The following is a 57,671-nucleotide window of genomic DNA, read 5'->3' on the forward strand; positions in this document are numbered from 1 at the left end:
AGCCCCCTCCCACATTTGCACCACATTCCGTCAGTTGAGCACTGCTGCGCCTACCTTCTGGGCCTTGCGGCGGCTCGCCACGAACAACCCAGCCAGCACCACCAGCAAGCTCAACACTCCCGTCGCGATGATCTCGACCCGGTGCGCTTCCTGGAACAGCATGATGGTCAACGTACCGACGATAAACACCATCACGGCGTACGTCAGGCCAGGAAACAGCCACATCTTGAACACGATCTGCTCGCCCGCCGCCGCACGCTTTTGACGCATGCGCAGTTGCGACACGGCAATCACCAGGTACACCAGCAACGCAATGGCGCCGGAGCTGGCCAGCAGGAATTCGAACACGGCCGCCGGGGCCACGTAGTTGGCAAATACCGCGAGGAACGCCGCGCCGGTGGACAGCAACACCGCCCAATAAGGTGTACCACTTTTGTTGGTGCGCTTGGCCACCGCTGGTGCATCACCGCGACGCCCGAGGGAGAACAACATACGCGAGGCGGTGTAGAGCGCCGAGTTGAGGCAACTGGTAACAGCCACCAGTACCACCAGGTCGACGATCAGTTTGGCATTCGGGATGCCCATGCGCTCAAGTACCGTCTGGTAGGAACCTACGGCGGCCAGGGTCGGATCGTTCCAAGGCACCAGCGACACGACAATGAAGATCGACAGCAGGTAGAACAAACCAATCCGCCAGATGACCGAGTTGGTGGCCTTGGTGATTTGCTGGCCGGGGTTCTTGGATTCCGCTGCAGCGATGGTCACGATCTCAGTGCCCATGAACGAGAACATGGTGGTCAGGATCGCTGCCAGAACCGCGCCCATCCCATTAGGCATAAAGCCCTGGGTATCGAACAGGTGCGAAACACCGCTGACCTGGCTGGTGGGCAAAAAGCCGAAAATCGCGGCCAGGCCGAGGATTACAAAGCCGACGATGGCCACGACTTTGATCAACGCAAACCAGAACTCGAACTCACCGTAGTTCTTCACGCTGAACAGGTTGGTTGCAGTCAGCAACAACGTAATGACCAGGGTAAACACCCAAATCGCCACGTCGGGGAACCAGGCGTGCAGGATAGTCGCCGCCGCGTTGGCTTCCAACGGAATCACCAGCACCCAGAACCACCAGTACAACCAACCAATGGTAAACCCAGCCCAGTGACCAATTGCGCGGTCGGCATAGGTAGAGAACGAACCGGTATCGGGTGACGCAACAGCCATCTCGGCCAGCATCCGCATCACCAGCACCACCAACGTACCGGCGGCCGCGTAGGCCAGCAGCACGGCGGGGCCGGCGGCAGCAATCGCATGGCCAGAGCCGACAAACAAACCTGCGCCGATTACGCCGGCAATCGACAGCATGGTGACATGCCGCGGCTTGAGCCCCTGTTCGAGGTCATTGGAGCTTTGAGTACTACTCATTGACACACCTTTGCGAGGAATTGCGAAAACGGGTTCGCCCGGCCTGCAGCCTTTCTCGTGAAAAGAATCCAACAGGGCGTTCTTTATTTTTTACGCAAGATTTGCGCCAAAATGTAACAGAGCCGCCATTGACGCGGGCTGTAGGACAATTCATCAGCGCTCGCAAGTCTTTGAGAATCATGGCATTCCGCTATAGCGTTACCGTGCGACTCACCTTCAAGCCAATCAGGCGCACCAAAAACACACACAAAAAGTACGTGACGCCCCATAAAAGGGCTGATATGGACCGTTTGCCCGGTTAACCCTTCCAACACCCGGCCAAAGCTGGCACCATCGCGCCCTTTTTTACGCGAAGCCTGTGGATCTTTCCGGTTCAAACGTCTGTAGGTTGTTGATGGCGCGACACGCTACTGCGCCGATGCGACACACTGCCGCAGACCACCAGTTAACCGTCCGCAGCGCTGTTGGCTGTCATCCAAACGCTATGCTAGCTTGGCGCCTCGCCAGGAAGGCGGCCCAACAGCGAAGATCGCAACGAACACAATGAGGACCGCACATGGCCCAGGCCACGCCCGCGCTTGAAATCCGCAACTTGCACAAACGCTATGGTGAGCTTGAGGTACTCAAGGGTATCTCGCTGACCGCTCGCGACGGCGATGTGATCTCGATCCTGGGTTCCTCCGGTTCCGGCAAGTCCACCTTCCTGCGTTGCATCAACCTGCTGGAAAACCCGCATCAGGGCCAGATCCTGGTGGCCGGCGAAGAGCTCAAGCTCAAGGCCGCAAAAAACGGCGAGCTGATGGCCGCCGACGGCAAGCAGATCAACCGCCTGCGCAGCGAAATTGGTTTTGTGTTTCAAAACTTTAACCTGTGGCCGCACATGAGCATCCTCGACAACATCATTGAGGCCCCTCGTCGCGTGCTCGGCCAAAGCAAGGCTGAAGCAATAGAAGTGGCCGAGGCCTTGCTGGCCAAGGTCGGTATTGCCGACAAGCGTCACGCCTACCCTGCACAACTCTCCGGCGGCCAGCAACAACGGGCGGCGATTGCGCGCACCCTGGCGATGCAACCCAAGGTCATCCTGTTCGATGAACCCACGTCGGCGCTTGACCCGGAAATGGTTCAGGAAGTACTTAATGTGATCCGCGCACTGGCCGAAGAAGGCCGCACCATGCTGCTGGTCACCCACGAAATGGGCTTCGCCCGCCAGGTATCCAGCGAAGTGGTGTTTTTGCACCAGGGCCTGGTCGAAGAGCAAGGATCGCCACAGCAGGTGTTTGAAAACCCGCTTTCGGCGCGCTGCAAACAATTCATGTCCAGCAACCGCTAACGGAGCAACATGCATGCAGACCTATAAGAAATTCCTTCTGGCCGCGGCCGTCTCGATGGCGTTCAGCGCCACGGCCATGGCAGAAACCTTGAAAATGGGGATCGAAGCGGCTTACCCGCCCTTCAACAATAAAGACGCCAGCGGCAACGTAGTGGGCTTCGACAAGGACATCGGCGACGCCCTGTGCGCCAAGATGAAAGTCGAGAAGTGCGAAGTGTATGTGTCCGACTGGGACGGCATCATCCCGGCCTTGAACGCCAAGAAGTTCGACTTCCTGGTGTCTTCGCTGTCGATCACCGATGAGCGCAAGCAAGCGGTTGACTTCACCGACCCGTACTACTCGAACAAGCTGCAGTTCATTGCGCCCAAAGCCACGGCCGACTTCAAGACCGACGCCGCTTACCTGAAAGGCAAGGTGATCGGTGCACAGCGCGCAACGCTGGCCGGTACCTACCTGGAAGACAAGCTGCCGGACACCGAAGCCAAGCTCTACGACACCCAGGAAAACGCCTACCTCGACCTGACCTCCGGTCGCCTCGACGGCATCCTGGCTGACAAATACGTGCAGTACGAATGGCTCAAGAGCAAAGACGGTTCGGCCTATGAATTCAAAGGCGACCCGGTGGTAGAAAGCGACAAGATCGGTATCGCCGTGCGCAAAGGCGACCCATTGCGCGAGCGCCTGAACAAAGCCCTGGCAGAGATCAAGGCAGACGGCACCTACAAAAAGATCAACGACAAGTACTTCCCGTTCAGCATCGAATGATCTGAACGACCTGCCCGGCGCGCTCCTGGGAGCGCGTCGGCTTTTAGCAATGCCTGCCGCGATATGAAAACACCATGAATTTCGATCTCTACGGATTCGGCCCGGCCCTCGCCGCCGGCGCGCTGATGACCGTCAAACTGGCGCTCACGGCCCTGTGCCTGGGGCTGGTGCTCGGCCTTGCCGGCGCCTTGGCCAAGACTTCGCCGTACAAGCCGCTGCAATGGCTGGGCGGTGCGTATTCGACCATCGTTCGCGGTATTCCCGAATTACTGTGGGTGCTGCTGATTTACTTCGGCACCGTCAACCTGATGCGCGCCCTGGGTGAGTTTTTTGGCAACCCCGACCTGTCGCTGAGTGCCTTCGCCGCCGGCGTCATCGCCCTGGGCCTGTGCTTCGGCGCCTACGCCACCGAAGTGTTTCGCGGCGCGATCCTCGCCATTCCCAAGGGCCACCGCGAAGCCGGTGTGGCATTGGGGCTGTCGAAATTTCGGATTTTCACCCGGTTGATCATGCCGCAGATGTGGCGTATCGCCCTGCCGGGCCTGGGCAACCTGTTCATGATCCTGATGAAAGACACCGCACTGGTGTCGGTGATCGGCCTTGAAGAAATCATGCGCCACGCGCAGATCGGCGTGACAGTGACCAAACAGCCATTCACCTTCTTCATGGTCGCGGCGTTCATGTACCTGGGCCTGACCGTACTGGCGATGACCAGCATGCACTTCCTGGAAAAACGCGCCGCCCGCGGCTTTGCAAGGAGCACCCAATGAGCGGCGACTACAGTTGGCTATCGCACTTTGACCTGGGCCTGAACTGGGCCGTGATCATCAAGTGGCTGCCGAAGTTGGCCCAGGGCGCCACCCTGACCCTGGAGCTGGTGGCAATCGCCGTGATCGCCGGCCTGCTGCTGGCGATTCCACTGGGTATCGCGCGCTCCTCGCGCCGCTGGTACGTGAGCGCCCTGCCTTATGGCTACATCTTCTTCTTCCGTGGCACGCCGCTGCTGGTGCAGTTGTTCCTGGTGTATTACGGCCTGGCGCAGTTCGATGCCGTGCGCAACAGCTTCATGTGGCCGTACCTGCGCGATCCGTTCTGGTGCGCCACGGCCACCATGACCTTGCACACCGCCGCCTATATCGCCGAGATCCTGCGCGGTGCGATCCAGGCCATTCCGCCGGGCGAGATCGAAGCAGCGCGGGCATTGGGCATGTCCAAACCGAAAACGCTGTTCTACATCATCCTGCCCCGCGCCTCGCGCATCGGCCTGCCGGCCTACAGCAACGAAGTGATCCTGATGCTCAAGGCCAGCGCCCTGGCGAGTACCGTGACCCTGCTGGAACTGACCGGCATGGCGCGCACCATCATTGCCCGCACTTACCTGCCGGTAGAGATTTTCTTCGCCGCGGGCTTGTTCTACCTGCTGATGGCTTACGTGCTGGTGCGCGGTTTCAAACTGCTGGAAAAGTGGCTGCGCGTCGATGCGTGCCAAGGACGTTGAGGCACGCTTCCAGGCACTGGATGCATTCCTGATCGAGTACCAAGGGCTGTGGCGACCACGGCCCTTTACTCAGTTGCAGCTGCCCTGGGAAACCGAGCATCCCGAGTTATCCCAGTGGCTGCGTCGGCGTTCGTTGGCCGAAGCTGAAGCCAGTCACAACCACCCCCACGACCTGCCTGCGCCTGCACCGTTTCCACAGCTGGCCGCTCAAGCACTGCGCCTGAGTGCTGTGGATAAGTTACCCGCCCACTCACTGGACCCCGCTCGCCACCGTTTGAATGTGGACGTGCCCGGGCGCAAGTGGCAACAGATCGAAGCCTTCGGCGCCGCACTGACTTTTGCCCAGACGCCTGCCCACTGGCTGGACTGGTGCGCCGGCAAAGGCCATCTTGGCCGCCGCCTGCTGCAACCCGGCCAACGATTGACTTGCCTGGAATATGACCCGGCCCTGATTGCGTCCGGCCAAGCCCTGAGCGATCACCACGGCTTGCCCGCTGCCCATTGCCTGCAAGACGTGATGGCCGATGTAGCGATCGACCCCGAACACACACCTGTGGCCCTGCACGCCTGCGGCGACCTGCACGTGCGCCTGCTGCAACTGGCCAGCGCCGCTGGCTGCAAACAATTGGCGCTGGCGCCCTGCTGCTACAACCGCATCAATGCCGAGCGCTACCAGGCACTGTCCGGCGCCGGGCGCGCATCCCTGCTAACCCTGTCGATCGACGATCTGGGATTACCCCTGAGCGAAACCGTCACCGCCGGCAACCGCGTGCGCCAGCAACGAGACACCTCCATGGCGCGGCGCCTGGGCTTTGATCGACTACAGCGGCAACTGCGCGGCTGCGACGACTACCTGCCGACGCCCTCCCTGCCCACCAGTTGGCTGGATAAATCCTTCGCCGACTACTGCCGCGAGCTGGCAAACCTCAAGAATTTATCCACAGGTGAACAAGACTGGCCGGCGCTCGAAGCCCACGGCTGGCAGCGCCTGGCCGAAGTGCGAAACCTGGAGTTGGTAAGGGGTTTGTTTCGACGCCCACTGGAAATGTGGCTGGTGCTGGACCGCGCACTTTTTTTGAGCGAAAAGGGCTACAACGTCGAGGTCGGCACCTTCTGCGAACCAACGCTCACCCCACGCAACCTGATGGTGCTGGCCCAGCGCGAATAAGGTGCAAAATTTCCTGCACGCGCCCTGTGGATAACTCTGTTGATGGAATCTTTGCAGAGGCTGTAGCAATCGGCATTGAACGCCAAAAGCGAGGCTGGTCATTTTTTGTTCACAAAATAAAACGCACACAAAACAGGCAGTTGCAGCGTGTTGAGAACGGCTGCACAAAATGGCTGTTTCGTGACAGCTGTTACCAACCGATTGTGCATAAGCATCAGACGTTAAACGTATAAAGCGGACTTTGCAGGGTGGTTTTTGGCGGTTTCAGCGGGCGGAGAACCTCGTTGGGCGCCGGATCGCTCAGGTACGCGGGGTACCTGGCCTGACGCCGAAGTGACGGCTTTTTACGCTGCCACGCCGTGTGGAAAACACGCTAATCGCAAGAAACCTTGGTTTTTGCAAAAATAGTCAGAATTCAGGGGTTTACAGAACCTTTCCAATCGCTATAATCGTCGCCCTAACACGCCGGTATAGCTCAGTTGGTAGAGCAACTGACTTGTAATCAGTAGGTCCCGGGTTCGACTCCTGGTGCCGGCACCATACAAAACAAGGGCTTGCAGCGATGCAGGCCCTTTGTTTTTTCCTCATACGTAACAACGCACGTAACAAGCGCTTCTGGACGGGTATTTCAGGGTGCTGGTACGAGCGTGAACGGGTGAGATGAGGCAGTCCTGGTTGGCCAATACCCCGCCAAGTTGAACGCCGCCGAAGTGTGTCCACGCATCAAGCGTCACCCCCTACGACACACGGGAATTTTTTTCCGGTGCACCCATCAAAAGTGCGTAAGAAGTGTAAGTGAGATTTTTTATCCATCTCTATCCCTTATATTTCAATAGCTTAGAAGCATTTCCAAACCGTAAGTAGACTGTCAGATCAGTGTCGGCGCCGAACAGTACGCGACTGTAAGTGAGGGCGACCTCAACCTACTGTTTTTAAAGGTTTTTTTTGATTTACTTTCCTGGCTTACACTTTTTGACGACGTGACTGTAAGTGACGCACCCCAATGAATCCGGGGCTTTTCAGGCATTTCTAGACCCGCTGACGCCACTTACGTGTCAGGAGGGAGTGTACCTGGAAAAAGTTTTCAGCAGCCGTTCAGGCACGCCCCACCAGACTGCTCTCGCCTCGTGACTTTAATCCGGAGAACACCATGACAAAGCCCAGCTCCGTCGCTCCCATTCCAAAAATTGAAGTCATCAAGAAAGACGCCCTGTGGGAGGTCCATTGGGATTACCAGGAAGGACCGGCCAGCCTGATTCTGTTCAACCGCGCTGACTACCTGCGAGGCTATATAGATGGTGCGCTGGACATCCTCGGGATTGATCCCGATTGCGTATGCTGCGCTAGCGGCGTCACCGGCACGGTAAAACGACTGACTCAGCATCAGGCCGACACACTTTATGGCTCATTGAAACAGTTACTGGTCCCGTTGGTAGAAGCGGAATTCGCCCGCCTGGAACGCCTCGGCGCCCTTCCTCATGTACGCGACGCCGCTGCAATAGTTTGAAACTCCACAGCTTCATATCGATCAATGCAGCACAGATAACACAGCGCACAGCGTCACCATTTCCATATAGGTCATTGGGCCTGAGGCCTGGGATGGTTTCCCCGTCTGGTTGACACGCGCGTCAACTGGAGGCAATATGATCTCAATAGCGCCTGAATCTCTGGTGTTGGCTTGACCAACATTACGTTCAGGCCTTCTTGTTTCTGGGACATGGAAGTTGGCTCTAGCACCCGCCAAGCAACATCTCGATTACTCGGCTTTGGTCACGCTTCTGCAGGGGCGAGGTATGCGTATTCTCAGCGTCCATGATGCCGAGGCACAACTCGCTCAGTTCGGATACTACCGCCTTAGTGGCTTCTGGTATCCAGCCCGGACCTTCGTTCGGAACGCAGCCGGCCACAAGGTGCTTTGCCAATTTTCTGGCAAGCCAAAACGCCAAGATACATTCCAGCATGGCACCACTCTCGATGATGCCGTAGCCCTCTACAAGTTCGACAAATCTCTACGCCTTCTGATGCTCGACGCCATAGAGACAATTGAGGTTCACCTCAAGACAGTGCTTGCCCATGAGCTGGGCAAGACCGACCCCATGGCGTACACCAAAGCAACGTTCATCGACCCGAAATTCTTGACCGTAAAGCAAGGTTATCAAGTTAGCAAGTGGGCGGAATGGCTGTCGCGGCAACAAGCTAAGCTCGCTAAAAGCACCGAGGATTGCATCGAATGGCATCGCGTGTCCCAACGGGCGATCCCATATTGGGTGGCGGTGGAGGCGTGGGACTTTGGCACCCTCTCGACACACTTTCAGATATTGAAGCGCAAACCTAAGGGCTGGATCCTGGCACGCTTGAATTTGTCTGACGCAAAGATTTTCACCGGCTGGCTTCGTGAGATCAATACATTGCGGAATCGCTGCGCGCACCATACTCGAATTTGGAATCAGAAATCGGCTAACCCGATAGACTCACTGAATGCTGAGCCTTATTTCCAAGGACTCAACCTGTCCCCCTCAGCCAGCGAGCGTCTGTACGGAATGATTGCTGTGCTGTGGTTCCTACTTCTGCGGGTGAATCCCAATTCTCGCTGGATTCATGATGTCGCGGACCTGGTAGATACCAAGCCCGCGATACCAGGATGCACGTACCAAGCTATGGGTTTTCCAGCAGGAGCTGGATTTCCTCGGCAAATCTTCGGCATCTAACCGATCCCTCCAGCGTAGCCCGAAGTGGATCACTATCCCACCTCTCTCCCCCCGCCAAAACATAGCCTGACTTAAAGGATTGAGAACGCTCTGTTCAAGCGATTGAAATACTAAGCCCTTTCTGAAAAACCGCCGCAATCGAACGTTTTTTCATTTTTCAGCCCGTAAATACAGGGGCCGAGCGATTTGCATGTAAGCTTACGCGGCATGTTCTCGTGTGCAACTGAACTGCATTTCGCTTCAAAACCTTGCAATCTGTGAAACGGCCTATCGCCCGCCTAACGCCCCCGTCCGCATGGCCTGCCGGTTCGTTTGCACTACAGCCTGGTTCGCACAAAAAAGGGACGCAAACCCCGTCGGCGGGAGGGGGATAAGTGCTTTTTTATCAGTTTTTTCTTCTCGGCCCCGCCTTCACACAACCGGCGCCGCATTTACGAATAGCAAAAGTGGTCTGGCCAAATGATTCGTTTCGCGCCCATAGCTGACGTTATAGGATCGACTCAGGATGGGGACAGGTGAGCAGAAATATGAATCTAAAAAGGATGTGGCAAAAAGAGGCACGACGAAGGAAATCCAACGATTTCAGAAAAGATCGAATGGTCCGAAATTGGCCTATCCACGCGCAGCGGGCAGTGGAGGTGTTTAGTGCGTTTGCAATGGAGGCTGCAAAAGATGGCGTCCGTTTAACCGTGACAGGCCCCGCGTGGTCTGATCCGACAGAGACATTAGGAGAATTCATCATAGGATCATCTTCGGTGCATATGCGATTCGCCACGCAGTACACGGGAGAGGGCTTGATCACTCGCACGGCAGAGAGAGAAACTAAGCAGCTTGACCTTGAGCGAGGTTCAGAGCTGATCCTCCACCATTCCCCTTCTGATGGCACGATCCAGGTTTTTTTTGAGCATCCAACACTCAGAAATGAAGAGCAAGATAGAAAGGAACCCCTGTTGTATGCATTTACCTACAACACTGACCAACTGACAAATGACTGGCTAGCCTCGCTAATCCCACCCTTTCTGACATTTAACAGAGTGGAGAGTCGTTTGGAGCTACCAAGCTACCTCGACACTTGCCGCATGCGATGGTGGCATTTTACGGACATCAGAAATCGGCGTGGATATCTCAATACCTTTCAGCACCTTCTGACTCCCTGGGAGCTTGTCCTGATGGGCGCATTCGCTGCCATTCCGAGTGTTGCATTAATCAAATGGGTATGGGAAATCGTTTGAACTTGATGCCAGGGCAATCCTATCGATGGGAGCTCAGGTAACAAAGAGAAAGCTGGGGCCAGATGGCCCCAGCTGATTGCAGTTAGGTTTGTTGGATGATTCGAAGCAAACGAACGACCCAATAAGCCGTTTGCAGCAACCGAATCAATTCTTCGGGGAAAAGCTTGTCAATTACTTTTTTCATAAACGTATTGCCCTTTGCTCTGGTAGGCCCCGCTACCTACTAGAAAGTTTGCGGAGTAGCCACCTACTTAGTAACCCACTACGCTAGTTTCCGAAGGCAGATACTTATCAATGTTCATTAATTACGACTTTACATAAGCTAAGTAAAATCATAACTAACGATGTCTTAGAAAAATATTCGGGCTTGACGAGCAAGTCACAGAGCAATACGCTTCGAATTGCGGATTCAAAAGTGTATTGCTGTAAGTGGTTAACCAGATGCTATCACGGTTTTTCCCGAAGGGGACCTACTCGAAAGCTTCTACCCAAAGCCCACCCAGTGTGGGCTTTGTCGTCTTTATCGGCCGGCCAGTACCGATTTGTGGCCGGCCGGAGCTTAGCACTAGCATTTTCGCGGGTTTAGACGTCCAGGGAGTTACTTGACTCTTTTTTGAGATAATCGACATTAGGTCTTAAAGTCCTACCGATCATCCGACGAACGGTATTCTGCCGGCCGAGATAAGTAAGCGGCCGGCCATAAGTTATGGTGGCCGGCGGCCTATTCCCCCTTGAGCAAACAATCAAAACAATGTCAAAAGTTCTGCCCAAGGGTGAATAGAAGTTTGACCTAAAGTGCGACAGTCACCATCTGCTCTAACATTTTTTAGCATCAGACGAGTTGGCAGTAAATACTGCAGCATTGCTTGGTACTGGCGTCGGCCCGTGGGTATGGCCCGCCAGTTGAGAATTCATCTGCTGAACCAGGTCGAGCAAATCGCACAGCACCTGCAGCACGTTCACCCCCTCGGATCCCAACCAGGTCTTGGGCGCGACCAGTCGCTGGCTGACGGCAGCCACACTCTTCCGCAGCCCCTCTATCCTTTCCTGCATATCGCCACCCACCGTGGCGTTATGCTTTTGCCCCACTACCAGGTTCAAGTCGCGCCCGGTTGCCTGTTGCAGATCATTCACTGCCGCCAGGCTCGCGGATCCGCCCGACAGCAGCTTGAGCGCGCCCAACGCCTCGATCGTTTTGATCCTCCCCACCGTCTCAGTTGAATGGTCGTCCACCGTTCTAGTGTGATTCTGGAACGCCTCCTTATTCCCCATTGCCTCAACTTCCCGCTCGATCGCCTTTTCCCGGATCTTGCCATCTGTCTGGCGCAGCCAGTTGCCATCGACATCGACATCGACACGCTGCTGGCAGGCTTCGCTGTGCTGCCAAACCTGGTCGCCCTTTGGAACGCTGGGCATGCTCAGGCCGTGGGGCAAGATGGTTTGGATATAAGGCCTGTGCGGCAGGCCATAGGCAAAGCGCACCACCACCTGCGTGCCTTCCTCGGGAAAGGCATAGATGCCCATTTCCTCGCCACCAGTGGGCAGAGGCAACGGCACACTGGCCAGGATCGGCAGTTTCGTGTCTGGCTCGCCGTCCGGCCCCATGACCTCGATGTAGACCGCGTAGCGTGGGCGGAAGTCGTCACAGATCCCGGCGCTGGCCGGGGCGTCGGCCACGGCGACAACCCGCGCAAAGCGTGGCAGGTGGTAACCGCCGGTGAGTTCGGGAAATTGTCGTTCTACGCTGCGGCGGATTGCGTCGTCCATCGGAGGGTCATCTGGTTGTCGATGAGCGCCACACTGGTGATGCGCTCGCCGTGGTTGATTGTTGCACCTGGTCGCAATCCGGGAAGGGCCGCAATCATCGCGCTTTGATGACTATCGTAGTCATCGAACAGCTCCACCGGCACTTATAGCGGCAAGCGAACGCCAAAGAAGCTGTCGGCCCAACTGCCCACGAACACTTCCCCGTCACCCCGCTGCTGCCAGATGAAGCCGGGAATGATGAAAACCGGGGCCAAGCTGTCCATGGCTTGGTAGCCAACATCCAGACTGTAGAAAAAAGGCGCCTTGACGCCAGCTTAAGGCCGATCCGGGGCGCGAAAGCGCAGGCCGGCGTGCTGGCTGATCTTGACCAGCGCAGCTAAGTCCAGTTCGAGATGCGCTTTCGAGCCATACCCCTTTATATGAAATTATGGCTGGCCAATAATTATGGCGAATCCATAAAACAGATAATCGCATCAGCTAACAGTGCCCACTGCCCACTGCCCACTGCCCAAATTTGACTACAAACACTACAGATCCATTTTCCCGATTGCTCCCCACGCCCCACCACGCTACCCTCCCTCCTGTCGCTGCCAATTCAGCGACCGGGCCTGAGAACCCGGCAAGATGCAGGCGCACCAAGCGCACCAAAAACCCGATTTGCAGGCGTTTTTTTTCGCCTCACAATTCGTGCAATGGCGGCTGTGCGTGGGAGACCTTCGGGTCTGCCGGGTTCCTGTATCTCCGGTTTCTCAGCCTGCGCATAGCTGCCACCCATTCGCCTGAGAACGAACGTGGTAGCTCTCACTCGATACGGGAGTTCTACCAATGACCGCTCCAAATCCGTCCGCGTTAACCACCCTCGGCGTCACCCCCTTTTCCTTTCACTCCGACCAACCTCTGTTCCGCGTCAACAGCGGTGTTTCCCTGCATGAAGCCTTGCATCACGTTTCTGACCTGCTCCACCTCGCCAAGCTGCTCGCAGAAGATGCGGCGATGACGCAGGACACGGACCGTTATGCCTGGGCGTCGCATTTTTTGCAGGAGATGAGCAAGGCGGTGATTGATGATGTGGTGAAGGTGTTGGAGTCGCCAGGGAATGTTGAGCAATAAAGAAGTCGTGTGGTTCGCGGGCTGACGTCATCGCGGGCAAGCCCGGCTCCCACAGAGGAAAGCCCTGGCCTGAATAGGTCGGGGCTTTTTGCGAAAGACGAGCCAAAGGCAATATGGCACTTAGCCACTTATTCGATTGACACCCCCTCCCCACTCCTTTAAAAACCCCGCCTTGCTTGCGCTTTTATCGAGACATGGATGTTGTCGACCCCCCCGCTGTTCAAATACCGCCGCTATTGGCTGGCGGTCATCATCGTGTTGTTGGCGATTCTTGATCCTTTCGGCCTGGCCAGTTCCAGCGACAAGGCGTCGGCGCAGTGGCTCAATCGTATGTTCGCCAGCCACTACCCGAGCCTTGGGCAGCAGCGGGTGGCGGTGGTGTTGATTGATGATGCCTACCTGATGCGCAATGACAGCTCATGGCCCATGCCCTATGGCGAGCAGAGCAAGTTGTTCAAGCGTTTGCTGGCGTACAAGCCTCGGGCGGTGTTTGTGGATTTGCTGTACAGCCATGACCACTCGTTGGGCGACCCGGCGCGGGGCAGTCAGTTGCTGGCGAATGTGTTTGAGCGTTATCAACGCCAGGGCATCCCGCTGTGGTTGGCCAATACCGGGTTGACGCGTGCGGAGGCGGGCCAGGCCAATACGCTGGCGCCGTTCATGCAGGTGAGCCGGCCAGCCCTGGTGGTATGGGAAGGGGTGGACGACAAGTACCCGCTGGCCATGCACACACAGGCGGGGCTTTTGGAAACCCCAGCGATGGCGCTGTACCGCGAGTTTTGTGCCACGCAACATTGCAAACAGCCGCCGGTGGATGCGCAAACCGCTGCGCAGCGCCAGCCCATCGCTGTGCAATGGGGGCTGAAGCTGGCGGCGGAACAGGCGCGGGTTGCCGATATCAGCCACTGCGCGCCCGCGCGGCATTTTTTGCTGGATGGGGTGGCGCAGTTCTTTCAGGCCGTGTTCTGGAAGCTTGATGACTCGGCCCAGGCACGGTGCCCTTATACGCTGACATTGTCGGCCAGTGACCTGGAGGTCAGCGACCCCGACGATCAGGCATTGATTGCAGAGTTGCTGCGCGATCGCCTGGTGCTGGTGGGCGCCAATATCGCGTCCACGGGGGATCTGGTTGAGTCGCCGGTACATGGCCAACTCCCCGGCGTGTACTTGCACGCCATGGCCCTGGATAACCTGATCAATTCTGGCATGGACTACGACCATGAACCGGCCGACTTTCCCCGCTTGCCCTTCAATTGGCTGGACCTGCTCGAGCTCGGGCTGTTGGCGTTGATTGCCGTGCTCAAGGCGCTGCACGCACGTCGCCTTGCGGGCCAGCGCACCTGGAGCCGGTGGCGGCGCCAGGAAATCCGGTTTTTTACCTCGCCGTGCCCGTCGTGGCTGTTGGTGATGTCGATGTTGGCGGCGGTCAGTGTGTTGCTGAGCCTCAATGACATCACCCCGGTCAACGTGCTGGGTATTATTTTGCTGTCGTTGGTGTTGTTCAGCGAGCGGATCGAAGCCTTCTTCGACCGCGACCGCTGAGTGTGCCGTTTTGTCATTTGACTCAAGGAATTCAAGGATGAACAGAAGTCTCATCGTTTTGCTCACTGCCCTCTTCACCCAGGGTGCCTGGGCGGAAACTCACAGTATCAAAGCGTTCCTGGCCGACCCGGTGACCGTACTGGACGAGCAAGGCAAGCAACAACGTGAGTTGGCGAAAAAGGATGCGCCCACCCAGCCCGTACCGGTGTTGCAGTACAACCAGGCGCTGGACCTGGTGCAGGTCGAGCTGGCGGGCCAGAAGGTCTGGCTGGACACCATGGACCTGCGCATCGAGCCGCCGCTGAACGTCGTCGACCTGCCCTGCCAGGGCCTGACCAAAAGCCAGGCCAAAGACAGCCGCAATAACTCCACCATTGGTTTTGGTGCCGGTTGCAATCAATAAAAGGAGCGGTGCGGTGAAGGGATATCTAGTCGCGGCCAGCCTATTGGCCAGTTCGGTGCTCAGCGGTTGCGCCACCTTGAAGGGCGCGGACCAGGCGTTCCTGAACCTGGTGGGGCCTTCGACCCAATCCCGGGTCCAGGGCCACTACGTGGACAACACTGACGTACGCCAGTACTACAAGCTCGACCCACAGCGCCAGAGCCAACAGCGCCTGAGCTACGACGGGCGGGCGGTGCCGGCTGCCGAGGCGCGTCAGCAGAACCTGGTGGATATCCCGATGCTGCAAGCCTACTTGCAGGGCATTGTCACGCGCTTGTCCAAGGGCTGGCCGGGGGAGTTGCCGCCGCTGCAGGTGAAGATCACCGACAGTTATGGTTTCGGGCCATCGGCAGACCCTTACGGCAACCTGTTCGTGCCGCTGGGTATGCTGGACAACGTCGCCAGCGAAGACGAAATCGCGGCGATGCTGGGCCATGAAATGAGCCATGTGTTGCTGCATCACCATGACCGCATGGCCGCCTTCCAGCAGCAGAAAGACATGTTCACCACTGTCGCCTCCACGGTCGCCTTGGCCACCATGGCTGCCGATACGGGCGTCGACCGCAGCTCCGGGACGATGAAACTGTTCAGTAAAGACCCGGCCGGCACGCAAAAGACCATCGGTAACACCGTACTGTACACCGCACTGGCCAATACCTTTTCCGATCAGGTATGGAGCACCGCCTGGGGCCGCAGCCAGGAAGACCAGGCCGACCTGCTGGGCACCGACTTGATGATCCGCGCCGGTTACGCCCCGCGTGCCGCCACCCATAGCCTGGAGCGCCTCAACGACTTCCAGGGCAAGCAGAAACCCTTGCTCACGGGCTTCCTCACGGCGCGCAAGAATGCCATGCAGGATTCGCTGCAGCAGTTCAATCTCAACCAGTTCACCAAAGAGCTGGACGTGCTGGTCAAGGACGGCTTGACCACCGGCATCAACGCAACCACGCAATACTTCAACCGCTCGCACATGTCGGCGATGGACCGTGACACCGAGCTGCGCCAGTACTTGCAACGCGAATATCGCCAGGAACGCCGCGCTCGGGTCAACCCACAAAGCTGGTCGAAGATGAAGACTACGCCGCAAGTGGCGAAGGCCTTACAGGGTTATAAAGACGCGTACTTCGCCATCGATGCCCTGGAGAAAAACAAAGTGCCGGATGCTGAAGGGTTTATCCGCAAGGCCCTGGCATCACCGGTCAAGGACCAGCCGAGCATTCGGCGCACCGCCTATACCGTGCGCCTGGCCCAGGGCAAAAACAGCGAAGCGCTGAAAGAGTTGCAGGCGATCAAGGACTGGTCCCTGGCTGGCCCTTCTACCTATGACTTGATGATCAGCTACCACCTCAAGCGGGGTGATGGGCAAGCGGCACTGGCGATGATCGACAAGGCCGAACGTAATCTGGGCTCGGAGGAGCTGTTCATCACCGAAAAGCTGCTGGCCAACCAGCAGCTGCAGAATGCGCAGCAGGTGCAAACGGTGTTGCGCAAGTGCGAGCAGTACCCGACACGCAAGGAAAACTGCAAGAAGCTCGCACCGGCCAAGGCCTAGGCGGCAACATTCGCACCTGGCATAAAAAAACCCCGAACCAGTCGGGGTTTTTTATTGCCTGGCATCAGGCACGACGCTCGATCAATTAGAAAACGTTGATCGGGTAGTCGGCGAACAGACGGATTTCGTTACCGCCTACGTTGTAGTTGCTGGCGTTGTTGGAAACGCGCAGCCACGAGGCGCGAGCACGCAGGCTCAGGTCTTTGGCTGGGCCGCTCTGTACGACGTACTTGAACTGGTTCCAGATTTCACGCTCGGTGCCATCGCCACGGCCTGTGCCGTCGTCGATGTTGGTGCCACGCACGTAGGCAATGTTGTAGGTCAGGCCCGGTACGCCGAAGGTGGCGAAATCGATGCCGTAACCTGCTTGCCAGGAACGCTCGTCCTTGCCGTTGAAGTCGGACCAGTAGGAGTTGGCCAGCAAGATGGTATTGCCGCCGTCGCCGATGCCGCCAGCGTTGCGGTAGCCGCCGTACAGGTAGCCAGTGTCGCCGGTGCTGCGCTGGTGAGCGATGGTGAAGCTGTGCGCTCCAACGGCCCAGGTCGCGCCCAGGCTCCAGATCTTGTTGTCGCGCGCGTCCGCATCACCTTGGTTTTCCAGGGCGAAACTGCGATCAAGCTTGGTTTTGTAGCCGTTGAAGTCAAACGTCAGCGATTGCTTCTCTGGCAGGGCCAGCACGTAGTTGACGTTGACGTATTGCTTTTTCAGCACGTCTTGCATGTCGGAGGCATACAGGGCAGCCGACAGGCTTTCGGTGAATTTGTAGCTACCGCCGATGTAGTTGATGCTCTTCAAGCGGCCGCTGTCGCTGCCCTCGGCGCTCTTGCGAGCTTCCTTGGTGAAGTGACCGGCGTCCAGTTGCAGGCCGGCGATCTCTTTGGAAACAATCGAGGTGCCCTCATAGGTTTCCGACAGCAAGCGCGAGTTATCGTACTGCAGGACCGGTACGGCCGGCATTTGCTGGCCGTATTTGATCACGGTGTTGGAGATACGCGCCTTCACGGCCGCGCCGCCTTTGGCCAGGTCGTTGGCGGCTTCACCGCTGTCACCTTGCTTGAAGAAGTCGATACCGCCAGCGCCGCTGCGGCCTTTACCACCGTCCAGGCGGATAGCGTATTGGCCAATCACGTCCACACCCACACCCACGGTGCCTTGGGTGAAGCCGGACTCGAACTTGCCGATGAAGCCTTGGCCCCATTCAGCTTTGTCCTGCTTGCCGTTTTTGTAGTCACGGCTGATGTAGGCGTTACGTGCGGCGATGTTCAGGTGGCTATCTTCAACAAACCCCTTGGATTGCTCCTGGTCGTTTGCCATTGCTGTCGATGCGCTCAAAATCCCCAGAGCGATCAGACTCATCCGTTGCTTCAACATATTCTTATATTCCTTATTACGGGTTGAGTACGCGCTGTGACACCAGGCTCCATGTTGCTATTTCTGGTGTCGACCTTTGCCGCAAAAAGAAAGCCCGCGGACGACTGAACTGCCGCGGGCCTTTTTTTATTGGAGTAAGTCATGGCGGTGAGCCACAGGCGTTGGGCGCAATCCTATGCGGGCGTTGAACTATGTGTCAATTTCGTGAATCGTCTGTATTTAGGCGATATTCGTCTAAGGGGCGAGCTAAAGCACTACGCTGAAAACGATTGAATGACCTACGGCACCGGTAAATAACACATCAAGTAACAAATCTGCCAGCGACATGACAGGGAATAGATAACACGCGCAAATGCAAAGCATTACCATTCGTGCAAATTTCCTGCCCAACTTGTTGGATACACCCCCATGCCCACCCCTTGCCTGACGCCCATCGCCCTTGGGCTCTCCATGCTGCTGTCTGCCGGTTTTGCCTGCGCGACTACGGTATTGCCCGAGACCTCGATCAATGCCGAAGCGGATGAAGACGACCCACGGGTCAAAGAGACCAACACCGCCACGCGCACCGCGACCTCCGTACGCTATGTGCCCCAGGCGATCGACTCGGTAAAAACCGACAATCTGCGGTCCTACGGCACCAACGACCTGGGCCAGGCGTTAAGCGGTATTCCCAACGTCAGCAGCGGCGCCGACACACGCTTCGACAGCCTGCGCATACGCGGTTTCGACGCCAGCAATGACTTCTATCTGGACGGCATTCGCGACGACAGCCAGTACGTGCGCGACCTGCACAACATCGAGCGTATCGAAGTGCTCAAGGGCCCGGCCGCCGTGCTGTACGGGCGAGGTGGCCAGGGTGGGATCGTCAACCGCGTAAGCAAATTGCCCACGCCGGGTCATAAGTCGAGTATCGAAGCCCAAGGTGGCAGCAACGATTTGCGCAGCCTGTATGCCGACCTGAGCGCCGACCCGAGCGACACCATCAGCCTGCGTCTGAACATGGGCAACCAGGACAACAACAGCTTTCGCGATGGCGTCAGCGGCAACCGCCAGTTGTTTGCGCCGTCGATGAGCTGGCAGCTCACGCCCGACCTGAACTGGCTGGTGCAATACGAATACAGCCGCTACAACCGCACGCCGGACCGTGGCATTCCCGGGGTCAACGGGCGCCCGGCGGATGTGAGCCGCAGCACCACTTATTTCGATCACGGCGACTACATCGACGATAAATCCCAGTCACTGCGCTCCAAGCTCGCCTACGAGCTCAACGCCAACTGGCAACTGCGCCACACCCTCGGTGTGTTCAAGCTCGACAGCGATTTCGACAACACCTACCAGACCGGCTACGACGCGAAAACCAACAGCGTCAGCCGCCAACACTGGCAGCAGGACCTGACCACCCGCAATGTGTTCAACAACCTTGAGCTGGAGGGTGGTTTCGACACATTTGGCCTGGAGCATCGCCTGCTCACCGGCATCGAGCTGGGCAGCCAGCGGCGCGACCCGAAGCTGTACTCGGCTCGGGATGCCAGGACGGTCCCCAGCCTGGACCTCAACCAACCCAATCGCCGCCTGAGTCACACCGGGAGCATGCGACTGTCGAGTTACAACCACACTGAAGTCGAAAGCAGCGCGCTGTACGTGCAGGATCAACTGCGCCTGAACGACCAGTGGCAACTTTTGGGCGGGCTGCGTTACGACCGCTTTGAAGTGGACACCACCAGCAAGGTGCTCAACACCCAGGAGAACGTGAAGAGCCACAGCACCAGCCCGCGCGTCGGCCTGGTGTGGACGCCGCTGGAGCATCATTCGTTCTATGCCTCGTGGAGCAAGACCTTCTCGCCAGCGGGCGGCGGCCTGATCGGTATCACGCCGAACGCCGCCGGGAACGTCAACGACCTTAGCCCGGAGCTGACCAAGCAGAAGGAAATCGGCGTGAAGAGCGACTGGTTCGACGACCGCCTGAGCACCACGCTCGCCGTGTACGAGCTGGAACTCTACAACCGCCGCACCAGCGACCCGCTGGACCGCACCATCACCCTGCTCACCGGCGAGCAACGCTCACGCGGCGTGGAGCTGACGGCCACCGGCAAGATCATCGACAACTGGTACGTACGCGGCGGTGTAGGCCTGCAGGACGCCAAGGTGGAGAAGGACAACAACGGCTTTGAAGGCAAACGTATCAGCGACGTGGCCAAGCGCAATGCCAGCGTGTTCATCACCTGGAAACCGGAAATGGGCTGGTACGCCGAAACCGGTTTGACCCTGGTGGGTGATCGCTACGCCGACAGCCTCAACACCGTGGTACTGCCGGGATACGGGCGCTGGGACGCGCTGGCCGGGTTCCGTCAGAAAGAGTGGGACGTGAGAGCGGCGCTGAACAATATTGCCGACAAAAATTACTACGCCTCGGCGACCAGTGCGGCGCAGATTCAACCAGGGGAGCCGCGTAGCCTGGTGGTCACCGGTACCTACAGTTTCTAATATTTCATCTGGCACACTGACTGCAGTGTGCCTTCACTTACTCATCAACTCGCATAACGCCTGCACTTCATCCTCCGTGAACAACCCCACCGGGTAGCGTTCTCTCATCACGCTGCGCAAGTCAGGCACCTGCCTGACCTGGCGCGAGCCGTTTGCCTTCAACCACAGCGCCAACGCATGGATCGCATCGCCGTTGACTCGCAAGGGGTGAAACGTGCGCGTGTTCATCAGGTCGATATCGGCATTCATTTCAGCGCTCTCTCCTGCTGCGTGAGCGGCTAACTTACTCAAGGTTTGTGACAGAACTGCGCAGTCATCGCACAGATTCACTGTGCCGACAGCGATACAAGAGCTATGCCAATGTGCCGTTCGCCTTGGCATTCAGATACAAAAAAGCCCGCGACCTGGCTGGGTCGCGGGCTTGGCTGGAACACTGCGGTTGCGCAGCGCACACGCGCCCTCAAAGCACCGTTACAACTGCACTCAATTTCTGTGCGGTGCGGGCTGCTGTTGGGTCAGGCAATGAATATTGCCTCCCCCCAGTAACAGTTCGCGGCCCGGCACCATCACCACTTCGTGCTGCGGGAACAGGCTCTGCAGGATTTGTTTGGCCTGGTGGTCCAGCGGGTCATCGAAACTCGGCGCGATGATGCCGCCGTTGACGATCAGGAAGTTGACGTAGGACCCGGCCAACCGCACGCTCGGGTTACGTTCCTGGCTGCCGTCCACCGGGTCGACACCGGCGCATTCTTCCTCGGTGGCATACAGCGGTCCCGGGATCGGCATTTTATGCACGATGAACGCACGCCCCTTGGCGTCGGTGCTGTTTTGCAGCACATCCATGGCTGCGTGGCAGCGCGAGTAGTTCGGATCTTGCGGGTCATCGGTCCAGGCCAGCAACACTTCGCCCGGGCGCACATAGCAGCAGAAGTTATCCACATGGCCATCGGTTTCATCGTTGAACAGGCCATCCAGCAACCAGATGATCTTATCCACCGCGAGGTGATCAGCCAGTACAGCTTCAATGGCCGCACGATCCAGGTGCGGGTTGCGATTGCGGTTCAACAGGCACTCTTCGGTGGTGATCAGGGTGCCTTCGCCATCCACATGGATCGACCCCCCTTCAAGCACGAAGCCTTGGGTGCGATAGCGCGGCGCGCGCTCGATCTCGAGGATCTTGCCGCCTACCTGGGAGTCACGGTTCCACGGTGCATACAGGCCGCCGTCAAAACCACCCCAGGCATTAAAATCCCAATTCACGCCCCGCACTTCGCCGCTGTCGTTGATCACGAACGTGGGGCCCGTATCGCGGACCCAGGCATCGTCGGAAGACATTTCCACCAAGCGAATATTGGGTACATCCAGGCGCGCACGGGCGTTCTCGTACTGGCCGGCGGAAACCGCAACGGTCACGGGCTCAAAGCGGGCGATGGCCTTGGCCACAGCCACGTGGGCGGCCTGCGCAGGCTTGCCGCCCAGACGCCAGTTGTCGGGGCGCTCGGGCCAGATCATCCAGGTTTGGGTCTGTGGCGCCCATTCGGCAGGCATATGGAAGCCATCGGCGCGAGGTGTACTGTGCAGGGTGGTCATGGCGTTCAAAACTCCGAATGGGGTGACGACCGACTTGATATGGATAAAAATCGGCTTTGGAAGCGTTTAACGATTATAGATCCCGAATATTACACAAAATAGCCGATAACAATCGATCTATCACAACTGCTCATCCAGTACTTTCGACAACATGTCGACAAAGAAGTCCACGCTTTGCCGGGTGGTCACCATCGGCGGTTTGATCTTGAGAATATTCAGGTAGTCACCCGTAGGCTGCATGAAAATCCCCAATTCCCGAAGACGATCACATAACAGCGCCGTCTCTTGCGTCGCTGGTTCCAGGATGTGTCGGTCACGCACCAGTTCCAGGCCCAGATAGAAGCCCGAACCGTGTACCGCTCCGACCAGCGGATGGCGGTCGATCAGGGCTTGCAGCCGAGCCTTGAAATGCCCGCCAACCAACTGGGCGTTTTCCCAGAGTTTCTCTTCTTCCATCACGTCCAGCACCGCCATGCCGATTTGACAACTGACCGGGCTGCCCCCCGATGACGAGAAGAAATACCCTTCGGCCTCCAGCGCCTCGGCAATTTCTCGACGGGTGATCACCGCCCCCAAAGGCTGGCCGTTGCCCATGCCTTTGGCCATGGTGATGATGTCGGGCACCACGCCCTGCTCTTCAAAGCCCCAGAAGAAGTGGCCCATGCGGCCGTAACCTACCTGCACCTCATCGGCGATGCACACGCCCCCCTGGGCACGGACCAAGCCATACACCTGCTGTAAATAACCCGGCGGCAGCGAGATGCCCCCGGCATTGCCGTATACCGGCTCACAGATAAATCCGGCCAATTGGCGCTGGCTTGCGGCAATTTTCGCCAGGTTGTGTTCTACGCTTCGCACGTAGTCCGGTGCGCTGTCCGGCCCGCGGAATTCGCCGCGGTAGGTATTGGGTGCTGTCACCGGGTGCACCCAGTCCGGGCGGCTGCTCAATGCCTGGGGGTTATCGGCAATTGATGTGGACACGGCGTCTGCCGCCACTGACCAACCGTGGTACGCCTCCAGCACGCTGAGCATGTCGCGCCCACCGCTGTAGGCCCAGGCCAGGCGAATCGCCAGGTCATTGGCTTCGGTGCCGCTGTTGACCAGGAACACGCGGTCCATGCCCTTGGGCGCCAGCGCCAGCAACCGTTCGGAAAACTCGGCAATCGCAGCATAGTGAAACCGCGAGTTGGTGTTGAGCAGCGACCACTGCCGCGCTGCCACCGCGGCCATGCGCGGGTGACCATGGCCCAGCACGGCTACGTTGTTGAGCATGTCCAGGTAGGATCGGCCCTGCATGTCGATCAGGTGGTTGCGCCAGCCCCGCTCGATACGTGGCGGGTCCACGTAGTAATGCTTCTGGGAGCGGGCGAAGCTGGCATCACGCCGGGCCAGCAGAGCCTGCGGGTCCAGTTCCGGCTCGGCATCGCAGGCCAGCCCCAACAGCGCCGCCGGTGACGGGCACAACGCCTGCCAGGCCGAGGCTCGGGAGGGCGTGCAGAACAGTGGCGGTTCAAGGTCGGCGCTGCATAACTGCACAGTCAACGGCGCGTGAACCTCCCCCATTACTTGCCCTTTCACCACCAACGCTCCAGGCGTGAGTGACGTTTTTAAGCCCCACACACGCAGGCTCAGCCTAGGGTCGTGCAAGCACAGCAAACCATCGGCGCCTTCACGCAGCGTGCCTGCAAAGGGGGCTTGCAGCACGCTGCCGTGGGGCAGGTGCAGTTCGACATGGAGGGGCAAGGTCTGCGGCTCTACCGCGCTGTCGGCACAGGTACGCGACAAGCGGTATTGCCCATACCGGCTGGCCGCCAGCCCATGTACTGCCGCTGCTTCAGCCAGCAACCGCCGATCTATTCCCGGGGTTTCCCAATTACCGGCCTCCCAATGCGGGCTGAGTACGCCCAGGTCGATCAGCGCGAACTCGCGGCCCACCAGGCCCGGCAACAAGGGTGCAAAGTCATGGCTGGCAACCGGTGGCAACGTCTCGCCAACGCCAGTGAGAATCGCCGCTTGCATCAGCGCAAACGGCACCGCCGTCGCAACATGGAAAATTTCCCACTCGTGCTCAGCGTTTTTCTTTAAATACGTGTTATCCGGGTCCAGGCGTTGCTGCTGTTCACTGCTGAGCACCAGCACCGCCGCGCGTGCGACGATCAGCGGCCACAACACCTCCAACTCTTCGCGCTGTAACGGCATCACCGCGTGACAGGCCTGGATTGCCGGCAGAATCGCAAACGGGTCACCGTGAGCGTGGTGCAACAGGGACGCGCAGGTTACCGACAGGTCAGCAATCCGCCAGGTGTGCACCAAATCGCCGAAATCAATCACGCCGTGGATACGCCAGCGCCGCTGGGCATCACGCTGGCACACCACATTGTCATCGGTGATGTCCAGGTGCACCGCTTGCCACGGCAGGCGTGGTGCCAACGGTTGGACATACGCCTCGACCTGCGTGGCTACGCGCTCCAATACGGCGCGTTGCGGCAGGTCAGGCAAGGTTGCCAGCAGATGAGTGATCAACGCCTGCGCATGGCGCGGATCCCATTGCAGGGTGCGCGCAAGGCCCGGATGCTCGAAACCTTGCAGCGCGAGGCTCATCTGTGCGCACAGTTCACCGAAGCCTGCGATCACATCGCGGCCCAGGTGCGGTAAATGCGTAAGGGGCTGGCCGTCGATGTACTCCAGTAACCGCAGGTGCAGGGTGTGCCCGTCCACGTCTACCGTCAGCAGCTCATTACCATCCAACGCTTGAATCACCTTGGGCACGCGCAGATGGACATGTGCTTGCAGACTATTGAGGGCCGCGTGTTGGGCCTCGAGTTCAACGGCGGCGTAGTCACCGCGACAGATTTTGAGAACAAAACGGCCCTGGGCGTTGTCAATCTTGTAGTTGAGGTCTTGTTGACTGCCCAACGCTTGCAGCACACCGCTCATCCCATAATGCCGCTCGAGTAGGCTGGCCGCCTGGTCGGGGCTTACTTGTGGGCAAGGTAAACTGGCGCGGTGGGTCAATGTGGCTAACGACATTGTGACGACCTTTGTTTTTTCAGACGTCTATATCGCCATTGTTCCGGGTCACAAGGCAACCCCCAGTAAACGCCGGACTTGCACCACCCGGCCCACACAACTCAAGCTATGCTTCATTCGCTTAATGTCCATCTAAGGAAAGGGCCCTCCGATATGCGCATTCTCGTTACTGGCGGCGCTGGCTTTATCGGCTCAGCCCTGATCCGCTATTTGATTCAAGATACCGAACATGAAGTGCTCAATCTGGACAAGCTCACCTATGCCGGCAACCTTGAATCGCTGACCAGCATCGCGTCCAACAGCCGCTATGAGTTTGTCCAGGCCGATATCATCGACCAGGCCGCCGTCAGCGCCGTACTCGCACGCTTTGAACCTGATGCGATCATGCACTTGGCGGCCGAGTCCCACGTTGACCGCTCCATTGACGGTCCGTCGGATTTTATCCAGACCAACATCGTTGGCACCTACAGCCTGCTGGAAGCCACACGGGCTTACTGGCAGAAGCTGGCAGAACCGGCCAAAAGCGCGTTCCGCTTCCACCACATTTCCACTGACGAAGTGTATGGCGACCTGCACGGCGTAGACGACCTCTTCACCGAAACCACGCCTTACGCGCCCAGCTCTCCCTACTCCGCGAGCAAGGCGGCATCCGACCACCTGGTACGCGCCTGGCAGCGTACATACGGTCTGCCGATACTGCTGACCAATTGCTCGAACAACTACGGGCCATTCCACTTCCCCGAAAAATTGATCCCGCTGGTTATTCTCAACGCCTTGGCGGGCAAGCCACTGCCTGTCTACGGCGATGGTTTGCAGGTACGTGACTGGCTGTTCGTCGAGGATCATGCCCGCGCACTGCTCAAAGTGGTGACCACTGGGGTGGTGGGCGAGACCTACAACATCGGTGGTCATAACGAGCAGAAGAACATCGACGTGGTACGTGGCATTTGCGGCCTGCTGGAAGAGCTGGCGCCGCAGCGCCCTGCCGGCGTGGCAAAATTCACTGACCTGATCACCTTCGTCAAGGATCGCCCTGGCCACGACCAGCGCTACGCCATCGACGCCAGCAAGATCGAACGCGAACTGGGCTGGGTCCCGGAAGAAACCTTTGAGACAGGACTGCGCAAAACCGTGCAGTGGTACCTCGATAACCTGGAATGGTGCCGCAGGGTCCAGGACGGTAGTTATCAGGGCGAACGATTGGGCAACACCGACTTGAAGGATCTAATCGCATGATGAAGGGCATCGTATTGGCTGGCGGCTCCGGCACCCGCTTGCACCCCATTACTCTGGGAGTGTCCAAACAGCTGTTGCCGGTGTACGACAAACCCATGATCTACTACCCGATATCCGTGCTGATGCTTGCCGGGATCAAGGACATCCTGGTGATCTCCACGCCGGTAGACTTGCCACAGTACCGAAACCTGCTGGGAGATGGCAGCCAGTTTGGCGTGCATTTCACCTATGCCGAACAGCCGTCTCCAGACGGGTTGGCTCAAGCATTTATCATTGGCGAAGAGTTCATCGGTGATGACGCCGTGTGCCTGATTCTGGGGGACAACATCTTCCACGGCCAACATTTTAGTGATCAATTACGCACTGCAGCCGAGCGTTCATCGGGCGCTACGGTATTCGGCTACTGGGTAAAAGACCCGGAGCGCTTCGGTGTGATTGATTTCGATAAAGAGGGCCGCGCCCTGTCCATCGAAGAAAAACCGGCGAAGCCCAAGTCACCCTATGCCGTCACCGGCCTGTATTTCTACGATAACGACGTGATCAAGATCGCCAAGGCCGTCAAGCCTTCGCCGCGCGGCGAGTTGGAAATCACCGACGTCAACAACGCCTATCTTCAGCGCGGCGACCTGCATGTAGAACGCTTCGGTCGCGGCTTTGCCTGGCTCGACACCGGCACCCATGACAGCCTGCTGGAGGCCTCGACTTACGTGCAGACCATCGAGCACCGCCAGGGCTTGAAAGTGGCTTGCCTGGAAGAGATCGCCTACGAAAACGGCTGGATCGACCGCGACTATCTGCTGGAACGCGCCAAATACTTCGGCAAGACCGGCTATGGCCAGTACCTGTATTCCCTCGCCGGAGAGACCCAGTGAACGTAGTTGAAACCACACTACCCGGCGTGCTGATCCTTGAGCCAAAGGTATTCGGTGACGAGCGCGGTTTCTTCTACGAAAGCTTCAACGCCCGCGCTTTTGAAGCAGCTACCGGGCTCAAGCGTGATTTTGTGCAGGATAACCACTCGCGCTCGCAAAAAGGCGTACTGCGGGGCTTGCACTATCAGCTTGAGCACACTCAAGGCAAGCTGGTGCGTGTCACTCACGGCGAAGTGCTGGATGTAGCCGTCGACATCCGTCGCAGCTCCCCAAACTTCGGACACTGGGTGGGTGTACGCCTGTCGGCACAGAACCATCGTCAATTGTGGGTGCCGGAAGGTTTTGCGCATGGTTTCGTGGTGTTGAGCGACCACGCAGAGTTCCTGTACAAAACCACCGATTACTACCAGCCAAGCGCCGAGCGCAGCATTCTCTGGAATGACCCAACGCTGGCTATCGACTGGGAGCTGGTCGAGCCGCCGCAATTGTCTGCCAAAGACCAGGTCGGAAAACTGCTGATGGAAGCCGACCTGTTCCCATGAAAATATTAATCACCGGCCAACACGGCCAAGTCTCCTTGGAGCTGCAACAGCGGCTCCAGGGTCTTGGCGAACTCGTCATCCTGGGCCGCGACCAGCTTGACCTGGCCGACGCTGACCTCATCCGCCAACAGGTACGCGCCCACCGCCCTGGCCTGATCATCAACGCGGCAGCTCACACGGCCGTGGATCTGGCCGAGAGCGAACCGGACGCAGCCTTTGCGATCAACGCCATCGCCCCCGGCATCCTCGCCGAGGAAGCCAAGGCACTGGGCATCCCGCTGATTCATTACTCGACCGACTACGTGTTCGATGGCAGCAAACCTGCCCCTTACATCGAAAGCGACACACCCAACCCTTTGGGTGTCTATGGTCAGAGCAAACTGGCGGGTGAACAGGCGATTGCTGTCGTGGGTGGCGAACACCTGATCTTGCGCACCAGTTGGGTGTATTCGAGCCATGGCAAGAATTTCCTGCTGACCATGCAGCGCCTGCTGCAGGAAAAAGCGCAGATGCGCATCGTCGCCGACCAGATCGGTGCGCCGACCTGGGCCGGGACCATCGCCAGCAGCACCCGTGCGCTGATTGAGCAGTGGCAGGCCGGTAAGGCCGGAGACTGGGGGGTTTACCACCTCACCGCACAAGGTGAGACCTCGTGGTTCGGCTTTGCCCAAGCCATTGGCGAGCAATTGCGGATCGAGGGCAAAGCCTGCGCCGAACTGGAGCCGATCCCTTCCAGTGCCTACCCCACCCCCGCCAAGCGCCCGCTGAACTCGCGCCTGGATTGCTCGCGTCTGCAACAGCAATGGCACGTCAGCCAGCCCCATTGGCAAGATGCATTGCACGAGTGTCTTGCCAAGCAGCACTAGGCATAATGCGCCTGTACCCACAGGCGCACACTCCCCATGACTCCACCCCTTCCGCGAAGACCCCGCTGGCGCAGCCTCGCCCTGCTGGCATTGTGCTTGGCACCGCTGCTGTGGCCGCTGGAGCATTTGGCCGAGCGCTACTACCGCAGCGAATTGGCCGGGCAAAACCGCCAGACTCTCGACCTGTATGTCGCCAACCTGTTGGGCACCCTGCACCGCTATGAAGTGTTGCCGCAAATCCTCGGCGATTTGCCGGCCCTGCGCATCGCCCTGGACGCACCTCACGTCAGTACCAACCTGGCCAATGCCAACCTGCTGCTCAAGGATGTCGCCGCCCAGGCGGGCGTGGAAGTGATGTACCTGATGGACACCACCGGCAAGACCCTTGCCGCTTCCAACTGGGACAAACAAGACAGCTTCGTCGGGCGCAATTTCGCCTTTCGCCCCTATTTCAGCGAAGCCATGGCCGGGCGCCTGGGTCGGTTTTTCGGCCTGGGCACCACCTCAGCCAAGCGCGGCTACTTCTTCGCCGCCGCGGTGCGTGACGGCGACACCATCATCGGCGTGCTGGTGGTCAAGGTCGACCTTGATCACACCGAAAGCCTGTGGGGCAATACCCCGGAACAACTGCTGGTCACCGACCACAACGGCGTGGTGATCCTCACCTCGCGCCCGCAATGGCGTTTCCGCGCCACGCGGCCACTGACCGCCGAAGAGCGCCAGGCCATCATCGCCATACAGCCCTACCCCACCCGTGACCCGCAGCCGCTGAGCCTGAGCAGCAGCGCCTGGCTGCGCCAATCCACCGCCATCGCCGAAACCGGCTGGAATGTGGAAATCCTGGCGCCACGCTCGCTGATCAACCGTCCGGTGCGCACGGTTGTCGCCGTGGGCGGTGCCACGTTGTTGGTGCTGATGCTGTTGCTGGGATTGTTGATGCAGCGCCGTCGGCACTACCTGGAACGCATCGCCTTCGAAGCCAAGGCCCGCCGTGAGCTGGAAATGCGCGTGGCCGAGCGTACCAGCGACCTGGAGGGCCTGAACCGGCGCCTGAAACAGGAAGTGTTGGAGCGCGAACACGCCCAGCAGGAACTGGTGCGCGCCCAGGACGACCTGGTCCAGGCCGGTAAACTCTCGGCCCTGGGCACCATGTCGGCGAGTATCAGCCATGAGCTGAACCAACCGTTGGCGGCGATTCGCAGCTATGCAGAAAACGCCGAAATCCTCCTCGACCATGAGCGCACCAGCGATGCCCGCGGCAACCTCAAACTGATCAGCGAGCTGACCGGACGCATGGCCTCGATCATCGCCCATTTGCGTGCATTCGCTCGCCGTGATCGTCACGCGCCGGAGAGCGTAGCCTTGCAACCGGCCCTGGACGACGCCCTGGCGTTGCTGGCCAAGCGGCGGCGCTCGATGGAAGTGGAATTGATCCGCGACCTGCCGGAAGCAACCCTATGGGTGCAGGCCGGCGAAACCCGTCTGCGCCAGGTACTGGGTAACTTGCTGGCCAACGCCCTGGACGCCCTCACTGAAAAAGGCCCGCCGCGCAAACTCTGGCTGAGTGCCGAAACCACGCCCCAGGGCGTCAACCTGTACATTCGCGACAACGGCCCAGGCTTTTGCATGGAAGCCCTGGGCCGCGCCAGCGAGCCGTTCTACACCACCAAGACGCGCACCCAGGGCCTGGGCTTGGGCCTGGCAATCTGCGACACCCTGATGCGCGCCTTTGGTGGCGAACTGCTGTTCGCCAACCACAAGGAAGGCGGCGCGCTGTTAACCTTGAAATTGCGTGCCGGCTCGCCGGGCGTCAGTCTGCAACCGTCCGAGGACCGCAGTGTATGAGCATCGACAACCAGATTCAGGTGGTGTTGATCGACGACGATCCACACCTGCGTCAAGCCCTGTGCCAAACCCTGGACCTGGCCGGACTCAAAGTCCTGCCCCTGGGCGAAGCCACCGGCCTCACCGCACGCCTGTCCCGCGACTGGCCTGGAGTGGTGGTCAGCGACATCCGTATGCCCGGCATGGACGGCCTGGAGCTGCTGGCCGAACTGCATGGCCAGGACCCGGACCTGCCGGTGCTGCTGATCACCGGCCACGGCGACGTACCGTTGGCGGTGCAGGCGATGCGTGCCGGCGCGTATGACTTCCTCGAAAAACCCTTCGCCAGCGACGCACTGCTCGACAGCGTGCGCCGCGCCCTGGCCTTGCGTCGCCTGGTGCTGGACAACCGCAGCCTGCGCCTGGCCCTCAGCGATCGTCAGCAACTGAGCACGCGCCTGGTGGGGCACTCCCCGCAAATGTTGCGCCTGCGCGAGCAGATTGGCGCCTTGGCCGCGACCAAGGCCGATGTGCTGATCCTGGGCGAAACCGGTGCTGGCAAAGAAGTCGTCGCCCGCGCCCTGCATGATCTTTCAAGCCGCCGCAGTGGCCCATTTGTGGCGATCAACGCCGGGGCGCTGGCCGAATCGGTGGTAGAAAGCGAACTGTTCGGCCATGAGCCGGGGGCGTTCACCGGCGCGCAGAAACGCCGCATCGGCAAGTTCGAGTTCGCCAATGGCGGCACGCTGTTTCTCGATGAAATCGAAAGCATGAGCCTGGATGTGCAGGTCAAGTTGCTGCGCCTGTTGCAGGAGCGCGTGGTGGAGCGCTTGGGCGGCAATCAGCTGATTCCGCTGGATATCCGCATTATCGCCGCCACCAAGGAAGACCTGCGCCAAGCCGCCGACCAGGGCCGTTTCCGTGCCGACTTGTATTACCGCCTCAACGTCGCACCGCTACGCATCCCGCCTCTGCGCGAGCGTGGTGAAGATGCATTGATGCTGTTCCAGCACTTCGCCGACGAGGCCAGCAGCCGCCACGGCCTGCCCCTGCATGAGCTGCAACCGGGCCAACGCGCGCTGTTATTGCGCCATAGCTGGCCGGGCAATGTGCGGGAACTGCAAAACGCCGCTGAGCGTTTCGCTCTGGGCCTGGAGTTGGCGCTCGATAGCGCCCAGGACAATCCCGCCGCGGGCGTGCTGACGTCCACGCCCGGCGGCTTGAGCGAGCAAGTCGAGCAGTTCGAAAAAAGCTTGATCGCCGCCGAACTCACCCGCCCTCACAGCTCCGTGCGCAGCCTCGCCGAAGCGTTGGGCGTGCCGCGCAAGACCTTGCACGACAAGTTACGCAAACACGGTCTGAACTTCGCCGACAGCACCAGCCAGAGCGCCGACGACGAATGAACCCGCCTACCACCAAGAGACCGCTATGAGCCGCGACAGCCGTTACCTGGAAGCCGTCCTTCACCACGACATTCCCCTCACCCGGGAGATGGGTCTCAAGGTGCTCGACTGGCGACACGACCAACTGCAGCTGCACCTGCCCTTGCAAGCCAATATCAACCACAAAAGCACCATGTTCGGTGGCAGCCTCTACTGTGGCGCCGTACTGGCAGGCTGGGGTTGGCTGCACCTGAAGCTGCGCGAAGCGGGGATAGAAGACGGTCATATCGTGATTCAGGAAGGGCAGATCAGCTATCCGCTGCCGGTGACGCAGGATGCGACGGCCATTTGCGCGGCGCCGGAAGAAAAAGTGTGGAAGCGTTTCCTGGCGACGTACAAGCGTTATGGACGGGCGCGGTTGGCGCTGGAGACATGGATTGTGAATGAAGGCAGTGAGGAGCGTGCAGTGGCCTTTACCGGCCATTACGTCCTGCACCGCTAGCAGCCATTACATAAAATAAAAGTGGAAGCTGGCTTGCCTGCGATAGCGGTGGATCAGCCAATACCTGTATGACTGACACTCCGTCATCGCGGGCAAGCCCGCTCCCACATTTTGCTCTGCAGTGATCTTAAGATCTGGCCAGGGTCAACAGGCGCTCACGCCATGCGGCCTTGGCTGGCAGCGCCAGAAAGAACGGGTTCAATAGCGATTCCCGCGCCGGGTAGCTGAACGGCTGACCATTCAACTCCAACACTTCACCTCCCGCGCCTTCCAGTACGCCCTGTGCCGCAGCGGTATCCCACTGTGAGGTCGGTGCCAGGCGCGGATAGCAGTCAGCACTGCCTTCGGCCAGCAGGCAAAACTTCAACGAGCTGCCGATATTCGCCAGCTTCAGCGCGCCCAAACCTTCGCTCAAGCCATCCAGCAGGCGTTCCTGCTCAGGGCTGGTATGCCGACGACTGGCGACCACAGTAAAGGCTTCGCCCACGGCCGGGGTCTGGCGTACCTGGATCTGCTTGGGTGCGGCCTTCACATCTGAACGCCATGCCCCAAGGCCCGCGCCACCGAAGTAGCAACGGCCAGTGGTCGGCATCGACACTACGCCGAACACCACGCGGCCCTGTTCGATCAAGGCAATATTGACAGTGAATTCTTCGCTGCCGGAAATGAATTCCTTGGTGCCATCCAATGGGTCCACCAACCACCAGCGCTGCCACTGGGCACGCACGCTCAGATCGATATCGGCGTCTTCTTCGGAGAGTACCGGAATACTCGGATCAAGCGCGGTCAGGCCCGCGAGAATCAGATGGTGAGCGGCCAGATCGGCAGCCGTCACCGGCGAATCATCCGCTTTGGAGGTCACGGCTACATTGGCGCGCCAGTAGGGCAGGATAGCTTCGCCGGCCTGGCGGGCCAGCTCAATCACGGGGGCGATAAACGGGTGGCCTAAAAACAGTTCGCTCATGCGTTGAACGCTCCACGCTGGGTCAACAGATCGCGTACCAGGTACAGCGCGGCAAGCGCTCGGCCCTCGCTGAATTGCTCGTTTTGCGCAAGCGCAGAAAGCTCCCGCAGGTTGACCCTGTCCACGCGCATCGGCTCAGGCTCATCGCCCTCCAGGCGCTCTTCGTAAAGGTCGGTGGCCAGTACTACCTGAATTTTCTGGCTCATATAGCCCGGCGATAACGACAGCTCGGTGATGTGCTCCAACTGCCGTGCGCCATAGCCAGCTTCTTCCTTGAGCTCGCGGTCCGCCGCCGCCAGCACGTCCTCGCCGGGCTCGATCAAACCTTTGGGCAAGGACAATTCATATTCGTCAGTGCCACCGCAGTATTCTTCGACCAGCAATGCATGATCCTCGTCGATCATCGCCACAATCATCACCGCGCCGTAGCCCGCGCCGCGCCCCACCAGGCGCTCGTAGGTCCGTTCAACGCCATTGGAAAAGCGCAACTGCACTTCCTCCACGCGGAACAAACGGCTACTGGCGACTATTTCGCGGGCGAGGACGGTGGGTTTCTGGCGCATAAGCGGCTCCTTGGCGTGATCGGGTTACTATACCGTGGCTTTTCCGATTGTCTGTGTCGGATATCTTTACTTACATGAGAACGCACCATGCCCTCTTTGCCCTGGCACGCCATCGACACCGTCCTGCTGGACATGGACGGCACCCTGCTCGACCTGCATTACGACAACCATTTCTGGATGGAACACCTGCCCCACCGCTACGCCGAACTGCACGGCGTGAGCCGGGCCATGGCCGAAATGGAGTTGCAGCCGTTGTTTGAGCGTAACGCCGGACAGTTGCAATGGTATTGCCTGGATTTCTGGAGCACTGAACTGGCGATCCCGGTGCGCGAACTCAAGTTGGAAACCGCCCACCTGATCGCCCTGCGCCCGGATGCCGATACTTTTCTGAAGGCGATCAAACAGGCCGGCAAGCGCGTGATCATGATCACCAACGCTCATCGTGATTCGCTGTCATTGAAGTTGGAACGCATTGAACTGGCGCCGTATTTCGAGCGATTGATCAGCTCCCATGATTACGGTTTTCCCAAGGAAAACCCACAGTTCTGGGAAGCGTTGCAAGCCGATATCCACTTTGACCCGGCCCGTAGTCTGTTTATAGATGACACCTTGCCGATCCTGCGCAGTGCCCGGGATTTCGGCGTGGGGCATTTGCTGGCAGTCAAAGAGCCTGATAGCAAGAAAGGCCCGAAGGACACCGCAGAGTTTGCGGCAGTAGAGGATTACCGAGATCTCATTGTCGGGCTCTGAACCCATGTGGGAGGGGGCTTGCTCCCGATAGCGGTGTATCAGCCAAGTATCAGGTGACTGAACCACCGCCATCCGGAGCAAGCCCCCTCCCACATTTTGTCCTGCGTATTACTCAGGGATACGCAGTGTCTGGCCTGGATAGATTTTGTCCGGGTGCGACAGCAGCGGCTTGTTAGCCTCGAAAATCTTGTTGTACTGGTTTGCGTTACCGTACACCGCGAGAGAAATCGCGCTGAGTGTGTCGCCCTTTTTCACCACGACGAAGCGAGCCGCGGCAACTGCAGGGCCGGTGACAGTGATCTGGTCATCTACGCTTGCCACGCCGGCAATGTTGCCCAGTGCCAAAAGGATCTTTTCTTTCTCTTCCTGGCTCGCCACTTCACCAGTCACAGTGACCTTGTCGCCATCCACCGTGGTCTGCACGTTTGGATTACCCAGGCCCACCTTGCTCACATGTTCCTTCAGCTGCTCACTGGCGTTCGCATTACCCGGCGTCAACAGGTCGACAATCTTTTCGCCGGCTTCTTTGATAAAGCTAAAAATACTCATGGTGCGCTCTCCTTGGGATTTAATTTCCAGATGCCCAAGACTAGACCAGTCCAGCAGACTTGGGTTCCAAACCGGCTAAAGACTCAAAAGTATCCAGATCCGCCGTCCCTGGAATAAGCCCCCGGCGAAATGGGCGGGAACCTTGATCGACGCCATCTATCAATACATCAATACTGGCAATTAGACGCGACCCTTTGTCGCGCCTAGTCTGAACACTGATCAATCCGTCGGTGGTACTGCCCCATGAACGCCAAGCGCCCAACCTGCGCGGCGCCCGCCCTTGAAACGCCCGCGCCCGCCGCCAGCCAGAGCTACCAATACTGCAATCTTGAACACACTGAAGTCGGCAGCACTGCGTTGGCCGAAGAGGTGGCGTTGGCCATTGCCTATAACGATATCAGTCAGGCTGTCATGTTGGTCACACCGACTGATCTTGAGGATTTTATCGTCGGCTTCAGCCTCGGCAGCGGCATTATTGCCGACGTTAGCGATATTTATGATCTCAAAATCAGCGGCGCGGGCTCCGCTCAGTATGCTCAGGTACAGATTTCCAGCCGCGCCTTCTGGAACCTCAAGCAGCAGCGCCGCCAATTAGCGGGCACCAGCGGCTGCGGCCTGTGCGGTGTAGAAGCGGTTGAGCAGGCCCTGCCCGACCTTCAAGTGCTGCCCGGCGCGCCCTTGCCGCCAGCGCAATGGCTCGACGGCCTGCGCCAGCGCATCAGTGCGTTCCAACCGTTGGGCCAGTACAGCGGTGCAGTGCACGCGGCGGTGTTTATGAACGATCAAGGCGAATTGCTGTTGGGCCGTGAAGACATCGGCCGGCATAACGCCTTGGATAAATTGATCGGCGCGTTGATCCGCCAAAAGATTCCGACCGACGGCGGCCTGGCGATTGTTACCAGCCGCTGCAGCCTTGAATTGATCCAGAAAGTCTTGCGTGCAGGCATCCAGACCCTGGTCAGCCTGTCGTCGCCCACCGGCCTGGCCTTGCAATGGGCACGCCGGCACAACCTCAATCTCATCCACCTGCCGCAGAAAAGCGCGCCACGGGTCTACAGCCCAGCGATGGAGCACCAGCCATGAGCCTTCACCACCAAGCCGACCAAACCCCAACTCCGCGCTACAAGCCTTATAAAGGCCCGGCCGGCGGCTGGGGCGCCCTGATCAGCGTGGCACAAGCCTGGCTGACCAGCGATAACGCGCTTAAAAACCTGCGCATGATGCTCAAGACCAACCAGAACGGCGGCTTCGACTGCCCGGGCTGCGCCTGGGGCGACTCGCCGGAAAGCGGCATGGTCAAGTTCTGCGAAAACGGCGCCAAGGCGGTCAACTGGGAAGCCACCAAGCGCCGCGTCGATGCAGCCTTCTTCGCCAAGCACAGCGTCACGGCATTGCTGGAGCAAAGCGACTATTGGCTGGAATATCAGGGCCGCCTGACCGAGCCGATGCGCTATGACGCACAAACCGACCGCTACACCCCCATCAGCTGGGATGCGGCATTTGACTTGGTCGGCAAGCACCTCAACGCCTTGCCCAGCCCGAACATGGCCGAGTTCTACACCTCGGGTCGCGCCAGCAACGAAGCCGCCTACCTGTATCAGTTGTTTGTGCGCGCCTACGGCACCAACAATTTCCCGGACTGCTCGAACATGTGCCACGAAGCCAGCGGCGTAGCCCTGGCGCAGAGTGTGGGCGTGGGCAAAGGCACCGTGACCTTTGACGACTTCGAACATGCCGACGCTATTTTCGTCTGGGGCCAGAACCCCGGCACCAACCACCCGCGCATGCTTGAACCGTTGCGCGAAGCGGTGAAGCGCGGTGCCCAGGTGGTGTGCATCAACCCCCTGAAAGAGCGCGGCCTGGAGCGCTTCCAGCACCCGCAACATCCGCTCGAAATGCTCACTAACGGCGACAAGCCGACCAACACTGCCTACTTCCGCCCGGCCCTGGGCGGCGACATGGCGATTCTGCGCGGCATGGCCAAGTTCCTGCTGCTGTGGGAACGCCAAGCGCTGGCCGAAGGCAAGGAAGCGGTATTCGACCATGACTTTCTCAATGAGCACACCGCCAACGTTTTGGAGTATCTGGGCCAGATCGACGACACCTCATGGGAAGAAATCGTCGAGCAATCCGGCCTGACCCTGGTCGAGATCGAGCAAGCGGCGCGCATGTACGCCAAAGGCAAGAACGTGATCATGTGCTGGGCAATGGGGATTACCCAGCACCGTCACTCGGTGCCAACCATCCAGGAAATCGCCAACCTGATGCTACTGCGTGGCAATATCGGCCGCCCTGGTGCCGGCCTGTGCCCCGTGCGCGGTCACAGCAACGTGCAGGGCGATCGAACCATGGGCATCAACGAGCGCCCACCGGTGGCGTTCCTTGACGCGCTGGAGCGTCGTTTCCAGTTTCAGGTGCCGCGAGACAATGGTCACAACGTGGTGGAAGCGATTCACGCCATGCTCGAAGGCCGCTCCAAGGTGTTTATCGGCCTGGGCGGCAACTTCGCCCAAGCCACGCCAGACAGCCCGCGTACCTTCGAAGCCCTGCGCAATTGCGACCTCACCGTGCAAATCAGCACCAAGCTCAACCGCAGCCACCTGATGCACGGTAAAGACGCACTGATCCTGCCGTGCCTGGGCCGTACTGATATCGACATCCAGGCCGACGGCCCGCAAGCGGTGACGGTGGAAGATTCGTTCAGCATGGTCCATGGCTCCAATGGCCAACTGCAACCGCTGTCGGCGCTGATGAAATCCGAGCCCGCGATCCTGGCCGGAATTGCCGCCGCCACCCTGGGCAGCACACCGGTGGACTGGAACTGGCTGGTAGCCGACTACGGGCGCATCCGCGACCTGATCGCCGACACCATCCCGGGCTTCAAGGATTTCAACGAACGCATCAAGCACCCAGGTGGTTTTTACCTTGGCAACTCGGCCGGCGCACGTCGCTGGAACACGCCGTCGGGCCGCGCCAGTTTCCGCCCTAACATCCTGCCCAAAGACCTGATCCACGAACGCACCCACGCCACGGGCCGGGTACCAGACCTGATCATGCAGTCGATGCGCTCCCACGATCAGTACAACACCACTATTTACGGCCTGGACGACCGTTACCGTGGCGTCAAGGGCCAGCGTGACGTGCTGTTCGTCAACGAAGCCGACATCATCCGCCTGGGCTTCAAGCCAGGGCAGAAGGCCGACATTGTGTCGCTGTGGGAGGACGGCCGTGAGCGCCGGGTGAAGGGCTTTACCTTGCTGGCGTTTGATATTCCGGCCGGACAGGCGGCAGCGTACTACCCGGAAGTGAACCCACTGGTGCCGTTGGAAAGCACCGGCGACGGCAGCCATACGCCAACGTCGAAGTTCGTCGCAATTCGTCTGGAGGCGGCGAGTGATACTGGGTTGATCATGGCGCGCTCGGCCTGACCCGGGATCTTTGTTGTTTGAATGACCGCTTTCGAGGCCCGCACAATCTCTACATATTCTACGGGCACAAAAAAGGCCGCTTTTGCATAAAAGCGGCCGTTCCGAAGTAACTAAAGACCTGTAAAAACAACTTAAGTTCCCCATACAAAACAGCAACTTAGCAAATTGTATACAACCTCTGCCGCCGGTCGGATTTCGATTGTCAGCGGCTCGATACAACCTCAGGATCGCGCCGTCATCCCCTTGAGGTTTCCCTGAATGAAGTTCTCCTCGATTCTCTTGTTGTCCCTTGGCCTGGTCAGTGGCGCAGCCATGGCCGGTGGCACCACCGAAGCCGGTGTAGGCGGCGCATTGGGCGGGGTTCTAGGTTCTGTTGTCGGCCAGCAGCTGGGCGGCAATACCGGTTCGACCATCGGCGCGGCCCTGGGCGGCGCGGGTGGTAGTGCGGTCGGCGCCGACAAGCGCAGCCGTGGCGAAGCCGCCATTGGCGGCGCACTGGGCGCAGCTGGCGGCAACGTCGTGGGCCGCAGTGTCGGCGGCAGTACCGGCGCACTGATCGGCTCGGCGGCCGGCGGTGGCGCGGGCGGTGCACTGGGCAACTACATGGGTAACGAAAGTGACCGCGACGACCGCCGTTATCGCGACCGCGACCGTGACGACCGTCACTACTACCGCGATGGCCATCCAGGCCGTGGTCATGCCTATGGGCATCGCAAGAACAAGCACCACTACCGTCATCGGTAAGCTCTGAAGAGCACCTCAGTACTAATGTGGGAGGAGCAAGCCCCCTCCCACATGGGGTGCCGCAAGGTCAGACCACCAGTCGCTGCAACGCCTCGCGCAACATCCCCGGTATCGGCACAGGCTGGTTCGAGGCCCGATCCACAAACACATGCACAAAGCGCCCCGCCGCACAGGCTTCTTCTTCGCCTGCCTTGAACACCGCCAGCTCATACTGCACCGAACTGTTGCCCAACTTGCCCACTCGCAGGCCGATTTCAATGCGCTCGGGAAAGGCAATCGACGCAAAATAATCGCACGCCGAACTCACCACGAATCCCACCACCTCACCGTCGTGAATATCTAGCCCGCCCTGTTCAATCAGGTAGGTATTCACCGCCGTATCGAAAAAGCTGTAGTAGGTGACGTTGTTCACATGGCCGTAGGCATCGTTGTCGTGCCAACGCGTGGTGATCGGCTGGAAGTAGCGGTAATCGGCGCGCAGGGGCGTTGAGTCAGGCATCGGCAAGTCTCTTCAGAGTAGGTCTAATTGAGCGCGGGCCCATTCGCGCACTTCGGCGTAGGGGTAGTCCTCCAGCGCGGCGAAACCGGGAATGCCCCGCGCCTTCAACTTGGTAAACAACGGCACGCTGATACCGCCAAGAAACCGCGTCAGCCGCTCGGCACTGGGTAGCTCGCCAGTGTGCTCATGATGCCTGTGGATAAAATCGCCGCACAGCCCCATAAAGCTTTTATCCACAAGCGGCGGCAGGCTTGGCGGAGGCGGCAGATACGCGACATGGCCGTGGCACACCGAACAATGTCCACAACGCAGGGGAGCGTTTTCATCACCAAAGTACTGCGCCAGGCGCTGCCCCAGGCAGTGCTCGGTGGCGAACAGGTCGAGCATGGCGTGAATCCGCGCCACCTCCGTCACTTCATGCTGCTTGAAGCCTGTGTATAACTCGGCGCTCAACACCACTGTATCGAAATCGGTGTCGAGCAAACTGTAGACCTCGGTCATCTGTTTGCTTTCCAGCTCGATCAGGCCCTGCTCCTGGAAGTAATCCAGCGCCTTGACCACCCGGCTGCGCTCGGCATTGTGCTGTTGATACAGCGCGTCGAAATCCACCGTTGCCCAGGTTTTCGCACGCTTGCACACCTGGATGATCGCCGCGACGAACTGCTGCCGCTCGCCGGAAAAACGTGCGAGCAAAGCGTCGGGCTCGACCAGGTACTTGAAACGGTATTCGGCATAAAACGCGTAGCGCGGCGCGATCACACCCTTGAGTTCCAACTGCACCAGCAGCGTCTTGAGTGGCAGCTCGCGAATATTGCTGTGATCGGACAACGACCTGAGCAGGAACTCCCACTGCCCTTCACTGCGTGCGGCCTGCAACTCCTCGAGGACACGGCCAATGCCCTCTTGCTCCGGCGTGTCGCCGTAGACGAAATTTTCCAGCACATTGAGGCTGTCGCGATTGGCCAACACCAGGCAATCCGACGGCAGCCCGTCACGCCCTGCACGGCCGATTTCCTGGCTGTAGTTCTCGATGGACTTTGGCAGGTCGAAGTGCACCACATTGCGGATATCGCTTTTATCGATGCCCATGCCGAACGCGATCGTCGCGACAATGCAATTGGAGCGCCCACCCATGAACCGCTGCTGGATGCCCTCGCGTTTATCGTGGGGCAGCCCCGCGTGGTAAGCCTCGGCCTGAATGCCGTGGCGGTTCAGATGCTCGGCAATCTGCTCGGCGGTTTTTTGCAAAGTGACATAGACGATGCTCGGTTGGTTGGCCCGCTCCTGCATCCATTCAACCAACCTGCGGCGCTTGTGCTGACCGCTGACCGGTTCCACCAGCAGGTTGAGGTTGGGCCGATAGAAGCCGGTGGTCACCACATCCCCGGGGGCAATCGCGAACTTGGCCTGCATGTCGGCGATTACCTTGGGCGTCGCCGTGGCCGTCAGCAGCAACGCTTGTGGGATATTGAACTGGCGCTGGTAGTCCGGCAGCTTCAAGTAATCCGGGCGGAAGTTATGGCCCCATTCGGAGATACAGTGCGCTTCATCCACCACCAGCAGCGAAATCTGCACGCTGTGCAGGAAGTTACGAAAGCGCTCGTTCTTCAAACGCTCCACCGAAATCATAAGGATTTTCAACTCGCCCGAACGCGCACGGGCCATCACATCGTTGGCCTCATCACGGCTCTGGGCCGAATCGATACTGCCTGCCGAAATGCCATGGTGCTGCAGAAACCCCAATTGATCCTGCATCAACGCCAGTAAAGGCGACACCACCAGCGTCAGGTGCGGCAGCAACACCGCCGACAGCTGGTAGCACAAAGATTTACCCGACCCCGTAGGGAAAATTGCTGCTGCCGAACGCCCGGCCAGGACCGCGCTGACCGTCTCTTCCTGGCCCAGGCGAAACTGTGGATAACCAAAGACCTGCTGGAGGGTGTCGTGCATAAGGCTGTCACTCCATTGACCGCTGAACGTGGCTTAAAAACGTAGCCCAGTAAGTTCGGCGAATCGAGAAAGGTCGCAAGGAAATAAGAGACAGGATGATACACAGGCAGGGGATGGCCCAGGGCCCACGGGGAATATTGCGAAAACTCACATTGAATTAAGATCTTCGGCGGGATTTTGATACAGGTTACGACTTGGTTTTTATACTGCCTTCCCCCTGAAGCATTGCGCTACAATCACAGCCTTGCTACCCAGGAGTACGCTGCAATGAGCGAACTGACGTTTGAGCAAAAGCAGGATCACTATCACAAGATCCGCCGTTCCAATTACCTGGCCAGCCTGCGCCTGGAAGGGTTCGATACCCAACCGACCGATGTCGACAAGCCCCTGCCGACCCGCGAAGCCGTCCTGGCCAAATACCGCAACACCTCACGCTGATGCTCGACAAATACGGGGTGGGCCAGGACCCGTACTGCTACCCCGGTAGCAGCGTCCTGCGCAACCGCCTCGATTTGGTCGATGAACACCGCCTGCACGAGGCAGAGCGGGAGTTATCCGAGATTGCAGTAGGCAACCTTCCGCTGTTTCCGCCGCCCTACGACCTTGATCGTCTGCAACACATCCACCGCGTCCTGTTCGGTGACATCTACGATTGGGCCGGTGAACTGCGCAGCGTCAACATCCAGAAAGGTAAGACGCTGTTCTGCACCCCGGAGCGCATCCCGCCGGAAGCGGCGAAGATCAGTCGGCATATGCAGGAAGCCAATTGGTATACCGGCGCGTCCCAGGCCGATCTCGTTCACCACATCGCTGAAGCTTATGGCGATCTGAATGTCATCCATCCCTTCCGTGAAGGTAATGGACGGGCTCAGCGGATCCTCTTTGAACAGATCATCGTGAATGCGGGATTTTCGGTGAATTGGTGGCTGGTGAAACACGCGGCATGGATACCCGCGAATATTGATGCGGTGGCGTGTGACTATCGAGGACTGGAGGCGATTTTTGAGCGGTGTATCAGTAAGCCTCCCAGAGCCTGATCGAACCGCGAACGACTAAACCATATGTTTATTGCTCGAGAACAACCTCACTTCTAAGGTTCAGCTCGTCGCTGCCAAATCAGCGACCGGGTTTGGTCACCCGAAAAACAGCAGAGACAAACGTGCCAGCTCCTCTGGCGTATTTCTTTGAATCTGTATTGGAACACTGTGATGACATCCAATCCGCCGCCCACCAGCGTATCCGCGCCGCCAGCGATTTAGTGGAAACCTTCTCTTGCCTGACCTTCGAACACGCCGACCTCAAAGACATTTCTCACATCATCAATGCGCTGTACCTGCTCGTTCAGGACGGCTGTGATTTGCTCGAAGCTACTCAACACGTGCAAATGCGACCAGCGGCCGACCAACCAACACAAAGCGATCCGCTACACAGCTAAACGTGTGGGAGCTGGCTTGCCTGCGATGGCGGCGTATCGGGCTATATTTTTTAAACCTGACGCACCGCCATCGCGGGCAAGCCCGGCTCCCACTTTTTGCCAGTTCAGCCTGCCAAATCGGTATCAAGCCGTAAACCCAGGAAACCACTGTAAGAAACCACCAAATGGCGCGACGTCCGCTTCCCAAACTGCTTCAAACAATCGCTCGCCCTCTACGGAAATACCTTTCGCCTGAGCGAAACTAGCGCCCTCTCCAAGCTCTGTCGGCATAAATTTGTGAACATCGAAAGGACTCAATATGTCGGTCACTATGGCATCACTTTCACGGTGATTCGCCTTACGATTTTACCAACCCACCGACACGTGCTGGCAAAGCTGTGTTTATTAGAAGCTGGCTCCAGCGCAAACGAGGTGCGTCATCGACTAGTCGATCTCTACGAAAAAATGCTTGCCCGTGATTTGCCTTGCAAGATGACTGTTGCTATCTCCAAACCGCTGACCCGGCAACGAGCTGACTTGCTCAACGTTCGCGGGGAAATCGTTGCAGGACTCATCGGCGGCGCAGTATCAGCTCCAATGAGCCTGGTATCGCCTCCAATTGGGCTCGCTGCCGGAGCAGCTGTTAGCCTGACGATTAAAGGCATTATTCGCAGCTATCACGCCGGTGACGTTGTTATCGGCGTCGACGCACAGGTCAACGGCGGAATTGGTCCTCAGCGATCATTGTCGGCAATGGTTCGGCAGTTCCAAGGTGGCTAGTGCGGTGAATGAACACATGCAGTGGATCAATCTGCTTCTCTTCCTAGTACTGGCCGCCGTTATTGATAAGACAATAAAGTTGCCCGTACTCAGAAAATGGCTTGGGCTCTGTCTATTGATAACAGGCCCAACAGTTCTGTTGTATGCCACTTCTTGGACCATAGGGGCACAGCTTGAAAGCCTGCCGATAGTCGCCTTCGTGACAGGCATCGGGTTGCTGAGCACCCCGAATATCTATCGCAGAGTAAAAACCACTCACCCTTTGTTGATTGCCCCAATCTTGAACCTTGCGCCTGACTTCCCTGACGACCCGATCATGCTTCACCTTCTGCAAGTCCTGCACGAAGGTATCGGCCTGCCCAAGCACAAGGCGATCACCCTCGACACATCGGTCAATCATGATCTTGGCTGTAGCAGTACCGAAGCCAAGCAATTAATGAGGGTACTGAAGCAAGAATTTGGCCTGAGATCAGGCGACTACAAAAACAGCCGCTACTTCAAACACCGCAGCCTTGACGCACATTTGCGATATGTAGAAAGAGGCAGTGAGGAAAAGCTCCCACTTACCATCGACATGCTCTATCAGGCTGTCAAAGCCAAGCACTGGGATACCCAGACACTCGAAGCGAAGAGGTGCCATGAGCCATGAACCTCTACCTGCAATTAGTGTGCTTTATCGGGCTATACCTTTTGCTGCACTACCAAATAACCGACTGCTCATTAAGAAAGCGTTTCGCCGTTACCTTCATCATAACGGGACTGGTTCTATTGTTCTGGCTGCCCTACGTCGCCATCATTCTGAACATTCAACTCCTTCCCCTGGCACTGTTCTTGATAGGCTTGGCTCTCTTTATCACTCGAAACAAATACCGCCTGAAGCGTAACAGGCCCCCTCACCCACTCCTACGTGCCCCCACCATGAACCTGGCCCCCCACTTCCCCGAAGACCCCGTCATGCAGCAGCTCCTGCAATTGCTGCATGAAGAAATCGGTCTGCCGCAACACAAGACCATTCGCCTGCAAACCTCGCTCAACTTCGACCTTGCTTGCGATGGCGTTGAGGCCAAGCAATTCATGGAGGCACTGGAACAGGATTTTGGGGTCGACCTAAGCGACTACGACGCTTATCGTTACTTTCAGCCGCCGGTGTTCGACGTGTTCTTGAAGCGTCGCGCCAAGGGCCGCGGGGACAAAATACCGCTGACCATCGGTATGCTCTACCTGGCGATCAAGACCCACAGGTGGGACACGCAGACCTTGGAAAACCTGAGCTGATCCCAAGAGCACTGAGATCCAAATGTGGGAGGGGGCTTGCCCCCGATTGCGGTGGGTCAGCTATAGATAAGCTGACTGATTCACCGCCATCGGGAGCAAGCCCCCTCCCACATTGGTTCTGCGTTAATCTGGCGAGCGGTATGCATAACAAGGACCTTACATGGACGTACTAATGGGCCTGCTGGCCGCCCTGCTCTGGGGTGGCACGGACTTTCTCGTGGGCCTCAATGCCCGCGCCGTTGGCGTTAAACGCGCGGTGTATTTCGGCCAAGCCCTCGGCTTTCTGATCATGACTCTGCTGCTGGTCATTTTCCCGGCCTTCCTGTTCAAATCCCTTGATGCGCCGTTGAGCGTCTGGCTCCTGGGCATCGCAGCGGCCCTGCTGACCGTCTCTGGCGCCCTCGCACTGTCCAAGGCATTCGCCTTGGGCAAAGCCGCCATCGTCGCGCCATTGGTCACGTCCTATGGCGTGGTGACCACCCTGCTGTCCTGGGCCAGCGGTGAGCACATCAGCCTGATACAACTGGGCTGCATCGCCCTGTGCGTGATCGGCGTGATCCTGTCCAGCATCCACAAGGACAACGGCACGCCCCACAACAACCCGCGCCTGTCCATCGCCTACGCCATGCTCGCAGCAACGCTGTACGGCACCAGTTTCTGGCTGCAAGGTCGCTACACCCTGCCGGCACTGGGGCCGATCACCATGTTGTGGTTGGGGTACCTGGTGGGCCTGTGCGTGCTGGTGGTGATGGTGCTGAAGATCAAGGACGGCCTGAAGATCCCACCGCTGAAAAATTGCGCGACGTTGACCGGTGCGAGCCTGATGAACCTCGGCGGGTTCTCGGCGTTTTCGTGGGGTGCGATGGCAGGGTCGGTATCGGTGGTGACGGTGATCAGTACGCTATCGGGCGGTATTGCGGCGATCCTGGGGTTTGTGTTTTTCAAGGAGCGCTTGTCGGCGGTACAGGTGCTCGGGGTTGTGCTGGTGCTGGTCGGCGCGGTGCTGCTGCACATCGCCCACTAACCCTGCGCGCACAAAAAAGCCGCCTGCAAAAGGCGGCTTTTTCACAACAGCTGAGTCTTACAACTTAGGACCCGCAGCCTTGATCGCATCGCTCACTTCAAACTTCTTGAAGTTCTCGATAAACAGACCAGCCAGCGCCTTCGCGGCTTCGTCGTAGGCAGCTTTGTCAGCCCAGGTGTTACGTGGGTTCAACAGGCCGGTTTCAACGCCCGGTACGGCCAATGGCACGTCGAGGTTGATGGTGTCCAGGTGTTCAGTTTGCGCACCGATCAACGCGCCGCTCTGGATCGCTGCAATCACGCCGCGAGTAGTCGGGATGTTGAAGCGCTTGCCAACGCCGTAGCCGCCACCGGTCCAGCCGGTGTTGACCAGGTAGACCTTGGAGCCGAAACCACGGATGCGCTTGATCAGAAGCTCTGCGTATTCGCCAGCCGGGCGTGGGAAGAACGGCGCGCCGAAGCAGGTGGAGAAAGTCGACTTGATGCCGCTGCCCGAACCCATTTCAGTCGAACCCACCAACGCGGTGTAGCCGGACAGGAAGTGGTAGGCCGCTTGTTCTTCGCTGAGGATCGACACTGGCGGCAGTACGCCGGTCAGGTCGCAGGTCAGGAAGATCACTGCGTTTGGCTCGCCGCCCAGGTTCTTCTCGGAACGCTTGGCAACGTGCTCCAGCGGGTAGGCGGCACGGCTGTTCTGGGTCAGGCTGACATCAGCGTAGTCGGCGTGCTTGGCCTCGTCGATCACGACGTTTTCCAGCACGGCGCCGTGCTTGATGGCTTTCCAGATAACCGGCTCGTTCTTCTCCGACAGGTCGATGCACTTGGCATAGCAACCGCCTTCGATGTTGAACACTACGCCTTCGCCCCAGCCGTGTTCGTCGTCACCGATCAGGTAACGGCTTTCGTCGGCCGACAGGGTGGTCTTGCCGGTGCCGGACAGGCCGAAGAACAGGGTCACGTCGCCTGCTTCGCCAATGTTGGCGGCGCAGTGCATCGGCAGTACGTCGGCGGCCGGCAGCAGGAAGTTCTGCACCGAGAACATGGCTTTTTTCATTTCACCGGCGTAACGCATACCGGCGATCAGCACTTTTTTCTGCGCGAAGTTGAGGATCACGCAACCGTCGGAGTTGGTGCCGTCACGCTCTGGCACGCACTCGAAGTTAGCCACGTTGAGCACTTGCCACTCTTCACGACCGGCCGGGTTGTACTGGGCCGGGTTGATGAACAGGCAACGACCGAACAGGTTCTGCCAGGCAGTCTGGGTGGTCATTTTCACGGCCAGGTAGTGGTCTTCTGCGGCCCCTACGTGAACATGGGAAACGAAATGCTCTTGCGCGTTGTTGAACGCCTCGACGCGAGCCCACAGGGCATCGAACTTGTCGGCCGGGAACTTGCGGTTGATCGGGCCCCAGGCAATGGCGTCCTGGGTGGAAGGCTCTTCAACGATAAAACGGTCGACCGGCGAACGACCGGTGCGGTGACCGGTTTCGACAACCAGCGCACCAGTATCGGCAAGCACGCCTTCACCGCGCTGCAGGGCTTCTTTGACCAGATCGTCAACACTCAGATCGGTGTATACGGCGTTATTGGCTTGCGTCATGAGGTTCCCCGTCGGCCTATGGCCGAGTGCTCCAAACGTTTTGTAGTAGAAAGTTGCGCACTACTACCGCGAAAAAAGTGGGCCGGATTATGCCAGAAAAGCCCAAAAAGAGTAGGGCCCTCCCGTCAGAACACCTCTAATCCGGCGTTTGTCAGGTGATTTACCTGTGCTTAAACGTTTTAGTGGCGGGTGTCGGAAGGGGTGTCGATGCCCGCTCCGGCGAACAATTGGGCTACATCAGCGGCATCGAACAGGTAGCGCTGGTTGCAGAACTGGCAATCAATCTCGATATGGCCGCCGTGTTCCACCACCAGATTTTGCGCATCTTCCAGGCCCAGGCTGACCAAGGCGTTGCCTGAACGCTCGCGCGAACAGCTGCAATGAAAGTGCAAGGCTTGCGAGTCAAACAACCGCACAGCCTCTTCATGGTAAAGGCGGTGCAGGATGGTTTCGTTGTCCAGGCCCAGCAGTTCTTCGGCCTTCAACGTATCAGCCAAGGCGATGATATGCCGCCAGCTTTCGGCACGATCATCCTCATCCTTGATGCGGTCGGCCGGCAATTGTTGCACCAGCAAACCACGGGCACGTTTGCCGTCGGCGTTAAGCCAGAACTTGGTGCCCACCTGCTGGGACATTACGAAGTAGTTGGTGAAGCACTCCGACAGGGTTTGGCCATCGAGGTCGACAATGCCCTGGTAGCGTTGGCCTTCGGTCGGGTCGACGGTGAGTGCCAGGACGCCATTGGGCATCAGGTCGGCCAGGGTGGCGTCCGCGGCGATCTGGTCGGCTTCATAACGGGCCAGGCCACGGATTTCGCGCTCGCTGGAGCACTCGATCATCAACATGGGCACCGGCCCTTCGGAACGGGCCTGCAAGATCAGCAACCCGTCGAACTTCATGGTGCCAACCAGCAGCGCCGCGGCGGCCATCAGCTCGCCGAGCAATTGCGCGACCGGCTCCGGATAGGCGTGCTTGGCAAGGACTTCGGCATAGCTGAGCTCCAACGACACCATCTCGCCGCGGGCATCGCTCTCATCGAAGATGAAGCGTTGGGTGAAGTCGGTATCCGGTAGATCAGTCATAGGTCTGGGTATCTGAAGTGATGACAAAATGATTACAAGGTTTATAAAATTAAACGCTTTAGCACCATCTTGGTGCGACTTCTCCTGAATTCAAGGAGCTGAATAGAGCGATGAGGGACAGTTTATGAACAATCCGGGTTTGTTCCAAGCCAACTGGAACCTCCGGCGATGGGCTCTTTGCAATCTACTCGCTATCGGACTGCTGTGTTTTTGGCTGTGGCCCACGGGCCAGATGCTGTGTGTGATTTTCGACGAGTGGCTGTTTCATCTGCTCAATGGCCCGCTAGCCACCAATTCGACCTGGCTGCATGTGTGGGCCGTGGCCAGCCTGCGGCCGTTTGATGCAGTGGTCGGCGTTATTTTGCTGACGCTGCTGATCCGCGGCGACTGGGTGTTCAAGGCCGTGCAGGTGCGCCAGGCGTTTTTTGGTTTTCTCGGCATTCTGCTGCTGTTGCTGTTTATTCGCATGTTGTTCTCCAAACTCGCGGCGCATATGGGCTGGCAGCACAGCAGCCCATCCATGGTGATCAGCGGCGCGATTCAGATGAGTGATTTTTTCCCGGGACTGGAGAAAACCTGGGAGTTGAAGGACCGTTCCAGCCAGAGCTTCCCGGGCGACCATGCCTCGGTGCTGTTGATCTGGGGGATGTTCATGACCGTATTTGCCAAGCGCATCGGCCAGGTGCTGGTGATCTGGGGCCTGGCGCTGCTGTTCATGATGCCGCGCCTGGTTGCGGGCGCGCACTGGGGTCAGGACGATTACATAGGTGGCGTATTGCTGGCGCTGTTGGCGCTGGGGTGGGGGTATTACACGCCGTTTGGGGCGAAGGTGTCGGGGTTCCTGTTGCGGGTAACCGCGCCGGTGTTCGGGTTGCTTGGAAAACTGCCGGTGATCGGGCGATTGAGCGTCATACGCACCGCTCCTTAAATGCGCGGGTTAAATGTGGGAGGGGGCTTGCTCCCGATTTGCAGTGGCTCAGTCACAAGTGTAATGGCTGACACTCTGCTATCGGCAGCAAGCCACCTCCCACATTTTGATCTGCTGCCGGCAGGAGATTCGTAATCAATCGTCGTTGCCGCTGCCGCGGAACTTGAATAGATCGCGGCGCTGCTTCTTGCTTGGCTTGCCATCGGTGGTCATTCCAGTCGCTCCAGCCTTGCGCATGGCCGCTGCATTTTCGCGCTTGGCGATACTCGCTTCGGTCTCGGTGTACAGCGCCTGCGCTTCGGGTGCCCCACGGCGCACGACAGACAGCGCCTGCACCACGACGGTCTTTTCATCAAACCCTGTACGAATCTGAAACTCATCGCCGATACGTGGCTCCTTGCCCGGCTTGCAGCGCTCGCCGCGATGATGAACCTTCCCGCTTTCGATTGCGGCCTTGGCCAGGGCACGGGTTTTGTAGAACCGCGCGGCCCACAACCACTTGTCCAGTCGGACCTTTTCTTCCTCTTCCTGTTTTTGACCCACTTGAATTCCTCACTCTGAAAAATGTCGCAACCTTACCGTTGAAACCCTTCGACGCATAAACCCCAAGGCTCACCTAAGATACGCCAGGTAGCACCCTGTTTTCGCGAGGATACGCTGTGACCGACTTCCCCCTTTCACTCACCTCGCCCAACCAGCGGTGCGTGGGTTGCCAGCAAAGCGAGCCTCTGGGGTTCGACTTTGCGTTCGCCTACCAGCCTATCGTAGACCTGCGTGACCACTCGATATTCGCCAACGAAGCCTTGGTGCGCGGTACCCAGGGAGAAGGCGCGCTCTCGGTGCTGGCCCAGGTCAACGAAACCAATCGCTACCGCTTCGATCAGCGCTGCCGAACCAAGGCCATTGCCGGTGCCGCAGCGCTGGGCATGCAGACTCACCTTTCCATCAATTTCATGCCCAATGCCGTATACCGTCCGGAACTGTGTATTCGCAGTACCCTGGAGGCCGCCCGGGCGCACAATTTCCCGCTGGACCGGCTGATTTTCGAGACACTGGAAAGCGAGCATGTAGATAACTATCGCCATTTGACGAATATTCTGCGTGAATATCGCGAATTCGGCTTCAAGACCGCCATCGACGACTTCGGTGCGGGCTATTCGGGGCTGAACCTGCTGGCCGATTTCCAACCCGACCTGATCAAACTCGACATGGCGTTGATTCGCGATGTCGATCAAGACCGTGTCCGTCAGGTGATCGTCCGGGGGATTGTCACAATCTGTGAGCAGTTGGGAGTTACTGTCATCGCCGAAGGCATCGAAAGTGCTGGCGAGCGGGATTTCCTCTCCGACTGTGGAATATTTCTGATGCAGGGTTTTTGGTTCGCCAAACCTGCATTCAATGCCCTGGCCAAGGTTTCTCCTCAAGCCTGGGCAAATTGACCGGTACCCATATTGAAGACATTTGACCATTTGACCGTTGTGGGTCTGCGTGAATGGGTGGCACTTCCCGACCTGGGAGTGGCGGGCCTGCGCGCGAAGATCGACACCGGTGCCAGCACCTCAAGCCTGCATGCCACCGATATCGAGCCGTTTGAGCGCGACGGTGAAAAGTGGGTGCGCTTTACCGCGCACCTGGGCAGCGTGGTGCAACTGCGTCACCGTCGCTGCGAAGCGCCCCTGGTGACGATGAAAACCATCAAGAGCTCCAACGGCCATGCGCAGGTGCGCTACGTGATCAGCACCACCCTGGCGCTGGGTGACCGGGTATGGCGGGTGGAATTCACCCTCGCCTGTCGCAAAGCCATGCGTTATCGCCTGTTACTGGGCTCCAAGGCGTTGATTGACGGCCAGTTGGTCGTCAATCCAGGCGTCAAGTACGTTCAAGACAAGCCGGTGTTCCCGGTCTCCACTATTTCTGCCCCAGGTGCTGCATGAAGATTGCTGTGCTGTCGCGAAACCCGCGTCTGTATTCCACCCGCCGCCTGGTCGAGGCCGGCACTGAACGTGGCCATGAAATGGTGGTGATCGACACGTTGCGTGCCTACATGAACATTGCCAGCCACAAGCCGCAGATCCACTACCGGGGCAAACCCCTGGAAGGCTTTGATGCGGTGATCCCGCGTATCGGCGCTTCGGTGACGTTTTATGGCTGCGCGGTGTTGCGTCAGTTTGAAATGATGGGGGTGTTTCCTCTCAACGAGTCCGTGGCCATTGCCCGCTCGCGGGACAAACTGCGTTCGCTGCAGTTGCTGTCACGCCGGGGTATCGGCTTGCCGGTCACCGGCTTTGCCCACTCCCCGGATGACATCCCTGACCTGATCGAGATGGTCAATGGTGCACCGCTGGTGATCAAGGTACTGGAAGGCACCCAAGGCATCGGTGTGGTGCTGTGTGAAACGGCGACGGCAGCTGAATCGGTGATCGAGGCGTTCATGGGCCTCAAGCAGAACATCATGGTGCAGGAGTACATCAAGGAAGCCGGCGGCGCGGATATTCGCTGCTTCGTGGTGGGCGACAAAGTGATCGCGGCGATGAAGCGCCAGGCCAAGCCCGGTGAGTTCCGCTCAAATCTGCACCGTGGCGGCAGCGCCAGCCTGATCAAGATCACACCGGAAGAACGCATGACCGCACTGCGGGCAGCCAAGGTGATGGGCTTGAGCGTGGCAGGCGTGGATATCCTGCGCTCCAATCATGGGCCGCTGGTGATGGAAGTGAACTCATCGCCGGGCCTGGAAGGGATCGAGACCACCACCGGCAAGGACGTGGCGGGGATCATCATTCAGCACTTGGAGAAGAATGGTGGGCCGAATATGACTCGGACCAAGGGCAAAGGCTAAAAGCCTATTTTAATCCCGACATGAAACCAATGTGGGAGGGGGCTTGCTCCCGATAGCGGTGTCACAGTCACTGAACTTCTTGACTGAAAGACCGCCATCGGGAGCAAGCCCCCTCCCACATTTTTGATATTTGTTGTTTGTCAGACCGCATCTCTAGGCAGCATCAGCCCAAGCGGCAAGCGCACCCGCGCCTCCAACCCGCCTTCTTCCCGGTTACGCAACTCGACATTGCCGCCATGCATCGAGGCGATTCGTCGCACGATCGCCAACCCCAACCCGGTGCCCTTGCCACCTCGGGCTCGGTCGCCACGGGTGAACGGGTTGAAGATACCCTCAAGCTCGGCAGGGTCGATCCCCGTGCCACGGTCCATCACGCTCAGCACCACGTAAGGCGCGGCACTGTCACCGGAGACATACGCCGCCACCTCCACATCGGAACCGGCATGATGCAAGGCGTTGCCGATCAGGTTGTTCAGCAGGCGCTTCATCGAGACCCGGCGCAATGCAAACGGCTGGATCGGCTCCAGGCGCATGCGCACCTGCTCACCGTTCTGGTTATAGGGCGCAACCACCTCACGCACGAGGTCCGTGAGGTCCACCTCCTCAACCACTTCATCACGCCCGTCGCGGATGAAGGCCAGGAACTGGTCCAGGATAGCGTCCATGTCCTCGATATCGCGCACCATGTCATCGGTGAGGTCGGTATGGTCCCCCATCAGCTCCAGGGACAGGCGTAATCGCGTCAACGGTGTGCGCAAGTCATGGGACACGCCTGCCAGCATCAGCTCGCGCTCGCGCCCGGCCTGCTCGACGTCTTCCGCCATCTGGTTGAACGCGCCGTACACCTCGGTCATCTCACTGGGCGTGTCGCTGACCGGCAGGCGCACACTGCGCCCCTGGCCCAATTGGCGAGCGGCAAATACCAGGCGCTTGAGTGGTTGGTTGAGCTGACGGACGAAGATCCACGCGGAGGCCGTTGAAAGCAAGCCGATGGCCAGGAACCAGCCCAGCACGTTCCAGATTTTCTGCCCGCGCAGCGGGTGCGGATAAAGCGGCACCTTGATCCAGGCATCGCCCAGGCTAGGTGCCCGCACCCATAACGCCGGTGAAACATGCATGCGCAGCCTCACCTCGGTGTCGGCGCCCAGTTCGGCCTGCATCTGGCGCTGATAGATCTCGCTGTAAGGCCAATGCTGCTCGCCTTCAGGCACGCCGGCCCCATCAACCCGAGTCAAGGTCGACGCCTTGGCCACCTTTTCTCGGTTCTCAGGGTCTACGGCCCAATAGCCCCGCAACGTCAGGGCCACACCGTGGCTGTACTGCCGATCCACCAGCACGTCTTCGTTCATCAACAGATAAACCAGCGTGAGCGCCTTGGAAAACAGAACGACAATAAGCACCAGCCAAAGGGTGCGAGAGAAGAAACTTTGTGGGAACCACAGCGGGGTTTTCATAGATGAAAGCTGCACACCTTGCAGGAACGAGCGGTGCTCGCAGAATTGCAGACGCCGGGCATCCCGTCGACTCTTATGGAGTCAAACGCCGGATACCCGCCCCTGCAAATCATCGGTCACTTGGTTGCGGTGCCATCCGGCACAAACACATAACCCACGCCCCACACCGTCTGGATATACCGCGGCTTGGAGGGGTCCGGCTCAATCATCCGGCGCAGTCGGGAAATCTGCACGTCGATGGAGCGCTCCAGGGCGTCCCATTCACGGCCACGGGCCAGGTTCATCAGCTTGTCACGGGTCAGCGGCTGACGGGCGTTCATCACCAGAGCCTTGAGCACCGCAAATTCGCCGGTGGTAAGCATGTGCACTTCTTCGCCACGCTTGAGCTCACGGGTGGCCAACGACAGTTCGTAGTCGCCAAAGGTGACGCTTTCGTCTTCGCTGCCCGGTGCGCCCGGCACGGCCGGTGCCTGGCGACGCAATACGGCCTTGACCCGCGCCATCAGCTCATCAGGGTTGAACGGCTTGGCCAGGTAGTCATCAGCGCCCAGTTCAAGGCCCTTGATGCGGCTCAACTCATCGCCCTTGGCGGTGAGCATGATGATTGGAATCTGGTTGTTGGCACCACGCAGGCGCTTGCAGGCGGTAAGGCCGTCTTCGCCGGGCAGCATCAGATCGAGCACGACCAGGTTGAACACTTCACGCCCCAACAGGCGGTCCATTTGCTCGGTGTTCGGCACCGCGCGGGCACGGTAGCCCTTGGAGTTGAAAAAACGCTCCAGCAGGCTGCTCAGCCCCGGATCGTCATCAACGATGAGAATTTTTTCGCCTTCAGCAGTTTGTGCGGTGCTGCTCATTGGATGCTCCTCTTATCTCGGCGCGCATTATGGCGTAGCTGCCGTTATACGCACCGTGTGCATTGTTAGCAGATTTTTCATCTACTGCCAGCGAACCCACGCCCTACAACCTCCGGCGCAGTACCCCCCAATAGCAGAACGCTGGTTATAATGCGGCGCCTCCGTGCAGGGCAACGTCAGATCGTTACCGTTTGCTGCCGGGCTTTTTTTACCCGCTTGTCGTGAATTTTTCGATTTCGAGGGTCAATAGGCAGCCTCTTGACCCAGGCAGCGGCGCCAGTCGGGCCGCTCAACCAGCCTCGCCGGGCCTTGTTCTTACGGGCCGGCGCGCTGATTTTAAGAATTTCAGGTGGTTTTATGGACAGCATCAACAGCCGCATCGCCGAGGAACTCGGTGTACGCCCACAACAGGTCGAAGCGGCCGTCGCTCTACTGGATGAAGGCTCCACGGTGCCTTTCATCGCCCGTTACCGAAAAGAAGTGACCGGCAGCCTCGACGACACTCAACTGCGTCACCTGGAAGAGCGCCTGCGCTACCTGCGAGAACTCGACGAACGGCGTATCAGCATCCTCGCCAGCATTGAGGAACAGGGCAAGTTGACCCCTCAACTGGAGCGCGACATCAAACTCGCGGACACCAAGACCCGCCTCGAAGACCTTTACCTGCCATACAAACAGAAACGTCGTACAAAGGGCCAGATCGCTCTGGAAGCCGGCCTGGGCGATTTGGCCGATGGCCTGTTCAACGACCCATCGTTGACGCCGGAAACCGAAGCCGCTCGCTTCATCGACGCGGAAAAAGGCGTCGCCGACGTCAAGGCTGCCCTCGAAGGCGCCAAGTACATCCTGATGGAGCGCTTCGCCGAAAACGCCAGCCTCCTGGAAAAACTGCGTACCTACTTGAAGCAGGAAGCCATCCTCAGCGCCCGCGTCATCGCCGGCAAAGAGGAGGAAGGCGCCAAATTCCGCGACTACTTCGAACACGACGAGCCGCTCAAAAGCATGCCGTCCCACCGCGCCCTGGCGATTTTCCGCGGCCGCAACGAAGGCATTCTCAGCTCCGCGCTGAAAGTCGGTGACGAACTGCCAGGCACCATGCACCCGTGCGAAGGCATGATCGGTCAACAATTCGGCATCCAGAACCAGAATCGCCCTGCGGATAAGTGGCTCGGTGAAGTCGTGCGCTGGACCTGGAAGGTCAAGCTCTACACCCACCTGGAAACCGACCTGCTGGGCGAGTTGCGCGACGGCGCCGAAACCGAGGCGATCAACGTGTTCGCCCACAACCTGCACGACCTGCTGCTGGCCGCACCGGCCGGCCCGCGTGCCACCCTGGGCCTCGACCCGGGCCTGCGCACCGGTTGCAAGGTCGCTGTGGTCGATGCCACCGGCAAGCTGCTGGACCACGCCACCGTGTACCCGCACGTTCCGCACAACAAGTGGGACCAGACCCTGGCGATCCTTGCCGCCCTGTGCGCCAAGCACGCGGTAGACCTGATCGCCATCGGCAACGGCACTGCCAGCCGCGAAACCGATAAGCTGGCCGCCGAGCTGATCAAAAAATACCCGGCCATGAAGATGACCAAGGTCATGGTCTCCGAGGCGGGTGCTTCGGTGTACTCGGCTTCGGAGCTGGCGTCCAAGGAGTTCCCGGACCTCGACGTGTCGATCCGTGGCGCCGTCTCCATCGCCCGTCGCCTGCAAGACCCGCTGGCCGAGTTGGTGAAGATCGACCCCAAATCCATCGGCGTCGGCCAGTACCAGCACGACGTGTCGCAGCTTAAACTGGCACGCGGCCTGGATGCGGTGGTGGAAGACTGCGTAAACGCCGTGGGCGTAGACGTGAACACCGCTTCAGTAGCGCTGCTGGCGCGAATCTCGGGCCTCAACGCGACCCTGGCGCAGAACATCGTCAGCCATCGCGACGAAAATGGTGCGTTCAAAACCCGTGCTGCGCTGAAAAAAGTCGCACGCCTGGGTGAAAAAACCTTTGAACAAGCGGCCGGCTTCCTACGCGTGATGAATGGCGATAACCCGCTCGACGCCTCGGCGGTTCACCCGGAAGCCTACCCGCTGGTGCAACGCATTGCCGCCGAGACCGACCGTGATATCCGCTCGCTGATCGGCGACGCCGCCTTCCTCAAGCGTCTGGATCCAAAGAAGTACACCGACGAAACCTTCGGTGTGCCGACCATCACCGACATCCTGCAAGAACTGGAAAAACCTGGCCGCGACCCACGTCCCGAGTTCAAGACCGCCGAGTTCCAGGACGGCGTCGAAGACCTCAAGGACCTGCAACCGGGCATGATCCTCGAAGGCGTGGTGACCAACGTGACCAACTTTGGCGCCTTCGTGGATATTGGCGTGCATCAGGACGGTTTGGTGCATATCTCCGCGCTTTCGGAGAAGTTCATCAAGGACCCGCGTGAAGCGGTCAAAGCCGGTGACGTGGTCAAGGTCAAGGTCATGGAAGTCGATATCCCGCGCAAACGCGTGGGCCTGTCGATGCGCATGAGCGATACCCCGGGCGAGAAGATCGACGGTGCTCGTGGCGCTCGCCCAGGTTCGGCACCGCGCCAGTCGCAGAACAACGCGCCGCGCAAGGACGCTACGACTGCCGCGCCGAGCAACAACGCCATGGCATCGCTGTTCGCCAATGCCAAACAGTTGAAGAAGCGTTGATGGAAATCCCGGCGGGTTTGACCCAGAGCGCGTTCAGCGAGCTGATCGGCTGCCGC

General features: G+C 58.9%; 53 protein-coding genes, 1 tRNA gene and 1 pseudogene (1 of these 55 running past the window's edge). 38 read left to right on the top strand and 17 right to left on the bottom strand.

Annotation, left to right across the window (positions count from 1 at the left end; all coding sequences use genetic code 11):
- Nucleotides 1-30: 30 nt before the first annotated feature.
- A complete protein-coding gene (gabP, locus tag E4P00_RS25065) occupies nt 31-1,422 on the bottom strand; it encodes a GABA permease (protein WP_078820059.1) in 1,392 nt (463 codons plus the stop codon).
- 556 nt (nt 1,423-1,978) lie between these two features.
- Here gabP and E4P00_RS25070 point away from each other — a divergent pair.
- From E4P00_RS25070 to E4P00_RS25110, 9 genes are all read left to right on the top strand, one after another.
- Nucleotides 1,979-2,752 carry an ABC transporter ATP-binding protein gene (locus E4P00_RS25070; protein WP_003187760.1) on the top strand — a complete coding sequence of 258 codons (774 nt, stop codon included), beginning with the start codon at nt 1,979-1,981 and terminating at the stop codon, nt 2,750-2,752.
- A gap of 13 nt (nt 2,753-2,765) precedes the next feature.
- On the top strand, nt 2,766-3,518 hold the full coding sequence (locus E4P00_RS25075; RefSeq protein ID WP_005783892.1) for an ABC transporter substrate-binding protein: 753 nt from the start codon (nt 2,766-2,768) through the stop codon (nt 3,516-3,518).
- A 74-nt stretch (nt 3,519-3,592) separates the two neighbouring features.
- Nucleotides 3,593-4,288, top strand: coding sequence for an ABC transporter permease (locus E4P00_RS25080; RefSeq protein ID WP_005783890.1), 696 nt, complete (start codon nt 3,593-3,595; stop codon nt 4,286-4,288).
- A gap of 38 nt (nt 4,289-4,326) precedes the next feature.
- A complete protein-coding gene (locus E4P00_RS25085) occupies nt 4,327-5,016 on the top strand; it encodes an ABC transporter permease (protein WP_032803763.1) in 690 nt (229 codons plus the stop codon).
- Nucleotides 4,997-6,184 (top strand): methyltransferase, encoded by a 1,188-nt coding sequence (locus E4P00_RS25090; protein WP_248133264.1) that lies wholly within the window; start codon nt 4,997-4,999, stop codon nt 6,182-6,184. The genes E4P00_RS25085 and E4P00_RS25090 overlap by 20 nt, the downstream gene beginning before the upstream one ends.
- 464 nt (nt 6,185-6,648) lie before the next feature.
- Nucleotides 6,649-6,724, top strand: a tRNA-Thr gene (locus E4P00_RS25095).
- A gap of 610 nt (nt 6,725-7,334) precedes the next feature.
- Complete coding sequence (locus E4P00_RS25100; protein WP_248133265.1) at nt 7,335-7,691, top strand: hypothetical protein; 357 nt, start codon at nt 7,335-7,337, stop codon at nt 7,689-7,691.
- Nucleotides 7,692-7,977: 286 nt separating this feature from the next.
- Nucleotides 7,978-8,892, top strand: a complete 915-nt coding sequence (locus tag E4P00_RS25105; protein WP_248133266.1) for an Abi family protein — start codon at nt 7,978-7,980, stop codon at nt 8,890-8,892.
- A gap of 515 nt (nt 8,893-9,407) precedes the next feature.
- Complete coding sequence (locus E4P00_RS25110; protein WP_248133267.1) at nt 9,408-10,124, top strand: hypothetical protein; 717 nt, start codon at nt 9,408-9,410, stop codon at nt 10,122-10,124.
- Nucleotides 10,125-10,940: 816 nt separating this feature from the next.
- Here the strand turns inward: E4P00_RS25110 and E4P00_RS25115 are convergent.
- Both E4P00_RS25115 and E4P00_RS25120 read right to left on the bottom strand, forming a co-directional pair.
- Nucleotides 10,941-11,891, bottom strand: a complete 951-nt coding sequence (locus tag E4P00_RS25115) for a phage baseplate assembly protein V (RefSeq protein WP_248133268.1) — start codon at nt 11,889-11,891, stop codon at nt 10,941-10,943.
- Nucleotides 11,864-12,238 (bottom strand): annotated as a pseudogene (locus tag E4P00_RS25120) (hypothetical protein); the annotation flags it as partial. The gene E4P00_RS25115 and the pseudogene E4P00_RS25120, both read right to left, overlap by 28 nt.
- Before the next feature lie 478 nt (nt 12,239-12,716).
- Between E4P00_RS25120 and E4P00_RS25125 the strand changes: the two are divergent.
- From E4P00_RS25125 to E4P00_RS25140, 4 genes are all read left to right on the top strand, one after another.
- Complete coding sequence (locus E4P00_RS25125; RefSeq protein WP_078820054.1) at nt 12,717-13,001, top strand: DUF3077 domain-containing protein; 285 nt, start codon at nt 12,717-12,719, stop codon at nt 12,999-13,001.
- Nucleotides 13,002-13,199: 198 nt separating this feature from the next.
- Nucleotides 13,200-14,543 carry a CHASE2 domain-containing protein gene (locus tag E4P00_RS25130; RefSeq protein WP_248133269.1) on the top strand — a complete coding sequence of 448 codons (1,344 nt, stop codon included), beginning with the start codon at nt 13,200-13,202 and terminating at the stop codon, nt 14,541-14,543.
- A gap of 37 nt (nt 14,544-14,580) precedes the next feature.
- Complete coding sequence (locus tag E4P00_RS25135) at nt 14,581-14,946, top strand: hypothetical protein (RefSeq protein ID WP_032878382.1); 366 nt, start codon at nt 14,581-14,583, stop codon at nt 14,944-14,946.
- A 13-nt stretch (nt 14,947-14,959) separates the two neighbouring features.
- Nucleotides 14,960-16,537 (top strand): M48 family metallopeptidase, encoded by a 1,578-nt coding sequence (locus E4P00_RS25140; protein ID WP_248133270.1) that lies wholly within the window; start codon nt 14,960-14,962, stop codon nt 16,535-16,537.
- A gap of 85 nt (nt 16,538-16,622) precedes the next feature.
- Here E4P00_RS25140 and E4P00_RS25145 read toward each other — a convergent pair whose 3' ends face one another.
- Nucleotides 16,623-17,909 carry an OprD family porin gene (locus E4P00_RS25145; RefSeq protein ID WP_148853114.1) on the bottom strand — a complete coding sequence of 429 codons (1,287 nt, stop codon included), beginning with the start codon at nt 17,907-17,909 and terminating at the stop codon, nt 16,623-16,625.
- A 408-nt stretch (nt 17,910-18,317) separates the two neighbouring features.
- Here E4P00_RS25145 and E4P00_RS25150 point away from each other — a divergent pair, with 408 nt between their 5' ends.
- On the top strand, nt 18,318-20,393 hold the full coding sequence (locus E4P00_RS25150) for a TonB-dependent siderophore receptor (RefSeq protein ID WP_194439843.1): 2,076 nt from the start codon (nt 18,318-18,320) through the stop codon (nt 20,391-20,393).
- 33 nt (nt 20,394-20,426) lie between these two features.
- Here the strand turns inward: E4P00_RS25150 and E4P00_RS25155 are convergent, their stop codons facing one another.
- The 3 genes from E4P00_RS25155 to E4P00_RS25165 form a co-directional block, all read right to left on the bottom strand.
- A complete protein-coding gene (locus tag E4P00_RS25155; RefSeq protein WP_078820050.1) occupies nt 20,427-20,642 on the bottom strand; it encodes a hypothetical protein in 216 nt (71 codons plus the stop codon).
- A 234-nt stretch (nt 20,643-20,876) separates the two neighbouring features.
- Nucleotides 20,877-21,983, bottom strand: a complete 1,107-nt coding sequence (aguA, locus tag E4P00_RS25160) for an agmatine deiminase (protein WP_248133271.1) — start codon at nt 21,981-21,983, stop codon at nt 20,877-20,879.
- Nucleotides 21,984-22,103: 120 nt separating this feature from the next.
- Nucleotides 22,104-25,013 (bottom strand): aminotransferase, encoded by a 2,910-nt coding sequence (locus E4P00_RS25165; protein ID WP_248133272.1) that lies wholly within the window; start codon nt 25,011-25,013, stop codon nt 22,104-22,106.
- 153 nt (nt 25,014-25,166) lie between these two features.
- Between E4P00_RS25165 and rfbB the strand changes: the two genes are divergently transcribed.
- Genes rfbB through E4P00_RS25200 form a run of 7 tightly spaced genes read left to right on the top strand, consistent with a single transcriptional unit; the run spans nt 25,167 to nt 32,237 of the window.
- The gene (gene rfbB, locus E4P00_RS25170; RefSeq protein WP_078820047.1) at nt 25,167-26,249 is read left to right on the top strand and encodes a dTDP-glucose 4,6-dehydratase; all 1,083 of its coding nucleotides are present in this window, start codon (nt 25,167-25,169) and stop codon (nt 26,247-26,249) included.
- Entirely contained in the window at nt 26,246-27,121 is an 876-nt protein-coding gene (gene rfbA, locus E4P00_RS25175; protein ID WP_005783860.1) for a glucose-1-phosphate thymidylyltransferase RfbA, read from the top strand. The genes rfbB and rfbA overlap by 4 nt, the downstream gene beginning before the upstream one ends.
- A complete protein-coding gene (gene rfbC / locus E4P00_RS25180) occupies nt 27,118-27,663 on the top strand; it encodes a dTDP-4-dehydrorhamnose 3,5-epimerase (RefSeq protein ID WP_032878390.1) in 546 nt (181 codons plus the stop codon). Before rfbA ends, rfbC begins: the two co-directional genes overlap by 4 nt.
- On the top strand, nt 27,660-28,529 hold the full coding sequence (gene rfbD, locus E4P00_RS25185; RefSeq protein WP_248133273.1) for a dTDP-4-dehydrorhamnose reductase: 870 nt from the start codon (nt 27,660-27,662) through the stop codon (nt 28,527-28,529). Before rfbC ends, rfbD begins: the two co-directional genes overlap by 4 nt.
- Before the next feature lie 36 nt (nt 28,530-28,565).
- On the top strand, nt 28,566-30,374 hold the full coding sequence (locus tag E4P00_RS25190) for an ATP-binding protein (protein WP_078820045.1): 1,809 nt from the start codon (nt 28,566-28,568) through the stop codon (nt 30,372-30,374).
- Nucleotides 30,371-31,756 carry a sigma-54 dependent transcriptional regulator gene (locus E4P00_RS25195; RefSeq protein WP_148853129.1) on the top strand — a complete coding sequence of 462 codons (1,386 nt, stop codon included), beginning with the start codon at nt 30,371-30,373 and terminating at the stop codon, nt 31,754-31,756. The genes E4P00_RS25190 and E4P00_RS25195 overlap by 4 nt, the downstream gene beginning before the upstream one ends.
- 25 nt (nt 31,757-31,781) lie before the next feature.
- The gene (locus tag E4P00_RS25200; RefSeq protein ID WP_248133274.1) at nt 31,782-32,237 is read left to right on the top strand and encodes a thioesterase domain-containing protein; all 456 of its coding nucleotides are present in this window, start codon (nt 31,782-31,784) and stop codon (nt 32,235-32,237) included.
- A 127-nt stretch (nt 32,238-32,364) separates the two neighbouring features.
- Here E4P00_RS25200 and cysQ read toward each other — a convergent pair whose 3' ends face one another.
- Nucleotides 32,365-33,201: a 3'(2'),5'-bisphosphate nucleotidase CysQ gene (gene cysQ, locus E4P00_RS25205; RefSeq protein ID WP_005783847.1), complete on the bottom strand. Its 837-nt coding sequence runs from the start codon at nt 33,199-33,201 to the stop codon at nt 32,365-32,367.
- Nucleotides 33,198-33,764 carry an ADP compounds hydrolase NudE gene (gene nudE, locus E4P00_RS25210; RefSeq protein ID WP_005783845.1) on the bottom strand — a complete coding sequence of 189 codons (567 nt, stop codon included), beginning with the start codon at nt 33,762-33,764 and terminating at the stop codon, nt 33,198-33,200. The genes cysQ and nudE overlap by 4 nt, the downstream gene beginning before the upstream one ends.
- An 87-nt stretch (nt 33,765-33,851) precedes the next feature.
- On the opposite strand from nudE, the gene yrfG reads away from it, so the two are divergent.
- Nucleotides 33,852-34,514 (top strand): GMP/IMP nucleotidase, encoded by a 663-nt coding sequence (gene yrfG, locus E4P00_RS25215; protein ID WP_032878397.1) that lies wholly within the window; start codon nt 33,852-33,854, stop codon nt 34,512-34,514.
- 108 nt (nt 34,515-34,622) lie between these two features.
- Here the strand turns inward: yrfG and lysM are convergent, their stop codons facing one another.
- Nucleotides 34,623-35,063, bottom strand: a complete 441-nt coding sequence (lysM, locus tag E4P00_RS25220; protein ID WP_078820043.1) for a peptidoglycan-binding protein LysM — start codon at nt 35,061-35,063, stop codon at nt 34,623-34,625.
- A gap of 243 nt (nt 35,064-35,306) precedes the next feature.
- Here lysM and fdhD point away from each other — a divergent pair, with 243 nt between their 5' ends.
- From fdhD to E4P00_RS25235, 3 genes are all read left to right on the top strand, one after another.
- Nucleotides 35,307-36,146, top strand: coding sequence for a formate dehydrogenase accessory sulfurtransferase FdhD (gene fdhD, locus E4P00_RS25225; RefSeq protein WP_005783839.1), 840 nt, complete (start codon nt 35,307-35,309; stop codon nt 36,144-36,146).
- Entirely contained in the window at nt 36,143-38,491 is a 2,349-nt protein-coding gene (locus tag E4P00_RS25230; protein WP_248133275.1) for an FdhF/YdeP family oxidoreductase, read from the top strand. Before fdhD ends, E4P00_RS25230 begins: the two co-directional genes overlap by 4 nt.
- Before the next feature lie 258 nt (nt 38,492-38,749).
- Nucleotides 38,750-39,235: a glycine zipper domain-containing protein gene (locus E4P00_RS25235; RefSeq protein ID WP_248133276.1), complete on the top strand. Its 486-nt coding sequence runs from the start codon at nt 38,750-38,752 to the stop codon at nt 39,233-39,235.
- Nucleotides 39,236-39,302: 67 nt separating this feature from the next.
- On the opposite strand, the gene E4P00_RS25240 is transcribed toward E4P00_RS25235, so the two are convergent.
- Together E4P00_RS25240 and E4P00_RS25245 are read right to left on the bottom strand one after the other, a co-directional pair.
- Nucleotides 39,303-39,734, bottom strand: a complete 432-nt coding sequence (locus E4P00_RS25240) for a thioesterase family protein (protein ID WP_032878401.1) — start codon at nt 39,732-39,734, stop codon at nt 39,303-39,305.
- Nucleotides 39,735-39,746: 12 nt separating this feature from the next.
- Nucleotides 39,747-41,684: a RecQ family ATP-dependent DNA helicase gene (locus tag E4P00_RS25245; protein WP_248133277.1), complete on the bottom strand. Its 1,938-nt coding sequence runs from the start codon at nt 41,682-41,684 to the stop codon at nt 39,747-39,749.
- Nucleotides 41,685-41,951: 267 nt separating this feature from the next.
- On the opposite strand from E4P00_RS25245, the gene E4P00_RS25250 reads away from it, so the two are divergent.
- The 7 genes from E4P00_RS25250 (at nt 41,952) to E4P00_RS25280 (ending at nt 46,177) form a co-directional block, all read left to right on the top strand.
- Nucleotides 41,952-42,122, top strand: a complete 171-nt coding sequence (locus E4P00_RS25250) for a YhfG family protein (protein WP_003187692.1) — start codon at nt 41,952-41,954, stop codon at nt 42,120-42,122.
- The gene (locus E4P00_RS25255) at nt 42,122-42,721 is read left to right on the top strand and encodes a Fic family protein (protein WP_216090597.1); all 600 of its coding nucleotides are present in this window, start codon (nt 42,122-42,124) and stop codon (nt 42,719-42,721) included. The genes E4P00_RS25250 and E4P00_RS25255 overlap by 1 nt, the downstream gene beginning before the upstream one ends.
- A gap of 122 nt (nt 42,722-42,843) precedes the next feature.
- A complete protein-coding gene (locus tag E4P00_RS25260; RefSeq protein ID WP_032878404.1) occupies nt 42,844-43,119 on the top strand; it encodes a hypothetical protein in 276 nt (91 codons plus the stop codon).
- 276 nt (nt 43,120-43,395) lie between these two features.
- Nucleotides 43,396-43,878 carry a hypothetical protein gene (locus E4P00_RS25265; protein WP_078820039.1) on the top strand — a complete coding sequence of 161 codons (483 nt, stop codon included), beginning with the start codon at nt 43,396-43,398 and terminating at the stop codon, nt 43,876-43,878.
- Between the two features lie 4 nt (nt 43,879-43,882).
- Nucleotides 43,883-44,527 carry a DUF1493 family protein gene (locus E4P00_RS25270; protein ID WP_078820038.1) on the top strand — a complete coding sequence of 215 codons (645 nt, stop codon included), beginning with the start codon at nt 43,883-43,885 and terminating at the stop codon, nt 44,525-44,527.
- A 269-nt stretch (nt 44,528-44,796) separates the two neighbouring features.
- Entirely contained in the window at nt 44,797-45,153 is a 357-nt protein-coding gene (locus tag E4P00_RS25275) for a DUF1493 family protein (RefSeq protein WP_248133278.1), read from the top strand.
- 160 nt (nt 45,154-45,313) lie between these two features.
- A complete protein-coding gene (locus tag E4P00_RS25280; protein WP_248133279.1) occupies nt 45,314-46,177 on the top strand; it encodes a DMT family transporter in 864 nt (287 codons plus the stop codon).
- A gap of 57 nt (nt 46,178-46,234) precedes the next feature.
- Here E4P00_RS25280 and E4P00_RS25285 read toward each other — a convergent pair whose 3' ends face one another.
- Together E4P00_RS25285 and hslO are read right to left on the bottom strand one after the other, a co-directional pair.
- Nucleotides 46,235-47,776: a phosphoenolpyruvate carboxykinase gene (locus E4P00_RS25285; protein WP_005783824.1), complete on the bottom strand. Its 1,542-nt coding sequence runs from the start codon at nt 47,774-47,776 to the stop codon at nt 46,235-46,237.
- A gap of 179 nt (nt 47,777-47,955) precedes the next feature.
- Nucleotides 47,956-48,858, bottom strand: coding sequence for an Hsp33 family molecular chaperone HslO (gene hslO / locus E4P00_RS25290; RefSeq protein WP_005783822.1), 903 nt, complete (start codon nt 48,856-48,858; stop codon nt 47,956-47,958).
- Nucleotides 48,859-48,982: 124 nt separating this feature from the next.
- On the opposite strand from hslO, the gene E4P00_RS25295 reads away from it, so the two are divergent.
- Complete coding sequence (locus tag E4P00_RS25295; protein ID WP_248133280.1) at nt 48,983-49,786, top strand: phosphatase PAP2 family protein; 804 nt, start codon at nt 48,983-48,985, stop codon at nt 49,784-49,786.
- Nucleotides 49,787-49,921: 135 nt separating this feature from the next.
- Here the strand turns inward: E4P00_RS25295 and E4P00_RS25300 are convergent, their stop codons facing one another.
- A complete protein-coding gene (locus tag E4P00_RS25300) occupies nt 49,922-50,329 on the bottom strand; it encodes a S4 domain-containing protein (RefSeq protein WP_005783819.1) in 408 nt (135 codons plus the stop codon).
- Between the two features lie 116 nt (nt 50,330-50,445).
- Between E4P00_RS25300 and E4P00_RS25305 the strand changes: the two genes are divergently transcribed.
- From E4P00_RS25305 to rimK, 3 genes are read left to right on the top strand one after another with little or no spacing between them, the layout of a single operon-like run.
- A complete protein-coding gene (locus E4P00_RS25305; RefSeq protein ID WP_078820035.1) occupies nt 50,446-51,225 on the top strand; it encodes an EAL domain-containing protein in 780 nt (259 codons plus the stop codon).
- A gap of 30 nt (nt 51,226-51,255) precedes the next feature.
- A complete protein-coding gene (locus E4P00_RS25310) occupies nt 51,256-51,720 on the top strand; it encodes an ATP-dependent zinc protease (protein ID WP_169986753.1) in 465 nt (154 codons plus the stop codon).
- A complete protein-coding gene (gene rimK / locus E4P00_RS25315) occupies nt 51,717-52,622 on the top strand; it encodes a 30S ribosomal protein S6--L-glutamate ligase (protein ID WP_003187674.1) in 906 nt (301 codons plus the stop codon). Before E4P00_RS25310 ends, rimK begins: the two co-directional genes overlap by 4 nt.
- 140 nt (nt 52,623-52,762) lie before the next feature.
- On the opposite strand, the gene E4P00_RS25320 is transcribed toward rimK, so the two are convergent.
- Nucleotides 52,763-54,076, bottom strand: a complete 1,314-nt coding sequence (locus E4P00_RS25320) for an ATP-binding protein (protein WP_005783812.1) — start codon at nt 54,074-54,076, stop codon at nt 52,763-52,765.
- Between the two features lie 116 nt (nt 54,077-54,192).
- A complete protein-coding gene (ompR, locus tag E4P00_RS25325; RefSeq protein WP_003187669.1) occupies nt 54,193-54,933 on the bottom strand; it encodes a two-component system response regulator OmpR in 741 nt (246 codons plus the stop codon).
- Between the two features lie 357 nt (nt 54,934-55,290).
- Between ompR and E4P00_RS25330 the strand changes: the two genes are divergently transcribed.
- Together E4P00_RS25330 and E4P00_RS25335 are read left to right on the top strand one after the other, a co-directional pair.
- Nucleotides 55,291-57,615, top strand: coding sequence for a Tex family protein (locus E4P00_RS25330; RefSeq protein WP_032878409.1), 2,325 nt, complete (start codon nt 55,291-55,293; stop codon nt 57,613-57,615).
- Nucleotides 57,615-57,671, top strand: partial view of a PaaI family thioesterase gene (locus tag E4P00_RS25335; RefSeq protein ID WP_050549370.1) — the 5' end (the start) only. 327 nt of this gene lie beyond the right edge of the window; only the first 57 of its 384 coding nucleotides appear in the window; the start codon lies at nt 57,615-57,617; the stop codon falls past the right edge of the window. The genes E4P00_RS25330 and E4P00_RS25335 overlap by 1 nt, the downstream gene beginning before the upstream one ends.

Origin of the sequence: Pseudomonas sp. B329, from assembly GCF_023127835.1 — a bacterium.
Classification (GTDB): Bacteria; Pseudomonadota; Gammaproteobacteria; order Pseudomonadales; family Pseudomonadaceae; genus Aquipseudomonas; species Aquipseudomonas synxantha_A.

Excerpts from the sequence above, each read along its gene's own strand:
- gabP (WP_078820059.1), bottom strand. The coding sequence starts at position 1,422 with ATGAGTAGTACTCAAAGCTCCAATGACCTCGAACAGGGGCTCAAGCCG.
- E4P00_RS25070 (WP_003187760.1), top strand. The coding sequence starts at position 1,979 with ATGGCCCAGGCCACGCCCGCGCTTGAAATCCGCAACTTGCACAAACGC.
- E4P00_RS25075 (WP_005783892.1), top strand. The coding sequence starts at position 2,766 with ATGCAGACCTATAAGAAATTCCTTCTGGCCGCGGCCGTCTCGATGGCG.
- E4P00_RS25080 (WP_005783890.1), top strand. The coding sequence starts at position 3,593 with ATGAATTTCGATCTCTACGGATTCGGCCCGGCCCTCGCCGCCGGCGCG.
- E4P00_RS25090 (WP_248133264.1), top strand. The coding sequence starts at position 4,997 with ATGCGTGCCAAGGACGTTGAGGCACGCTTCCAGGCACTGGATGCATTC.
- E4P00_RS25100 (WP_248133265.1), top strand. The coding sequence starts at position 7,335 with ATGACAAAGCCCAGCTCCGTCGCTCCCATTCCAAAAATTGAAGTCATC.
- E4P00_RS25105 (WP_248133266.1), top strand. The coding sequence starts at position 7,978 with ATGCGTATTCTCAGCGTCCATGATGCCGAGGCACAACTCGCTCAGTTC.
- E4P00_RS25115 (WP_248133268.1), bottom strand. The coding sequence starts at position 11,891 with ATGGACGACGCAATCCGCCGCAGCGTAGAACGACAATTTCCCGAACTC.
- E4P00_RS25125 (WP_078820054.1), top strand. The coding sequence starts at position 12,717 with ATGACCGCTCCAAATCCGTCCGCGTTAACCACCCTCGGCGTCACCCCC.
- E4P00_RS25130 (WP_248133269.1), top strand. The coding sequence starts at position 13,200 with ATGTTGTCGACCCCCCCGCTGTTCAAATACCGCCGCTATTGGCTGGCG.
- E4P00_RS25135 (WP_032878382.1), top strand. The coding sequence starts at position 14,581 with ATGAACAGAAGTCTCATCGTTTTGCTCACTGCCCTCTTCACCCAGGGT.
- E4P00_RS25145 (WP_148853114.1), bottom strand. The coding sequence starts at position 17,909 with ATGTTGAAGCAACGGATGAGTCTGATCGCTCTGGGGATTTTGAGCGCA.
- E4P00_RS25150 (WP_194439843.1), top strand. The coding sequence starts at position 18,318 with ATGCCCACCCCTTGCCTGACGCCCATCGCCCTTGGGCTCTCCATGCTG.
- E4P00_RS25155 (WP_078820050.1), bottom strand. The coding sequence starts at position 20,642 with ATGAATGCCGATATCGACCTGATGAACACGCGCACGTTTCACCCCTTG.
- aguA (WP_248133271.1), bottom strand. The coding sequence starts at position 21,983 with ATGACCACCCTGCACAGTACACCTCGCGCCGATGGCTTCCATATGCCT.
- E4P00_RS25165 (WP_248133272.1), bottom strand. The coding sequence starts at position 25,013 with ATGTCGTTAGCCACATTGACCCACCGCGCCAGTTTACCTTGCCCACAA.
- rfbB (WP_078820047.1), top strand. The coding sequence starts at position 25,167 with ATGCGCATTCTCGTTACTGGCGGCGCTGGCTTTATCGGCTCAGCCCTG.
- rfbA (WP_005783860.1), top strand. The coding sequence starts at position 26,246 with ATGATGAAGGGCATCGTATTGGCTGGCGGCTCCGGCACCCGCTTGCAC.
- rfbD (WP_248133273.1), top strand. The coding sequence starts at position 27,660 with ATGAAAATATTAATCACCGGCCAACACGGCCAAGTCTCCTTGGAGCTG.
- E4P00_RS25190 (WP_078820045.1), top strand. The coding sequence starts at position 28,566 with ATGACTCCACCCCTTCCGCGAAGACCCCGCTGGCGCAGCCTCGCCCTG.
- E4P00_RS25195 (WP_148853129.1), top strand. The coding sequence starts at position 30,371 with ATGAGCATCGACAACCAGATTCAGGTGGTGTTGATCGACGACGATCCA.
- E4P00_RS25200 (WP_248133274.1), top strand. The coding sequence starts at position 31,782 with ATGAGCCGCGACAGCCGTTACCTGGAAGCCGTCCTTCACCACGACATT.
- cysQ (WP_005783847.1), bottom strand. The coding sequence starts at position 33,201 with ATGAGCGAACTGTTTTTAGGCCACCCGTTTATCGCCCCCGTGATTGAG.
- nudE (WP_005783845.1), bottom strand. The coding sequence starts at position 33,764 with ATGCGCCAGAAACCCACCGTCCTCGCCCGCGAAATAGTCGCCAGTAGC.
- yrfG (WP_032878397.1), top strand. The coding sequence starts at position 33,852 with ATGCCCTCTTTGCCCTGGCACGCCATCGACACCGTCCTGCTGGACATG.
- lysM (WP_078820043.1), bottom strand. The coding sequence starts at position 35,063 with ATGAGTATTTTTAGCTTTATCAAAGAAGCCGGCGAAAAGATTGTCGAC.
- fdhD (WP_005783839.1), top strand. The coding sequence starts at position 35,307 with ATGAACGCCAAGCGCCCAACCTGCGCGGCGCCCGCCCTTGAAACGCCC.
- E4P00_RS25230 (WP_248133275.1), top strand. The coding sequence starts at position 36,143 with ATGAGCCTTCACCACCAAGCCGACCAAACCCCAACTCCGCGCTACAAG.
- E4P00_RS25235 (WP_248133276.1), top strand. The coding sequence starts at position 38,750 with ATGAAGTTCTCCTCGATTCTCTTGTTGTCCCTTGGCCTGGTCAGTGGC.
- E4P00_RS25240 (WP_032878401.1), bottom strand. The coding sequence starts at position 39,734 with ATGCCTGACTCAACGCCCCTGCGCGCCGATTACCGCTACTTCCAGCCG.
- E4P00_RS25245 (WP_248133277.1), bottom strand. The coding sequence starts at position 41,684 with ATGCACGACACCCTCCAGCAGGTCTTTGGTTATCCACAGTTTCGCCTG.
- E4P00_RS25250 (WP_003187692.1), top strand. The coding sequence starts at position 41,952 with ATGAGCGAACTGACGTTTGAGCAAAAGCAGGATCACTATCACAAGATC.
- E4P00_RS25255 (WP_216090597.1), top strand. The coding sequence starts at position 42,122 with ATGCTCGACAAATACGGGGTGGGCCAGGACCCGTACTGCTACCCCGGT.
- E4P00_RS25275 (WP_248133278.1), top strand. The coding sequence starts at position 44,797 with ATGAACCTGGCCCCCCACTTCCCCGAAGACCCCGTCATGCAGCAGCTC.
- E4P00_RS25280 (WP_248133279.1), top strand. The coding sequence starts at position 45,314 with ATGGACGTACTAATGGGCCTGCTGGCCGCCCTGCTCTGGGGTGGCACG.
- E4P00_RS25285 (WP_005783824.1), bottom strand. The coding sequence starts at position 47,776 with ATGACGCAAGCCAATAACGCCGTATACACCGATCTGAGTGTTGACGAT.
- hslO (WP_005783822.1), bottom strand. The coding sequence starts at position 48,858 with ATGACTGATCTACCGGATACCGACTTCACCCAACGCTTCATCTTCGAT.
- E4P00_RS25295 (WP_248133280.1), top strand. The coding sequence starts at position 48,983 with ATGAACAATCCGGGTTTGTTCCAAGCCAACTGGAACCTCCGGCGATGG.
- rimK (WP_003187674.1), top strand. The coding sequence starts at position 51,717 with ATGAAGATTGCTGTGCTGTCGCGAAACCCGCGTCTGTATTCCACCCGC.
- E4P00_RS25320 (WP_005783812.1), bottom strand. The coding sequence starts at position 54,076 with ATGAAAACCCCGCTGTGGTTCCCACAAAGTTTCTTCTCTCGCACCCTT.
- ompR (WP_003187669.1), bottom strand. The coding sequence starts at position 54,933 with ATGAGCAGCACCGCACAAACTGCTGAAGGCGAAAAAATTCTCATCGTT.
- E4P00_RS25330 (WP_032878409.1), top strand. The coding sequence starts at position 55,291 with ATGGACAGCATCAACAGCCGCATCGCCGAGGAACTCGGTGTACGCCCA.